This window comes from Helicobacter sp. MIT 11-5569, from assembly GCF_000765695.2.
In the GTDB taxonomy this organism is placed as follows: Bacteria; Campylobacterota; Campylobacteria; order Campylobacterales; family Helicobacteraceae; genus Helicobacter_D.
In genome coordinates this window covers 1-57,671 of record NZ_JRPB02000009.1, presented here as the reverse complement: position 1 = coordinate 57,671, position 57,671 = coordinate 1, and the positions used below count along the sequence as shown (strand labels likewise).

General features: G+C 34.9%; 65 protein-coding genes (1 of these 65 running past the window's edge). 7 read left to right on the top strand and 58 right to left on the bottom strand.

The annotated features are described in order from the left end of the window. From mutY to LS70_RS07865, 4 genes are all read left to right on the top strand, one after another. Nucleotides 1-738: the 3' portion of an A/G-specific adenine glycosylase gene (gene mutY / locus LS70_RS07880; RefSeq protein WP_034290619.1), read on the top strand. It extends 255 nt beyond the left edge of the window; only the last 738 of its 993 coding nucleotides appear in the window; its start codon lies beyond the left edge, outside the window; its stop codon occupies nt 736-738. A gap of 111 nt (nt 739-849) precedes the next feature. After that, entirely contained in the window at nt 850-1,233 is a 384-nt protein-coding gene (locus tag LS70_RS07875) for a hypothetical protein (protein ID WP_034290621.1), read from the top strand. Next, complete coding sequence (locus LS70_RS07870) at nt 1,230-2,909, top strand: FAD-binding oxidoreductase (RefSeq protein WP_034290623.1); 1,680 nt, start codon at nt 1,230-1,232, stop codon at nt 2,907-2,909. Before LS70_RS07875 ends, LS70_RS07870 begins: the two co-directional genes overlap by 4 nt. Continuing rightward, complete coding sequence (locus LS70_RS07865) at nt 2,906-3,346, top strand: c-type cytochrome (RefSeq protein ID WP_034290625.1); 441 nt, start codon at nt 2,906-2,908, stop codon at nt 3,344-3,346. Before LS70_RS07870 ends, LS70_RS07865 begins: the two co-directional genes overlap by 4 nt. A gap of 85 nt (nt 3,347-3,431) precedes the next feature. Here the strand turns inward: LS70_RS07865 and LS70_RS07860 are convergent, their stop codons facing one another. From LS70_RS07860 to LS70_RS07840, 5 genes are all read right to left on the bottom strand, one after another. Further along, a complete protein-coding gene (locus LS70_RS07860) occupies nt 3,432-4,478 on the bottom strand; it encodes an acyl-CoA dehydrogenase family protein (RefSeq protein WP_034290627.1) in 1,047 nt (348 codons plus the stop codon). Then, entirely contained in the window at nt 4,478-5,008 is a 531-nt protein-coding gene (locus LS70_RS07855; RefSeq protein WP_034290630.1) for an OsmC family protein, read from the bottom strand. The genes LS70_RS07860 and LS70_RS07855 overlap by 1 nt, the downstream gene beginning before the upstream one ends. Nucleotides 5,009-5,086: 78 nt before the next feature. Further along, entirely contained in the window at nt 5,087-5,836 is a 750-nt protein-coding gene (locus LS70_RS07850) for an ABC transporter ATP-binding protein (RefSeq protein WP_034290633.1), read from the bottom strand. Then, a complete protein-coding gene (locus LS70_RS07845; protein WP_034290636.1) occupies nt 5,833-6,579 on the bottom strand; it encodes an ABC transporter permease in 747 nt (248 codons plus the stop codon). Before LS70_RS07845 ends, LS70_RS07850 begins: the two co-directional genes overlap by 4 nt. 2 nt (nt 6,580-6,581) lie before the next feature. Next, a complete protein-coding gene (locus tag LS70_RS07840) occupies nt 6,582-7,544 on the bottom strand; it encodes an ABC transporter substrate-binding protein (RefSeq protein WP_052083429.1) in 963 nt (320 codons plus the stop codon). 272 nt (nt 7,545-7,816) lie between these two features. Here LS70_RS07840 and LS70_RS07835 point away from each other — a divergent pair, with 272 nt between their 5' ends. After that, on the top strand, nt 7,817-8,461 hold the full coding sequence (locus LS70_RS07835) for a DUF305 domain-containing protein (RefSeq protein ID WP_034290638.1): 645 nt from the start codon (nt 7,817-7,819) through the stop codon (nt 8,459-8,461). Nucleotides 8,462-8,474: 13 nt separating this feature from the next. On the opposite strand, the gene LS70_RS07830 is transcribed toward LS70_RS07835, so the two are convergent. Then, nucleotides 8,475-9,869, bottom strand: a complete 1,395-nt coding sequence (locus LS70_RS07830) for a DUF2972 domain-containing protein (protein ID WP_034290640.1) — start codon at nt 9,867-9,869, stop codon at nt 8,475-8,477. A gap of 113 nt (nt 9,870-9,982) precedes the next feature. Between LS70_RS07830 and luxS the strand changes: the two genes are divergently transcribed. Both luxS and ligA read left to right on the top strand, forming a co-directional pair. After that, a complete protein-coding gene (gene luxS, locus LS70_RS07825) occupies nt 9,983-10,468 on the top strand; it encodes an S-ribosylhomocysteine lyase (RefSeq protein ID WP_034290642.1) in 486 nt (161 codons plus the stop codon). Then, nucleotides 10,465-12,501 carry an NAD-dependent DNA ligase LigA gene (gene ligA / locus LS70_RS07820; protein ID WP_034290644.1) on the top strand — a complete coding sequence of 679 codons (2,037 nt, stop codon included), beginning with the start codon at nt 10,465-10,467 and terminating at the stop codon, nt 12,499-12,501. Before luxS ends, ligA begins: the two co-directional genes overlap by 4 nt. A gap of 11 nt (nt 12,502-12,512) precedes the next feature. Here the strand turns inward: ligA and LS70_RS07815 are convergent, their stop codons facing one another. From LS70_RS07815 to LS70_RS07570, 52 genes are all read right to left on the bottom strand, one after another. Beyond that, the gene (locus LS70_RS07815; protein WP_034290646.1) at nt 12,513-13,994 is read right to left on the bottom strand and encodes a saccharopine dehydrogenase family protein; all 1,482 of its coding nucleotides are present in this window, start codon (nt 13,992-13,994) and stop codon (nt 12,513-12,515) included. 85 nt (nt 13,995-14,079) lie between these two features. Continuing rightward, a complete protein-coding gene (locus LS70_RS07810) occupies nt 14,080-14,565 on the bottom strand; it encodes a hypothetical protein (protein WP_034290649.1) in 486 nt (161 codons plus the stop codon). Then, nucleotides 14,562-15,146 (bottom strand): hypothetical protein, encoded by a 585-nt coding sequence (locus LS70_RS07805; protein WP_034290653.1) that lies wholly within the window; start codon nt 15,144-15,146, stop codon nt 14,562-14,564. Before LS70_RS07805 ends, LS70_RS07810 begins: the two co-directional genes overlap by 4 nt. A gap of 116 nt (nt 15,147-15,262) precedes the next feature. After that, complete coding sequence (locus LS70_RS07800; RefSeq protein ID WP_034290656.1) at nt 15,263-15,472, bottom strand: DUF4006 family protein; 210 nt, start codon at nt 15,470-15,472, stop codon at nt 15,263-15,265. A 12-nt stretch (nt 15,473-15,484) separates the two neighbouring features. Then, nucleotides 15,485-16,366 carry a c-type cytochrome gene (locus LS70_RS07795; RefSeq protein ID WP_034290659.1) on the bottom strand — a complete coding sequence of 294 codons (882 nt, stop codon included), beginning with the start codon at nt 16,364-16,366 and terminating at the stop codon, nt 15,485-15,487. Then, the gene (locus LS70_RS07790) at nt 16,367-16,585 is read right to left on the bottom strand and encodes a cytochrome c oxidase, cbb3-type, CcoQ subunit (protein WP_034290662.1); all 219 of its coding nucleotides are present in this window, start codon (nt 16,583-16,585) and stop codon (nt 16,367-16,369) included. Nucleotides 16,586-16,587: 2 nt separating this feature from the next. Beyond that, the gene (gene ccoO / locus LS70_RS07785) at nt 16,588-17,271 is read right to left on the bottom strand and encodes a cytochrome-c oxidase, cbb3-type subunit II (RefSeq protein ID WP_034290665.1); all 684 of its coding nucleotides are present in this window, start codon (nt 17,269-17,271) and stop codon (nt 16,588-16,590) included. A gap of 12 nt (nt 17,272-17,283) precedes the next feature. After that, nucleotides 17,284-18,750 carry a cytochrome-c oxidase, cbb3-type subunit I gene (gene ccoN / locus LS70_RS07780; protein WP_034290668.1) on the bottom strand — a complete coding sequence of 489 codons (1,467 nt, stop codon included), beginning with the start codon at nt 18,748-18,750 and terminating at the stop codon, nt 17,284-17,286. Nucleotides 18,751-18,916: 166 nt separating this feature from the next. Next, entirely contained in the window at nt 18,917-19,897 is a 981-nt protein-coding gene (locus LS70_RS07775) for a damage-control phosphatase ARMT1 family protein (protein ID WP_161594710.1), read from the bottom strand. 33 nt (nt 19,898-19,930) lie between these two features. Continuing rightward, complete coding sequence (locus tag LS70_RS07770; protein ID WP_034290669.1) at nt 19,931-20,413, bottom strand: DUF3972 domain-containing protein; 483 nt, start codon at nt 20,411-20,413, stop codon at nt 19,931-19,933. An 8-nt stretch (nt 20,414-20,421) separates the two neighbouring features. Next, nucleotides 20,422-20,916, bottom strand: coding sequence for a 5-(carboxyamino)imidazole ribonucleotide mutase (purE, locus tag LS70_RS07765; protein ID WP_034290671.1), 495 nt, complete (start codon nt 20,914-20,916; stop codon nt 20,422-20,424). 8 nt (nt 20,917-20,924) lie between these two features. After that, on the bottom strand, nt 20,925-21,110 hold the full coding sequence (locus LS70_RS07760; protein WP_034290674.1) for a hypothetical protein: 186 nt from the start codon (nt 21,108-21,110) through the stop codon (nt 20,925-20,927). Further along, a complete protein-coding gene (locus LS70_RS07755; protein WP_034290677.1) occupies nt 21,111-22,442 on the bottom strand; it encodes a hemolysin family protein in 1,332 nt (443 codons plus the stop codon). A 79-nt stretch (nt 22,443-22,521) separates the two neighbouring features. Further along, nucleotides 22,522-24,225, bottom strand: a complete 1,704-nt coding sequence (locus LS70_RS07750; RefSeq protein WP_161594709.1) for a phosphoethanolamine transferase — start codon at nt 24,223-24,225, stop codon at nt 22,522-22,524. Between the two features lie 32 nt (nt 24,226-24,257). Continuing rightward, nucleotides 24,258-25,259 (bottom strand): YihY/virulence factor BrkB family protein, encoded by a 1,002-nt coding sequence (locus tag LS70_RS07745; RefSeq protein WP_236096462.1) that lies wholly within the window; start codon nt 25,257-25,259, stop codon nt 24,258-24,260. A gap of 14 nt (nt 25,260-25,273) precedes the next feature. Further along, the gene (locus tag LS70_RS07740) at nt 25,274-26,113 is read right to left on the bottom strand and encodes a biotin synthase (RefSeq protein WP_034290683.1); all 840 of its coding nucleotides are present in this window, start codon (nt 26,111-26,113) and stop codon (nt 25,274-25,276) included. Nucleotide 26,114: 1 nt separating this feature from the next. Continuing rightward, nucleotides 26,115-26,516, bottom strand: a complete 402-nt coding sequence (locus LS70_RS07735; protein WP_034290686.1) for a pyridoxamine 5'-phosphate oxidase family protein — start codon at nt 26,514-26,516, stop codon at nt 26,115-26,117. Nucleotides 26,517-26,530: 14 nt separating this feature from the next. Beyond that, entirely contained in the window at nt 26,531-28,768 is a 2,238-nt protein-coding gene (gene topA, locus LS70_RS07730; RefSeq protein WP_034290689.1) for a type I DNA topoisomerase, read from the bottom strand. A gap of 240 nt (nt 28,769-29,008) precedes the next feature. Continuing rightward, nucleotides 29,009-29,452, bottom strand: a complete 444-nt coding sequence (locus LS70_RS07725; RefSeq protein WP_138109410.1) for a hypothetical protein — start codon at nt 29,450-29,452, stop codon at nt 29,009-29,011. An 8-nt stretch (nt 29,453-29,460) separates the two neighbouring features. Next, nucleotides 29,461-29,910 carry a hypothetical protein gene (locus tag LS70_RS07720; RefSeq protein WP_034291351.1) on the bottom strand — a complete coding sequence of 150 codons (450 nt, stop codon included), beginning with the start codon at nt 29,908-29,910 and terminating at the stop codon, nt 29,461-29,463. Between the two features lie 10 nt (nt 29,911-29,920). Continuing rightward, nucleotides 29,921-30,520, bottom strand: coding sequence for a DUF4879 domain-containing protein (locus LS70_RS07715; RefSeq protein ID WP_052083467.1), 600 nt, complete (start codon nt 30,518-30,520; stop codon nt 29,921-29,923). A gap of 64 nt (nt 30,521-30,584) precedes the next feature. Then, a complete protein-coding gene (locus LS70_RS07710; RefSeq protein ID WP_034291349.1) occupies nt 30,585-31,442 on the bottom strand; it encodes a 3'(2'),5'-bisphosphate nucleotidase CysQ family protein in 858 nt (285 codons plus the stop codon). Further along, the gene (locus LS70_RS07705) at nt 31,423-32,196 is read right to left on the bottom strand and encodes a phosphocholine cytidylyltransferase family protein (protein WP_034291347.1); all 774 of its coding nucleotides are present in this window, start codon (nt 32,194-32,196) and stop codon (nt 31,423-31,425) included. Before LS70_RS07705 ends, LS70_RS07710 begins: the two co-directional genes overlap by 20 nt. Continuing rightward, entirely contained in the window at nt 32,193-32,726 is a 534-nt protein-coding gene (locus LS70_RS10225) for a hypothetical protein (RefSeq protein WP_236096461.1), read from the bottom strand. Before LS70_RS10225 ends, LS70_RS07705 begins: the two co-directional genes overlap by 4 nt. A 1-nt stretch (nt 32,727) precedes the next feature. Continuing rightward, on the bottom strand, nt 32,728-33,297 hold the full coding sequence (locus LS70_RS10220) for a hypothetical protein (RefSeq protein WP_052083332.1): 570 nt from the start codon (nt 33,295-33,297) through the stop codon (nt 32,728-32,730). After that, a complete protein-coding gene (locus LS70_RS07695; RefSeq protein ID WP_034288151.1) occupies nt 33,294-33,770 on the bottom strand; it encodes a hypothetical protein in 477 nt (158 codons plus the stop codon). The genes LS70_RS10220 and LS70_RS07695 overlap by 4 nt, the downstream gene beginning before the upstream one ends. 12 nt (nt 33,771-33,782) lie before the next feature. Beyond that, the gene (locus LS70_RS07690; RefSeq protein ID WP_034288147.1) at nt 33,783-34,424 is read right to left on the bottom strand and encodes a gamma-glutamyl-CDP-amidate hydrolase; all 642 of its coding nucleotides are present in this window, start codon (nt 34,422-34,424) and stop codon (nt 33,783-33,785) included. Further along, complete coding sequence (locus LS70_RS07685; RefSeq protein WP_034288145.1) at nt 34,421-36,751, bottom strand: PEP-utilizing enzyme; 2,331 nt, start codon at nt 36,749-36,751, stop codon at nt 34,421-34,423. Before LS70_RS07685 ends, LS70_RS07690 begins: the two co-directional genes overlap by 4 nt. A 124-nt stretch (nt 36,752-36,875) precedes the next feature. Continuing rightward, a complete protein-coding gene (locus tag LS70_RS07680; RefSeq protein ID WP_034288142.1) occupies nt 36,876-37,658 on the bottom strand; it encodes a class I SAM-dependent methyltransferase in 783 nt (260 codons plus the stop codon). A 75-nt stretch (nt 37,659-37,733) separates the two neighbouring features. Beyond that, a complete protein-coding gene (locus tag LS70_RS07675; protein ID WP_138109409.1) occupies nt 37,734-38,534 on the bottom strand; it encodes a class I SAM-dependent methyltransferase in 801 nt (266 codons plus the stop codon). Continuing rightward, nucleotides 38,531-39,058 (bottom strand): adenylyl-sulfate kinase, encoded by a 528-nt coding sequence (locus LS70_RS07670; protein WP_034287869.1) that lies wholly within the window; start codon nt 39,056-39,058, stop codon nt 38,531-38,533. The genes LS70_RS07675 and LS70_RS07670 overlap by 4 nt, the downstream gene beginning before the upstream one ends. Beyond that, entirely contained in the window at nt 39,049-40,164 is a 1,116-nt protein-coding gene (locus tag LS70_RS07665; protein WP_034287872.1) for a DegT/DnrJ/EryC1/StrS family aminotransferase, read from the bottom strand. Before LS70_RS07665 ends, LS70_RS07670 begins: the two co-directional genes overlap by 10 nt. Next, a complete protein-coding gene (locus LS70_RS07660) occupies nt 40,155-40,838 on the bottom strand; it encodes an O-methyltransferase (protein ID WP_034287876.1) in 684 nt (227 codons plus the stop codon). Before LS70_RS07660 ends, LS70_RS07665 begins: the two co-directional genes overlap by 10 nt. Next, a complete protein-coding gene (locus LS70_RS07655; RefSeq protein ID WP_138109408.1) occupies nt 40,838-41,257 on the bottom strand; it encodes an acyltransferase in 420 nt (139 codons plus the stop codon). Before LS70_RS07655 ends, LS70_RS07660 begins: the two co-directional genes overlap by 1 nt. Nucleotides 41,258-41,370: 113 nt before the next feature. Beyond that, nucleotides 41,371-42,012: a formyltransferase family protein gene (locus LS70_RS07650; RefSeq protein ID WP_236096460.1), complete on the bottom strand. Its 642-nt coding sequence runs from the start codon at nt 42,010-42,012 to the stop codon at nt 41,371-41,373. Beyond that, nucleotides 42,009-43,076 carry a Gfo/Idh/MocA family protein gene (locus tag LS70_RS07645; RefSeq protein WP_034287880.1) on the bottom strand — a complete coding sequence of 356 codons (1,068 nt, stop codon included), beginning with the start codon at nt 43,074-43,076 and terminating at the stop codon, nt 42,009-42,011. Before LS70_RS07645 ends, LS70_RS07650 begins: the two co-directional genes overlap by 4 nt. Beyond that, a complete protein-coding gene (locus tag LS70_RS07640) occupies nt 43,076-44,164 on the bottom strand; it encodes a DUF354 domain-containing protein (protein ID WP_034287882.1) in 1,089 nt (362 codons plus the stop codon). Before LS70_RS07640 ends, LS70_RS07645 begins: the two co-directional genes overlap by 1 nt. Beyond that, entirely contained in the window at nt 44,161-45,882 is a 1,722-nt protein-coding gene (asnB, locus tag LS70_RS07635) for an asparagine synthase (glutamine-hydrolyzing) (RefSeq protein ID WP_034287885.1), read from the bottom strand. Before asnB ends, LS70_RS07640 begins: the two co-directional genes overlap by 4 nt. Further along, on the bottom strand, nt 45,875-46,138 hold the full coding sequence (locus LS70_RS07630; RefSeq protein ID WP_034287888.1) for a hypothetical protein: 264 nt from the start codon (nt 46,136-46,138) through the stop codon (nt 45,875-45,877). The genes asnB and LS70_RS07630 overlap by 8 nt, the downstream gene beginning before the upstream one ends. Next, the gene (locus tag LS70_RS07625; RefSeq protein ID WP_138109407.1) at nt 46,128-47,294 is read right to left on the bottom strand and encodes a hypothetical protein; all 1,167 of its coding nucleotides are present in this window, start codon (nt 47,292-47,294) and stop codon (nt 46,128-46,130) included. Before LS70_RS07625 ends, LS70_RS07630 begins: the two co-directional genes overlap by 11 nt. 1 nt (nt 47,295) lies before the next feature. Continuing rightward, nucleotides 47,296-48,396 carry a DegT/DnrJ/EryC1/StrS family aminotransferase gene (locus LS70_RS07620; protein ID WP_034286961.1) on the bottom strand — a complete coding sequence of 367 codons (1,101 nt, stop codon included), beginning with the start codon at nt 48,394-48,396 and terminating at the stop codon, nt 47,296-47,298. Then, entirely contained in the window at nt 48,386-48,964 is a 579-nt protein-coding gene (locus LS70_RS07615) for an acyltransferase (protein ID WP_034286959.1), read from the bottom strand. The genes LS70_RS07620 and LS70_RS07615 overlap by 11 nt, the downstream gene beginning before the upstream one ends. 5 nt (nt 48,965-48,969) lie before the next feature. Then, a complete protein-coding gene (locus tag LS70_RS07610; protein WP_161594708.1) occupies nt 48,970-49,554 on the bottom strand; it encodes a formyltransferase family protein in 585 nt (194 codons plus the stop codon). Continuing rightward, nucleotides 49,529-49,663, bottom strand: a complete 135-nt coding sequence (locus LS70_RS10325; RefSeq protein ID WP_268902947.1) for a hypothetical protein — start codon at nt 49,661-49,663, stop codon at nt 49,529-49,531. Before LS70_RS10325 ends, LS70_RS07610 begins: the two co-directional genes overlap by 26 nt. Beyond that, the gene (locus LS70_RS07605) at nt 49,664-50,623 is read right to left on the bottom strand and encodes a Gfo/Idh/MocA family protein (RefSeq protein WP_034287866.1); all 960 of its coding nucleotides are present in this window, start codon (nt 50,621-50,623) and stop codon (nt 49,664-49,666) included. Further along, entirely contained in the window at nt 50,624-51,688 is a 1,065-nt protein-coding gene (gene wecB, locus LS70_RS07600; RefSeq protein WP_034287863.1) for a non-hydrolyzing UDP-N-acetylglucosamine 2-epimerase, read from the bottom strand. Nucleotides 51,689-51,759: 71 nt separating this feature from the next. After that, nucleotides 51,760-52,371: a glycosyltransferase family 4 protein gene (locus LS70_RS07595; protein ID WP_138109405.1), complete on the bottom strand. Its 612-nt coding sequence runs from the start codon at nt 52,369-52,371 to the stop codon at nt 51,760-51,762. Beyond that, the gene (locus tag LS70_RS07590) at nt 52,368-53,501 is read right to left on the bottom strand and encodes a glycosyltransferase (RefSeq protein WP_138109404.1); all 1,134 of its coding nucleotides are present in this window, start codon (nt 53,499-53,501) and stop codon (nt 52,368-52,370) included. Before LS70_RS07590 ends, LS70_RS07595 begins: the two co-directional genes overlap by 4 nt. Continuing rightward, on the bottom strand, nt 53,501-54,622 hold the full coding sequence (locus tag LS70_RS07585; RefSeq protein ID WP_052083351.1) for an N-acetyl sugar amidotransferase: 1,122 nt from the start codon (nt 54,620-54,622) through the stop codon (nt 53,501-53,503). Before LS70_RS07585 ends, LS70_RS07590 begins: the two co-directional genes overlap by 1 nt. 46 nt (nt 54,623-54,668) lie before the next feature. Beyond that, complete coding sequence (locus LS70_RS07580) at nt 54,669-54,875, bottom strand: hypothetical protein (protein ID WP_138109403.1); 207 nt, start codon at nt 54,873-54,875, stop codon at nt 54,669-54,671. Between the two features lie 76 nt (nt 54,876-54,951). Further along, on the bottom strand, nt 54,952-56,259 hold the full coding sequence (locus LS70_RS07575) for a hypothetical protein (RefSeq protein ID WP_034291401.1): 1,308 nt from the start codon (nt 56,257-56,259) through the stop codon (nt 54,952-54,954). Between the two features lie 109 nt (nt 56,260-56,368). Further along, nucleotides 56,369-57,646, bottom strand: coding sequence for a radical SAM protein (locus LS70_RS07570; protein WP_034291402.1), 1,278 nt, complete (start codon nt 57,644-57,646; stop codon nt 56,369-56,371). Between the last annotated feature and the right edge of the window lie 25 nt (nt 57,647-57,671).

The following is a 57,671-nucleotide window of genomic DNA, read 5'->3' as shown; positions in this document are numbered from 1 at the left end:
TTAGGCTACTACACACGTGCTAGAAACTTACAAAAGCTTGCAAAAATCTGTGCAAAAACAGGATTACCCAAAGAAGCAGAAAGTTTGGTTAAACTTCCCGGGATTGGTGCTTATACCGCAGGAGCTGTGGCGTGCTTTGGTTATAATCAATGCGTGAGTTTTGTAGATTCTAATATTAAGCGCATTTTAATTCGTCTTTTTGCATTAAAGAACCCTGCACAAAAGATTTTAGAAGAAAAAGCAAGGCTACTTTTAAACAAAAAAGATTCTTTTAATCACAATCAAGCCTTATTAGATTTAGGAGCATTAATCTGCACTGCAAAATCACCAAAATGCGAAATTTGTCCAATCTCTAAATTTTGTCAAGGAAAGAATCATTTGCAAGCTCTCGCGACAAAAAAACAAATGCGGAATCTTAAAAAATCTCTGTATCTTGCAATTTGTATTAAGGATTCCAAAATTGCTCTTGTAAAAAGCACACAAAAGCTATATTATGGGCTTTATAATTTCCCAGAAATTTTGCAAAAAGATTCCACAAAACTTCAAAATATCGGAATCTTAAAACACGCCTACACAAAATACAATCTAAGCGTGCATTGCTATATCGTTCCACAACATATTATTGCTAATTCCAAATTTAAGTTTTTCCCTCTTGATGCTTTAAGCACTCTTCCACTCTCTTCTTTAGCTTTAAAAGTGATAAAACTCTTAGAAGTAAAGAGTCTTTTAAAACCCTAATACACACTTTAAGATATTATTAAATTTTCCAGTTGTATAATTTCATACACATTTTAGTTAAATAAATTTTAACTTTTTGTTAATGATTTTCCCAATGTTAAAGGAGAAGTTATGCCAAAAATTTCTCGTAGAAATTTCTTAAAAAGCTCGGCTGCCATCGCCTTTGGAATCTCAAATTTAGACGCACAAATATTAGAACTTCCACAGCAAACAAATACCAAAATCACATATTTTATCAAAGATTTAATGTGTAATGCAGATTTAAATGGCATACGAGCCGACAAAATTTTGGAAGTCAATGGCGATATACGCACAATTTATAGTGATTTAAAAGTTGCCTTACAAAGTGGCGCAATCATTGGAAGCATCAGCAGTGAAGCAACCTTTTTTGTGATTAGCACAATGGCGGCAGATTATGGATTGCGCGTTGCTTACAACACAAAATCTAGTGAGGCACGCACTTGGATACTCGCACCAAAAGGAGTTATATTATGATTCTACCTATCAATGTAAAGCAAGAAGATTTTATTGCTGCACGCAATAAATTTGAAAAGGCTATTGGTAAGCAATGGGTTTTTCAAACAGAAGAGGATTTAGCGTTATACAGAGATGCTTACTCTCCACAATGGGACGATGATGATGAGCCTATTCCCTCTCTTGCATTAGCTCCTAAAAGCACTCAAGAGGTTCAAGCAATTGTAAAAATTGCAAATGAATTTAAGATTCCACTTTTTCCAATTTCTACGGGCAAAAATCTCGGCTATGGGAGTTGCGCTCCAAACCGCAGAGGCGATGTTGTTGTTGATTTGAAGCGTATGAATAAAATCATTGAAGTTGATGATAAGCGCAACTTTTGCATCGTAGAACCCGGTGTGAGTTATTTTGATTTATACGAATATGTTGAAAAACACAATCTCAATGTGTTTTTAGATATTCCAGACCCGGGTTGGGGTTCTCCTGTGGGCAATGCACTAGACCATGGTTGGGGATATACTATGGGTATGTATAGAGACCATTTTGGCTCGCATTGCGGTATGGAAGTTGTGCTCGCAAATGGCGAGGTTTTGCGCACAGGAATGGGAGCATTACCCGGTGCGAAAACCTTTGCAGAAAACAAATATGGCTATGGTCCTTATGTAGATGGATTGTTTTCGCAATCTAACTTTGGAATCGTAACAAAAATGGGATTTTGGATGATGCCAAAGCCAGAATATTATCTGCTTTTATCACTCAAAATGAAAAGGCGTGAGGATTTAATCCCAGCTGTTGAGATTCTAAACTACTTAGAAGATAGCTTTATCGTAGGTTGGCCTCTCTATCGCAGCCCGCTAAATCCACCACACGGCAAGGCTATGGATTCCGAACTCAAAAGCTATTTGACTTCTAAGAGAGGAATGCCTGACTTAAACAAAATTACAAATTACGCCTTAAAAAAAGACATTCCTTATTGGCAAATTGATATTCCAATTTATGGTTGCAAAGAAACCTGCTATGCAAATATGAATTATGTGAAAGAACGATTTAAAGTTATCAAAGATGCGAAAATCGACATTGTTCAAGAATTTGCATTGCCAATGACACTTGAGCAAAAAACTGCGATGAAACACAAAGTAAGTCTTGGGATTCCAAATATGGAGATTTTTTGGCTTAGCACAAGGGGAGAATCCTTAGAACCAAGTGATGGACATGTGTGGTTTTCTCCTATTATTCCACGTGATGGCAAAGAGTTGCTTAAATGCCAAGATGTTTATATTCAAGTTTTCCATGATTTAGGTATGGAATCTCCTATTACACCTTTTGCACACCCACGAAGTTGGATGTATCGTGCATTTTGCTTTATGCTTGCGTTTAATAATTCACGCACAGACCAAGAGCATAATCTCAAATTGCGTAACGCCTACCGCACAATGGTAAAAGTAGCAGCAGAAAATGGCTGGGGAGATTATCGCGCTGCACCGACATTCCAAGATGATGTAATGAACGCATATTCTTTTAACAACCACGCATTGCTTCGTTTCAACGAGCAGCTTAAAGATTGCATTGACCCTAATGGAATTTTGGCTCCCGGTCGTGGCGGAATCTATCCTAAAGATGCAAGAAACCAACGTTTTTCAAACAACAAACTTGATGCTGTTGCTCTAAAAAGCCTAAAACAAGGAGATAAAAAATGAAAAAACAAATCATTGCGTTATGCGCACTCACATTGTTAGGATTTAGTGTAGCTAATGCGGATTCTAAAGAATGGTTGCCAAAAGGAGAAGGCGTGGGCGTTTTTGAATATGTGCCAAACTCTCCAAAGTCTCCCGCTGCATATTCTACTATCAGCACAAAAACCTTGACCAATTCACAGAAAAAGGGACAGCAAATTTATAGTAAATGGTGCATGCCTTGTCATGGCGTAGGAATGCCCGGCACAAACGCTTTAGAAGTCACTTATCAAGGGCTAGGAGTCCCCGCACTTTTAGAGGATAGGACGGATTTAAGCGCAGATTTGGTTAGCACATTTGTGCGTTATGGCAAACATTCTATGCCTTTTTTTCGTAAAACAGAAATCTCTGATGAAGAATTAAAATTCTTAGGCGATTATTTAAGCCGCAATGTAAAATAAACCTCCCCACTTTTGGTGGGAGATTCCAAAATTAGTTATAGCTATAATTTTTATAATATAATGAAGTCGCGATCTAGAAAAACTTCTATACTTTTCCTAAAATCTTATTGATATGCTTAAGAGAAGGAGTAACAATCGCCGCAAAATAAGATTCCACTAATAATTTAGAAACATTAGAATCTTTTAGATAACCTTTTGTTCCAGCAGATAGCATAGCAATTTGTGCCACTTCTAGCAATAATGTTGCTCCCTTGCTCTTAAGTTCTAAAATTTTATGAAAAAAACTTTCACTTTCATCATAAGGTGTTTTTGCTAAATACAATGCTTCTTGTTGTATTTTGTCGCGTTGCTCTTTAATTTCTGCAATATTTTGTAAATTCCCATAAGGCAAATATGCGTTAATTCCATTTTTGGAATCTTGATATTTTTCTAAAACTGCAATAGCATTTTCTAAAAGTCCCAATACGATTCCAGATTGCATAAGCACAAATCCGGGCATGATTTTTTGAGAGACTGCATTAAAAGAATGGCTAATCACTAAAGCATCTTCTAAAAAATAATCCTTTAGCACCACCGCAAATGTCCCAGAACCCTCTAAACCTATAAAATGCACATCTTCTTGTAATTCTAATTTATCAACAACACAATGCACGATTCCAAAAATAAAATTCTCATTTTCTTGTGCAATCACACCAAAATAATGTCCATAATCTAAATTTGAAACCCAAGGCAATGTTCCATTTAGCACATATCCACCTGAAACCTTAACTGCTTTTATTTTCACAGATTCTATTCTGGCAAAAGATTTAATAGGATTTGACAAACCTGTGCCACCTAGAACTTCACCCAAACTTGCCTTTTCAAACAACTTCTTGTTATCACTATGCAACAAATACCACGCAAGCGCATTTTGACACCATACGCAAAAGCCGGTATTTCCACACACTTTAGACACTGCATAAATGGATTGTATGGCTTGTTCTAAACCCAATTCTTTTTGTTCTAAAAAGCTAGCATAAGTTCCAGATTTTCCTAAGTTTTCTAAAATTTCTTTGGGATAGAATCCTTGATGAATATGTGTTAATCTAGCTTGCAAACTCCTTAGAGTTTGCTCTAAAAGTGCTGTTTGCATTATTTCACCTCTAAATTAACAGCCCTTAGAATCGTATTTGCTACTGGAGAATACTTCGTTGCATGCGCAATTAGTGCATCTTGTGTTTCTTTATTTGCATTAGATTCTAAAATCACTTTAACGCGCACATCTGTAAAGCCTAGAGGTTTATCTTTGTTTAAATCTCCTGTTCCCCAAACTGCCGTAATGTTTAAATCCCCTTCTAATTCTAATTCTAATTTATGAATCACAATATTTTGCGCAATTGCATTTGCATGAATTCCCACAGCTAAACAGCTTCCAAGTGCCGCTAATACCGCTTCGCTAGGATTTGGAGCAGTATCATCTCCTAAAAGTGTTGGTGGCTCATCTACAATATATGCAGGTAAATTTCTAATATAATTTGCATGGCGGAATTTTCCCTCCGCAACAGTTTTACATTTTAAAGTTTTAATCACATCAGGATTCGCTTTACCTGCTTTAATCAACTCTTCTAAACCCTTTTTATCAATAGGGTCTAATCTTGTGCAACTTGTTTGAACAACTTCCATATTATTTTCCTTTTATGTGAAATTTCTAGGATAAATCCTAGAGTCTTTGGAATCTGAAAATTCCAAAGAATTTAAGATTTAAATCGAATAATCTTGCACAAAACGATAAGTTTCTAAATATTCTGCAATTTCTCTTTTTAAGCGCAAAAACTCTAAAGAATTTCTATCGCTTTTATCAACCCTTACTTCAATATCTGCTACAACCTCTCCCGGATTTGGCTTTAAGATTACCACTCTATCTCCTAAATAAATCGCCTCTTCAATATCATGCGTTACAAAAATCATTGTTGTTTTAAGATGCTGTTTAATCTCTAAAAGCTCATTTTGCAACGCATTGCGCGTAAAATTATCTAATGCAGAAAATGGCTCATCTAAAAGCAAAATTTTTGGCTGCACACATAAAGCCCTAGCTAAAGCCACCCTTTGTTTCTGTCCCCCGCTAAGTTGTGCTGGAAAACGCGTAGAAAACGTTTCTAAATGCACAATTTTTAAATATTCCTTTGCGAGACTTTCACACTCTTTAACCCCTTGTGCTTGCAATGCAAATTTAACATTCTCTAAAACATTTAACCAAGGAAGCAGCGCATAATCTTGAAAAATTTTAATACACGCGCTAGGCTTTGTTTGTTTAGCAAAGGTTTGATTTTCGATTCTAATCTCACCTGTATCAAAAGTTTCAAAACCTCCAATAATATTTAAAAGTGTTGTTTTGCCACAACCACTAGCACCCAAAAGCGTAATAAATTCTCCTTTATTGAATGTAAGATTGACATTTTGCAATGCCGCATAATCTGTATAATGCTTAGAGATATTTTTTAAACTTATCATCGCAAACCTCCCAAGCGTTTTTGTATCCATTTTTCTAAAAAATCAAACAACATAGTAATCACAAAGCCCAAAGCCCCAATTACAAGCATTGCAACAACAACCATATCAATCCGAATCAAATTGCGTCCATCAATGATTAGATATCCAAGCCCACTTTGGATTCCAAGCATTTCTCCTGCTACTAAATGAATCCACGCAATAGAAGCAGCAAGCTTAAGTCCGCTAGAAATATGCAAAAATGCTCCGGGAATAATAATTTTTCTAAAAATTAATCCCTCACTTGCTTGAAAATTTTTAGCCATTACAAGTAATGTAGGATTAATTTGCCTAACTCCTGCAATGGTTAAAAGCAAAAGCGGGAAAAATACTGCATAGCAAATCACAAAAATTGCTCCCACTTCCCCAATCCCGAACCAAAGCACAACTAAAGGCAACCAAGCAATCGGAGAAATCGGGCGTAAAAGCTGAATAAAGGGCTCTAAGACAATCTGCACGCTTTTGAATCTTCCTAAAAATAATCCAAGAAAAATCGCTAAGATTCCACCAATGATTAATCCCACACAAAAGCGCACTAAAGAATCTATAATACTTGTTTGCAATCTTCCGCTTTCTAAAAGCTCGATAAAACAACTCCAAATCTCACTCACTTGTGGCACATTAGAATCCTTTGTGGCAACTTCCCAAAAAAATAAAAACCCAACTAAAACAATACCGGATAAAAAATACAAGACTAATTTTTGCATAACTACCCCAAATACGCATCTACAAAAGTAGAATCTACAAAATCTTTAAAAGCAATCTCAAATGTATCCACTTCATAGTTTTTAATATCTTGCAAAGTTTGCTCTAAATCCTTCTCTTGTAATTTAAGATTCTTATACACAATGCGTTTATCTTGTGTTAAAAGATTTTCAAGCAATGCAGGCTTCTGTCCAAAAAACTTCAAAGATAATTTTGAGGCTTCTTGTGGATTTTGGTTAATAAAATCTGCTGTGGTAAGAAAATCTCCTAAAAGTGTTGAAACTTCATCGCTCCTTTGCTTTAAAACAGAATCGTGAAAAGCCAAAACACAGCAAATATGGTCATTAATAATCTGATGGGAAAGAATAAACATATCTGCGATTTTTAGCTCTTCTGCTTGTGCGCAAAATGGCTCTGCGACAATAAATGCGTCAATACTATTAGAATTTAGCGCAAAAATCATCTCTGTAGGTGGCATATCAATAAGTTTCACATCTTTAGGAGTTAAACCCCCTTGCTCTAGTAGATTTCCCAACAATAAATAATGCGTTGAAAAACGGCTTGGAATCGCAATTTTTAAACCTTTAAGCGCAGAAATATCTTTGTTTTGCAACACACCTTTTTTAACCACCAAAGCAGACCCATTACGATGTGCTGCTAAAATCGCTTTAATATCTAGCCCTTGTGATTTTAATTTTAAAGCAAGCGGGGTTAAAATCAATGCTCCATCAATGCTTTTACTTCTAAAGGCTTCACTTAAATCTGCCCAAGATGAAAATTTTACAGGAATAAAATTACTTTTCTTTAGTTCTTTTGCGATGATTAAGAGATGGTCAGCAATTGGCAAATAACCTATTTTTAGGCTTTTAAAATCGCTATCACCGATTTTTTCACCACTTGAGCAAGCATTTAACACTAATGCTGAAAGCGTCAAACTTGATACTTGCAAAAAATCTCTTCTTGTCATTATAAACCTTGATAAATAAAAATCATTAACTTTTGGCGTGATTATAGCATATAAATTTAAAATACATATTGTATTTATATAAATTATTAAAAGAAATGAAAAAATATCTTTTTTTGTTACTTTGTGTTACTTCTGCCATAGAGTTTTTATGATTTTAAGAGATTTAACTATGGGTTTTAGGAAATTATATTTTACGTTTTCATTATTTAATGATTTAACTTTTTTTATTACCATTACAGAATATTTTTAAAAATTTCTTAAAAAGGATAACAATGAAAACTATGACTTACTCACTTATTCTAGCAGCAGCTCTAGCTAGTGTTGCTCTAGCGCAGCCACAGCATCATTCTTCGCATTCCTCTATGCAAATGCCACATAACACTCAAGGGATTTCAGCAACTATTATACAATCTATGCACCAACCCATGATTGAAAACGCCACTATAAAAAGCGGGAGTGCTGATAGGGATTTTTTAAGCAATATGATTCCACACCATCAAGGAGCAATCCTTTCTTCAGAAGTTTTACTAGAAGTTCCTAATTTAGACCCAAAAATCCGTAAAATCGCTGAAAATATTATAACAACACAAGAAGAAGAAATTAAATTTTTTAATTCTTTGCTCAACACGGAATCTTTTTTGGAAAATTCTAATAAAAAAGCCTATGAAAACTTTTGCAATGCAAGCCAAAAAGCTATGGATTCTATGATGAAAGAGATGAATAAAGTCTATGATAATAATCCACAAAAAACTTTCTTAGCTGGAATGATACCGCATCACCAAGGCGCAGTTATTGCTTCAAAAGAGATTCTAAAAATCACAAATAATGCAACGATTAAAAAAATTGCCGAAAATATTATTAAAGCGCAAGAGCAAGAAATAGCAGAAATGGAGAATCTTTTAAAAGGAATGGAATAATAAATTCCACTCCTTACTTCATATCACTTTTATCTTCTGCACACATTGCTTTAAACTTTGCATAATATTTCCAAGACTTAATAATATCTGGACGCTTTTGTTGCAGATACTCAAGATGTTGTTCTAAAGCTTGTTCAAACTTTCTTCTTAAAAATTTTCTGTTTTGAAAATATTCCAATATATCATCAGGAGTTAATATTTTTGCTCTTTCTTCTTCTTTCTTTGCAAATAAAGCTTTAACAAACTGCCCTAAATACTCTTTTAATAATTTTTGTAAATTCACATTTTGGGATAATTCTTGAATATATTGCTCCTCAACTAGAATAACAACAGGATTAATGCTCTCTTTAAAAAATATTTTTGTAATATCTTTTTTATCCTTTTGTTCTTCATAGCAAGTTGTAATTGTAATTGGAATCCCTCCTTTTAGATTACAACTACTTAAATCATTAGTAAAACCTTGTTTTAATTTTTGAAAATCTAAAGGATGCACATAAAGCGTCAAAGGAAGCAAAAATTGAAAATCAGCTACTCTGCGCGCAAAAAATTCTTTATCGCAATCTTTTGGAATCTTAATCTTAAAATACTTTGCAAGTTTCACCATAGTATCGCGCGCTTTATCACCTATAATTTCCTTCATATCTATTTGATAAATATCCTTAATATTAATACAAGACTTAATAAGCTGGCTATCATGAAAGCACATCATTTTATCATGAATCCAAAATGGCAGAGAATCAACAACAGGCAATGATTTGATATTCATAAAAAATCCATATCCTACGCGATTTTTCAAAACTTCTGATGGACTACAAGTCAGATTAAATAAATTTCCAAAATCAACTTGTCTTCTATGACAAATATAATTTTTTAACATTTCAACAGGATCACGCACAAGGTTAATTGCAGGTTTTTGCGGAATCAGAGCAAAATACTTTTGATAATCTCCCCTAAAAGCATAATCAGAGACTAATAGGTAAATAAATGCCCCCCCCCCCGCAGCTTTAGCATTTATAATTCTTGTAAAAGCACTTACATAAAGATCTCTTGCATCAACATCATAAAATTCTTCACAATAGATTTCCACACCTCCACACTTTTTCAAAAATGCTGTTAAACCTGTCGAGCCACAACCATGACTTCTAAGAAAAACCATATCAATATATGGCAAAGGCAAATTTAGTTCCCAAGCAAGACGTGGCGGCATCTTTTCGTAATTAATCATTTCAGGATTCATTAAAGGTGGGTAAGGGTGCTTAGCATATTTCTCTTGAAACGCACTAGATTGAATCCAAGAAATAATAGAATCTTTATTATCCACCATTGCTTGAATCACAGCAGGGTTAAATCTCCCCATTTCAACCACGCCATCTAATGCTTCATATAATTCCTCAAATGCTTTTTGCATAATTGCACCTTCTACTATAAATCTTGCCATTATATAGATAAAATGCTTATTTAACTGTAAATTTCAAGGAATTGTGCTAGCATTACGCTTTATTTTAATCATAAGGAATCCCTATGCCACTTTTAGATAGTTTTAAAGTCAATCACGAAATTATGCCTGCACCTGCTGTGCGTCTTGGGAAGGTTATGCACACTCCAAAAGGTGATGAAATTTGTGTGTTTGATTTGCGTTTTTGCAAGCCAAATATTGAAATTTTAAGCGAGAAAGGAATCCATACTTTAGAGCATCTTTTTGCCGGTTTTATGCGTGAGCATTTAAATGGAGGTGGAGTAGAAATTATTGATATTTCACCAATGGGGTGTCGCACAGGATTTTATATGAGCTTAATTGGCAAACCAACTCCACAAGCAGTGCGTGATGCATGGGAAAAAAGTATGCAAGATATTCTTAAAGTTAGTGAGATTCCGGAGGCAAATTCTTTGCAATGCGGAACTTATAAAATGCACTCTTTGCAAGAGGCGCAAGAAATTGCCAAAAACACATTAGCCAAAGGAATTGGCATTATGGATAATGAAGCACTCAAACTTAATCTAAAATGACTTTAGAATCTTATTTAAAAGCAGTTTCAAAACTCAATTTATGGGCAAAGCGCTATTATGTGCTAGATGACCCTATTGCAAGCGATGAAGAATACGATGCGCTTTATCATCAAGTTAGAGATTTTGAACTGCAAAACCCCAAACATATTGCCCCAGATTCTCCCACCCAGCGCGTAGGTGATAAGGTATTAGAATCCTTTAGTAAATCTACGCATATCCAAAGAATGTGGAGCTTAGAAGATGTATTTAGCAATCAAGAAATGCAAGAATGGATAGAGCGCATTTTACGCGGGAGCAATCAGGATTCCTTATCTTTTTTTGTTAGCCCCAAATTTGATGGTGCTAGCTTAAATCTGCTTTATGAAAATGGAATCTTAGTCAGTGCTGCAACAAGAGGAGACGCATTTGTAGGAGAAAATGTAACACAAAATGCACGCACGATTCCAAGTATTCCTTTAAGTATTGCTTATAAAGGGCGCATTGAGATTCGCGGAGAATGCGTGATTGCTAAGCAGGATTTTGAAAATCTCAATCAAGAGCGTTTGCAAAAAGAAGAAAATCTCTTTGCTAATCCACGCAATGCTGCTGCGGGAAGTTTGCGTCAGCTGGATTCTAAAATCACTGCGAAGCGTAAATTGCAATTTATTCCATGGGGTGTAGGTGCTTGTGATATAGCGGATTTTATGCGCTTTGCAAAGGATTCTAATTTGCGAGATTCTAATGCACAATCTAATCTCTTTCAACACAATCTAAATCCAGATAGTTTCTTTGAACTCATGGAACAAATCTATGCTTTAGGATTCCAAAAATCCCCATTTGTAGAACTTTGCAATGATTCTAAAAGTATTCAAGATGTTTATTTGCACTTGATTAATGAGCGTGATTCTTATCCAATAATGCTAGATGGAATGGTTGTGCGCGTAGATTCTATTGCTTTGCAAGACAAGCTTGGTTTTACAATTAAAGCACCGCGTTTTGCGTGTGCTTATAAATTCCCAGCGATTGAAAAAAGAGCTAAATTATTAGGAATCACTTTGCAAGTAGGAAGAACAGGTGCGATTACTCCTGTTGCGGAGCTTGAACCTATAAGGATTGAGGGGGCAAAAGTAAGCCGTGCGACTTTGCATAACTTTGATGAAATTGCCAAAAAGGATATTCAAATCAATGATTCTGTGATTGTGATTCGCAGCGGTGATGTGATTCCAAAAATTATTAAATCTTTGCCTGCTTTGCGTGATGGGACGCAATTTATCTACCAACCACCTACTAAATGCCCAATTTGTCAGAGTGAATTATTGATTGAGGAAAAGCTCCTTAAATGCCAGAATCTTAATTGCGAAGCGCGCGTGAAAAATTCTATTATTCATTTTGCTAGCAAAAAAGCACTCAATATTGAGGGTTTGGGAGATAAAATTGTTGAGTTGTTATTTGATACGAAAAAGATTCAAAGCATTGAAGATATTTTTATGCTTAAAGCGAGTGATTTAGAAGGCTTAGAGGGATTTAAAGAGAAAAAAATTAATAATTTATTACAAGCGATTGCTGCTACGCGCGGAGTGGAGCTTTGGCGTTTTATTAACGCACTTGGAATCGAGCATATTGGCGAGGGTGCAAGCAAAAAACTAGCAAACACTTTTGGGTTAGAGTTTTATCAAAAAAGTTTTGAAGATTTTATCGCTCTTGATGGATTTGGCGAAGAAATGGCAGCTTCTTTAGAAGAGTTTTGTAAAGTCAATCTTGAACGCCTTTTAAGGCTTTTAGAGCTTATTTCTCCAACTTGCACAACACAAAATACGATTTATGATTCTAAAATCAAGGATAAAATTTTTGTGATTACAGGCACACTTCCCAAAAAACGTGAGGAATATCAAGAGCTCCTAGAATCGCTAGGAGCGAAGGTTAGTAGTAGTGTTTCTAAAAAAACAGATTTCTTACTTTGCGGAGAAGATGCAGGTTCAAAACTCACAAAAGCGCAAGAATTAGGAATAAAAATCATCAACGCACAAGAATTACAAGCATTACTAGAATCTTAAGTTTGTGTTATTTATTTTCTCCCGTCTTCTAAAACTTTTATTTTTCCATCCGATTCTATTTCACACACAACATAAGGGAGACCTTGCAAGTTTAGTTCAGCCATAAAAGAATCAGGGTCGTTTTGCTCCATATTCCAAACACCACTTCCATGATTAGAATCAATCCCTTGATACTCCCCTCCTTGTGGCATATCACTATTATTTGCATGATTTGGTGTTTTGGGTTGATTTAGCCCCCATTTATCTTCACAAATGAGCTTTGCTCCAATCATTGCTGGCACACCTGTCGTATAGCTCACCCCTTGCGCATTAACTTCTTTATAACAAGTCTCGTGATTACAAATATTATAAATATAAATTGTGCGTTCCTTTCTCTCTTTTATCCCCTTTATATAGCAGCCAATATGCGTTTGTCCTTTTGTGCGACTTGCAAGACTTGCAGGATCTGGAAGAAGTGTTTTAAGCACTTCAATAGGGACGATTTTCCCTCCCTTATGGCTAACTTCATCAATCCGTAAAAAGCCAATATTTTCTAACACTTTCATATGCGTAAGATAACTCTCACCAAAAGTCATAAAAAAGCGGATTCTTTGCAAACCTTTAATATTGCGGATAAGCGATTCTAGCTCTTCATGGTAGAGTAAATAACTATTCTTCACACCAACTTCTGGATAATCCCACTCTTTCATCAATGCCAAAGGGGCAATATCTCGCCACTGCCCATTAAAATAGGATTCTACTTTTAAGTCTTGTGTATTTGAATCAAGCTCAAAATGTTTTTCTTCTCTTTCAAATTTACGATAAATTGTATCTTGTTGCAAATCAGGATTAAGTGCTAAGTCTGTTTGCGAAACAAGGCTTTTAGATTCCATATTAGAATTTTTAGCATTTTTTGTCCAATAGCGTGCTTTAGAACTGACTTCACGCAAATTAATTTCTGGATTAAAATTTGTCGCAAACGCATAACCATGATCTCCTGCGTTGCAATCTAAAATATCAATGCTGTGAATTTCATCAAAATAATGCTTTTGCGCATACGCACAAAATACATTTGTAACTCCCGGGTCAAAGCCACTGCCCAAAAGCGCAAAGATTCCAGCTTGTTTATAGCGTGTATCAAACGCCCACTGCTCTTTATACTCAAAATGTGCAGAATCTGGGTGCTCATAATTTGCAGTGTCAAGATAATGTGTTTTTGTCCTAAGACAAGCTTCCATAATACTTAAATCTTGATAGGGCAATGCGACATTGACTACAAGTTTTGGGTGATATTTTTCAATCAAAGCAACAATGGATTCCACATTATCCGCATCTACTACATCAATTTCAATCTCGCCTAAACCTTTAAAACGAATAGAATCGGCGATTGTTTTGCATTTACTAAGAGTGCGCGAAGCAAGCACAATGTGTGAAAATACATCACGATTTTTTGCCATTTTGTGTGCCACCACACCCCCTACGCCACCTGCTCCAATTTGCAAAACCGTTGCCATATCAATCCCTTTAAGTTAAAATGCGCAAATTTTACAAGATTTTACTTTAAAAATGTAAATCCTATTTTATTTATCTGCTTACACACTATTCTTTGATTAAATACTCTTGTGTAACACAAATGGAATCATCTCCAATTGTTACTAAAGCTTCACTTTGATAACGCCCTTGTTTTTGAATCTCAAAATACTTACTCTGCCATAATCCATCTACAAGCTCTCCATTACCCAAAGTTTTATCTTCTTTTGTTGTATTTGGGCGTGTTAAAAAAAACTCAACTTTAGCTTCTGTTATGATTTTTTCATCTATTTTATCACTAATGCGCAGAAAAATTTGTCGAAAATTATTAAGATTCCTATCTTGTATGCTTTCAAAAGCAATATTATATTGCCTCAATAACCTAGTGCGCATCTGTGCGATTGCATTTGCATTTTCATCGATATATTGTGAATTTTGCTGGCACATTCCTTGTAATTCTACTGGATTTGAAATTGCTACTTTAAGCGTTAAAACAATAAGCCCAACAACAACCATTGCAAGTAAAAAAATTCCAAGTGGCCAATAGTTTTTCATCCTCTTCTCCTTAAATACACAAATACAAATAACAACAATAATACAAATAACATTACATACAATAAAGTGCGCACCGCAATTTGCACACCTTTATTTTGTTTAGGAAAACTATGTTCTAGCTCTACATCATGATATTCTGCGATTCTATCTGCAATATCCACAAAACCATTTAATAAAAATGCAGAGATATTCTGCGGAGTTAATTCATCATCTTTTTTAGGAATCAAGGAAACAATATAATCCCAATACACTTCCTTTTTATCAAACATTTTTTCTGCATCTGCACTTGCAATAATATTAATCTTCTTTTCAAACTGAGCAAAAAAAAGCAGCACATAGGGATTTTTAAGATTTCGTATGAAGAATTGTTGTTTCTCTTGAAGATTTTTACTTCCTAAATTCTCAAGGGCAACAACATATAAAGAAACTCCAGTTTTTTCATAAACTTCACTTGAAAGAATCTCAATAAAACCAACCGTCTTATCAATAAGTTGGTTTTGATTCTCTAATACATAAGGTTTGGCAAACATAAATGTGCAAAAAAATAGGGAAAGAATCCCTACTTTTAAATACTTTGACATCAATTAGCCAACAAAAAGAAGCATATCAGGAATAAAAACAACTGCAATAGACACAATAATTGCAACAATATGTGCTGCAAAAAGAACTTTTTCTAATCCACTATATTTAATCATTGCTATTCTCCTTTAGGTGCATCTTTAAAATGTTCTGCATTTGCTTTGCTTGTCATTTGCAATGTATTTGCATTTTCAATCACATAAGGATTATTTGACTGTGCTTTTTGTGTAACAACAGCAGCATACCCTAAACCAAATACAATAGAAAGCAACAACACAACTGCTACAAAATATCCTAAAAGCCCATTAACTCCGAATAATCCGTTCATATACAAACCTCCTTAGTTCTTGTCTGAATAGATAAAATGTGCTAAAGCTTCTTTCTGTTTATCTGTTAGCATTTGTGATTTGAAGGATGGCATAATACCAATATGTCCTCTTTTACCTTTCTCTAGCACTTCTGCTACGAAAGCTGGGGTTCCGTATTTGCTTAAATCTGGAGCCATACCACCCATACCCTTACCATCATCTCCATGGCAAGCTACACAAGTCGCTGTATTAAATAATTCTTTACCTTTAGCCACCAACTCAGGATATTTTGTCTTTTTTGCTTCAGAAATTTCTGCCATTACATATGCCGCAACTGCTTGATAATCTTCTTCAGTATTTAAAACACCTGGTGCAGTTTCGCTCATTGGCAACATATCGCCAAGCATATAGCCTAAGCCTTTGCTTCCTTCTTTCATTGTGAGGATAATTCCTTCCTCTTTACCCCACTCAAGCAAGTTAGCAGCAGTGCCATTCATACCCTCTGTCGTGATTCCATGACATTGTGAGCATTGCACTAAATAAAGATTTTGTCCCATTTTAGTCAATGTTTCTGCATCAATATTTTTCCACTTTTCTTCAAACTTTGCATTATATGCTTTTACTTCTTCATTGTATTCTCCAATTTGAGAATAAGAATTTAAAGGGTATCCTGCAAACCAATACCATAATGCCCAAATTATGAGCACTAAATAAGTTACACCCCAACCTATTGGAATATCATTTTTAAACTCTTTAATGCCATCCCAATCTTCTTCTGCTAGCTCGCCTTCTGCTTTGCTATCTTTCATCTTTTTGATATAACCACCTACAATGAAAATAGTCAAAGCTAAAATTGCTACGGCTCCAGCTAATCCAAGCATATTTATGCTATCGCCTAAATTAAACCATTCCATTTAGCTCTCCTTCTTTTTGTCTTGATTATTACGCTTTTCTATTAAACGATCATTTAATTCATCGTCCAAAGCAAGTCTTGCGTATTTTTCATAGTCAATCTTCCCACTTCTTTGGCTCTTATATAAGTGATAAATATAAGCATATAATAACACAACCAATAGTAAGGTGATAAACCAATACGCATATGCTTGAACTACTTGTATCGTTTCATATTCCACGATTAATTTGCCCTTCTTTTTTGACCTAAACTATTAAGATACGCAATTAATGCAACAATTTGCTTAATTTCGCCTCTCTCTAGTGCTGCTTTAACTTCTGGATCTTTCATATCCTCTGCCAAAATTTTAGCCTCTGCCAAAATTTCTGCGCGCGCAGCTTCTAAATCTCCTAGTTTTGGATTATTTTCTGTATCATAAGGCACAGCAAATACAACTTTTTGTGTATATGCTTCTGCATAAGCTGTATCTACATCTATATTTTTCTTATATAAATGCGCATATGCAGGCATAATAGAACCCGGAACCACTGCTTCTGGATCTAACATATGCTCTTCATGCCAATCTGTTGTTCTATAATCTCCAACACGGTGTAAATCTGGACCTGTTCTTTTTGAACCCCAAAGGAAAGGTCTATCATAAGCGTATTCGCCACTTAAACTATAAGCACCATAGCGGTCTGTCTCTGCTTTAAATGGACGCACAAGCTGAGAATGGCAAGCATTGCAGCTTTCTGCAATATAGATTTGACGCCCTGCAGTCTCCAACAATGTATAGGGTTTAAGATTCTCTGTCGGGCGTGAAGCCTTTGCAAAATCAGGCAGAATCTCAACCAATCCAGCAATAGAAAATACCAATAAAAATACTACCGTAAAGAAAAACGGATTTTTTTCCAACCAATGAAACATCACAACCCTCCCTTACGCTGCCATAGGCGTTGCAAATTTTGGCTCTTTTTCAAGAGCTTTGCTAGCCACAATTGTCATAACAATGTTATAAGTAAAGATAATAAATCCAATTAAATACATTGCTCCACCAATTGCACGAATTGTATAATAAGGCATTAATACAGTTACAGTATCAATAAATGAGTAAGCTAAGCTTCCAAACTCATCAGTTGCTCTCCACATCATACCTTGTGTGATTCCTGCAATCCACATACTTGAGAAGTAAAGGATAATCGCTGTTGTTTGAATCCAAAACTGAATATCCATTAATTTTTTAGAGTAAATTTCACGACCAAATAAACGTGGAGTCATATGGTAACATGCAGCAATAATTGTAAATCCAACCCAGCCTAAAACTCCATCATGCACGTGTCCTACAATCCAATCTGTAAAGTGTGCTAAAGCATTAACAGATTTGATAGATTGAATAGGACCTTCAAGCGTTGAAAGCATATAGAAAGTAGAAGCAAGAATAAGGAATTTAATAAGCGGAGATTCTTTAAGCTGATGCCATTGTCCTTTCATAGTCAAAAGCATATTAACTGCAGTTCCCCATGATGGTAAAATCAATACAACTGAAAAAATTGAACCCATTGTTTGCATCCAATCTGGAACAGTAGAATAAATAAGGTGATGGCTTCCCGCCCAAATATAAACAAACATTAAGCCCCAAAATGAGAATAAAGTCAATTTATAAGAGAAAATAGGCTGTCCTGATTCCTTTGGCAAGAAATAATAAATCACACCAATAACTCCTGAAGTAAAAACAAATGCAACTGCATTGTGTCCAAACCACCATTGCACCATCGCATCATTTGTCCCTGCATACAAGGAAATAGAATGCCAAATAGAACCTACACCTGAAACTAAATAAGTTGGAATTGAAAGGTTATTGAAAATATAGAGGGCAGAAATTGCTACAAATGTTGCAATGAAATACCACAAACTAATATAAATTGTTTGCTCACGTCTTACACCCATTGAACCAAACAAGCTAACACCCCACAATACCCAAACAACGACCACTAATAAGTCAAGTGGCCAAATCAATTCAGAATATTCTTTGGATTGTGTAAGACCTGCAAATAAACTCACTACCGCTAAAGCCATAAGCACAATATAAACCCAAAAATGCAAATGTCCAATCGCTTTTAAAAACGGATGTTCATTGTAAGAAATTTTTAATACTCTTTGACCTAGGTAATACCAAGCTGCCCAAATACCACTTAATGTAAATCCATAAATGATTCCATTTGTGTGTAAAGGTCTTAGCCTTCCAAATGTTCCAAATTCACCAGCAAGATAATTGAGGCTTGGAAACGCCATTTGAAAAGCGATTACAACACCCAATAATAATCCAACAATACCAAATGCGATCGTTGCAAAAAGAAATAGTTTTGCAATGGAGTAATCATACTCTAACGCAGTATTTGATTGCATATATGCTCCTTCCTTTAAGATTTCCCTTCAAGATTTTTACAGAGAATATTGCATTTTATAGAATTTCACATAATCACTTGCTTAAAAATAGTTAATGTTTAGCAAACCAAATCCTTAAATTTTTCAAATCGTAACGCAAAAATACAAGGATTTTATGAATTTTGCTCTAAAAATGGGGAGAAAAACACAAAATCACCCAAATTTTTTTGAGATAATCACGCACCACATTACATTTAATTTTAAACAACAAAAACACTCTTTCATCTCTTTTTGCATGCCATTCCATCGATTCAAAATTTCCCATTCCCTTTGCCAAAATCACATCAGCTTTTTTATAGATTTCTTTTGCTTCTACATTTGCTAGGGATTCTATAAATCCCGGGCTTAATACACCACTATCTATGACTTTACAAATTTTAAATAATGCAGAATCACTATTTTTCAAATCCTTTAGAGTAATATCATTAATAATTTCAGCACCACGCACAAAATAAAAAATCTTTAATGTTGGATAAAGTGCCTTAAGGGCAAAAATTAAAATCTCATCAAATTCATTCTCTCCAGCATTATCCCCAATAAACACCATTTGTTTTGCATTCTCTAACTTTTTCATAAAAGATTCCAATGCAAAATGTGCAAAATGTGCTTGTAAAATCTTTTTAGATTCTGCTTTTAAGTCAAAACTACACTGCGCTCCATAGTCAATCACATTGCCCAAAACACAAATGCGCACTGCATATTCTAAAATCTCTTTTGGACTTATTCCTTGTTTTAGCTTTTTTTCTAAGCTCTGCATAAAATCTTTTTTATACGCTCTAGCTTGCGCTATGCTTTTTGTTTTAATTTCACTATATGGAGAAGCATTGTCTAAAATCTCTGCAATTTTTTCATAAACCAACACTGCTAAAAGTGTAGGTGGAATCTCAAAATCACCACTTAGTGCGATTCCTTTTTTTAAGAAAAACTTGCTCAATTTTCCTTGCAATTTTACTTTATCTTTAATATCCAAAGTAGAAAGACTAGAAGAATCTCTTAAAGGAATCTTAAAATACTCCAAATTTTCAAAAACAGCACTCACAGCTTCTAATACATCTTGTTCTAAAGCATGATTTTGAAGTTTTGCGGTAGCACATGCTTGTTTTAACAAGCACTCAAGGCAAGCATATTGCAGATTAATAGTTTATTCCTTTGCTTTTGTATCTATCGCCTTACCCCACATTAGACGATATTTACGCTTTAAAAATTCAATCTCTTCTTGTGCAACACGCAATTGTTCGCGCAAAATTGCAATAGTTTTTTTATCATCTTCATACACTTCTTGCGTATTAAAAAGCGCATCTTTTAAAAACTGATTTTCATTTTTTACGCTTGAAATTGTTTCTTCTTTAGAATTTACAACTTTTTCATGTAGGCTCAAAATCGTTCCAATAGTTTTTTCTACAAAATCACTATCTACGGAAATATTTGTAGATTCCGCAAGCATTACAGCGTTGCCTGCCATTTTTGTTTGCACAAGTGCTTGTGTGCCGCTGTTTGCATCAATCAAAAAAACTCCATTCTCTTGCTTGCTTTTTAACGCTCCATTTGACACCATTTCTAAGACTTTTTCTTTGTCTAAATGTGCTAACGCCGCAAATTCCTCTAGCCCAATCCAAGATTCCATAATATTCCTTATAAAATAACTTCAATCTCACTAGAATCTAGCTCAACATTTTTTGCTTTCATCACGCGATCTTCTTTGAGTTTTCCCCCTAATTCTGCATCACTTAATGCTAAAATCTGCATTGCAAGATATGCGCTATTTACTGCGCCTGTCCTACCTAAAGCAACCGTTGCAACAGGCATTCCAGAAGGCATTTGCACTGTGGATAATAAAGAATCCAATCCATCTAATGCACCACCTTTAAGAGGCACTCCAATCACTGGTTTTGTTGTCATAGAAGCTACTGCACCTGCCAAATGCGCTGCCATACCCGCTGCAGCAATAAAGACTTTTGCTCCCTTTTCTTCTGCACTTTTTACATATTCTTTTGTGCGATTAGGGCTTCTATGCGCCGAACTAATAATCACTTCATAAGGCACATCAAATTTCTTAAGGACATTAATACTCTCTTGCATTACTTCATAATCACTTTTACTTCCCATCAAAATTGCTACAAATTCCACTTTTTTCCTTAAAATGCTGCTAGCGAGATTCCTAAGCCAAATAGGAATCCACCCACCAAAAAAAATAAAAAGAAATACAAAAAAACATAAATAATTGCTGGCAACAAAACAAGCCACCATGACCATTGAATCTTGCCTGCTAATTTTAAACCAATAAATAAAACTTGCAATAACACTAAAAATAAATCAAGCATTTACTTACTAATCACTTCTTGCATAAAAGATTTTTTTGTAGCCTTTAACCGCAAAATCCTTGCTCCTTCTGTTGCTAAAACCTCATATTCACAATATTCATCGCTAATTATATCACCAACTACCGGCATTCTTTCTAATAAATTAAAAACATAACCTCCAATGGTTACTTGCTCTGTATCCTCCTCAAACTCAATCCCCAGCACATCTGCTACACGCTCTAAATCTAACATTCCATCAAAAGAATAGGAATCTTCGTTAATTTTATGACAATCATCACTTTTTTTATCATGCTCATCACTAATATCGCCCATAACTTCTTCTAAAATATCTTCCATTGTAAGAAGCCCAGCAGTTCCACCATATTCATCGACAACAAGTGCGGTATGAATTTGGCGTCGATTCATCTGACTAAGAATATTAGAAATTGATGCACTCTCTGGAACAATAATCATCTCACGCACTAAACTTTCAAGCCCTTTAGCAGGATTCTCACTTAGCATAGTTTCAAGCAAATCACGCAAATGCACCATTCCAATGATATTATCCTTGCCTTCTTTGCAATAAGGATAGCGCGTATGTTTTGTTGATGTAACAATATGTATATTTTCTTCATAGGTATTATCATCATAGAGACAAATCATATCTTTTCTAGGCGTCATAATCTCTTTTGCCATAGTGTCTGAAAAACTGACTGCATTTTGGATAATCTCATTTTCAATCGTATCCAAATAACCACCCTTTAAGCTCTCTCCTACAATAATTTTAAGCTCCTCTTCAGAGTGCGCACTCTCTTCACCCTCACTTGCTGGCTTAATCCCCATTTTGTGTAAAGAAAACACTGCCAAATAATCAAAAATACGAATAAGAGGAAAGAAAAGAATCCAAAACATATGCAAAGGTTTTGCAACAAATAAAACTGCTTTTTCCGATTTGGCAATTGCGACTGATTTTGGGATTAACTCACCTGCTACAACATGTAAAAGTGTTATTAAGCTAAATGCAACCACAAAACTAACAGAATGTAACAATACGGGATTCTCGCCTAAAAAATATTTGAAAGGTGTTTCAAGCAAACGTGCAATTGCAGGCTCACCTACCCAACCTAAGCCTAGTGATGAAAGTGTGATGCCAAGCTGTGTCGCAGAAAGATAAGAATCTAGCTTGCCTGTAATCTTAAGTGCTAGTTTTGCACTCGGCACTTCGCGCTTACTTAATTCCTCTAAACGAGAACGGCGAATTTTAACAATTGCAAATTCAGAAAGCACAAAAAAACCATTCAACATTACCAAAAATAATGCAAAAAGAGCCAAAAGAAACGACTCGGTGTTCAAAAAATCTCCTTATAAAAATAGAAAGTTCCATAATTTTAACATTATTTTCTTTGAAATCTTATTTCTTTTCAAAATTAAATCACTGAAGTTTTGCTTTTTCACTTCTTAAAATTTCATAATCTTTTTCATTTTTAAATATTCTTTTTCGATGATAATCAAAATCATCACTCAAAATATCTTTTTCTTTTCTGTAATCTTCAACTTCAATCCCTCCTAAATGGCTTAATGTATGGATTAAATCATCAGTCATATAAGGCTTGTCTTTTGCTTTTATGATTACATTATAAAGTTTTGGATTTTCAGATTTAAAAGTATCTGTAACCATAATAAAAAATGGAATCTCTGCCACAAAGCGCGAGGTTACAAAATGTCCTAAAAATCCATTATGCTCATATAAACTCTCCCCATGGTCGCTCAAATAAATGATTAAAGCATTTTTATCTTTAAAAGCGTGAAAGATTCTTTCTAAAATAGAATCTGTATAGAAAATAGAGTTTTCATATTCTGCAACAACCTGTCGCATTTCTTTTGTCACTTCAGGAGGCATTGTAATATCATCTGCATTAAAATGATTAAATTCTTGTGGATAACGATATTTATAAGAAAAATGACTACCCATTAAATGCACAATCATAAAGCTACTAAATTTCTGCCCCCCCCCCGAAGCATCTATGATGAAAGGCAATAAGCCTTCATCATAGGCTTTGTTTAACAATAAATCATGATTTGCATAAGGATCTACAAATCGCGTTACATCTGCGCGATTAGCAACAGCAGATATAAGTCGCGTGTTAATAGAAGCTAATTCTTGATTAGAGAAATAAAATGTCTTATAACCACCAAGTTTAAACAAATCTACCACATTCAAGCGTTGATAAAATTTATCCTCTCCTATGCTTGCAAAATTCAATAAATAATCTAAGACAAATCTTGTTTGCGCATAAGGAGCAATCACATCACTAAATTTAATCAAATTTCCCGTTTCTTCTAGCTTCTGCATTTTAGGTGTAGTTTCTAAAGCATTTCCATAAAGGCTCAAATGATTCCTTTGCGCGCTTTCCCCGATAATCAAAACAATATTTGGCACACCATTAGTTGTTTTTACCTTATCTAGATATTGCTTGTAAATTTCTTCATAATTTGCTAAATATTCCTTATAGCTTCCAAATAAATTTTGCTGATTATGCAGTTGGGCAAAACTATGCACGATGCGCGTTAGAGAATGTTCTCTAAGCCTTGAAAAAGCTTCTAAATCTTTCTTTATATAATGTTTATTGAAAATATCCAAAATAAAAACTGCTGCAATGATGCTATATAAAGCATAAAAATTCTTTTTTTTTCTGTGCAATAATTCTTTGGATTCCTTTGCTTGAAAAATTTTAAAAAAATAAGAAAATATCAAACACAAACACACAACAGCAAGCAAAATTTTATAATCCAAATAAGTTAATAAAAACTCATAGGATTCCAATAAATCTGTCTGCAAAAGCGCATCTGCAACAAGCGCATTAAACATTGTCTTATGTGTGTATAGCAAAAATCCTTCAACAACTAAATCTATGATGCTAAAAATACTAAAAAGCCATAGAAAATATTTTGTTTTACTGCGCAACAACAAATAAGCAATATGGATAATTGCAATCTCTAAAAACAAGGATGTAAAAAGTCCTCTTAAAAGCTTTGAATAAAATCTATCTAAGCTTAAATCCCCAAAATACGCAATATAATTCCACCAAACTAACAAAATTACATTACACAAATAAATGAAAATAATAAAATTCAAATATCTCTTTAAAAAGAGGTAAAAATTTGTCATCACTCTTTTTCTAATTCTTTAATAAACATCTCATCAATACCACGACTTAAACTCATTCCAAACAACAAAATCGCCCAAGAAAGATAGACCCAAATAAATAAAAAGAGCAAAATGCTAAGCGAACCATAAAGCGTTAAATAAGCCTTATTATAAAATACATAATACACAAAACCCCATTTACAAATTGACCATAAAAGCGCGGTAATAAGTGAGCTAACTAAAGTATTTTTATTACTAATTTTTGTATTTGCTGAAATTTTAAAAAGCATAAAAAATACTGCCCACACAACAAAATAAGGTATAAGCTGGAAAAACCAAGCAATATAAGTGCTATAACCTAATTCTTGCAAATACGCATAAGCTTTTGCACTCAAATAAATAGAAAACAAAATACCTAAAGGAAAAAGTGTCATACATGTCCAATACACAGACAAAGAATCCCAAAATCCTCGCGCTTTAGAATGAAAGATTTTACCCGCAATATCTTGATAATTTTTAAAAAACAAGATGGAAGTAATAAAGGCATAAAGGAGTCCCATTCCGCCAAGCTTTGTAGAATTTTGCAAAAAGCTATCCATATAACTTAGAAAAACATCAGAATGCGTGGGAATAAAATTTGTAATGATAAGGTTTTTAAAACTTTCTAAATATTCTTTAAACTCTGGCATTGCCGCAACAAGAGAAAAAACAATCAAAAGCATAGGAAGAAGTGCAAAAATCGTATAAAAACTAAGACTTGAGGCAAAATACAGCAAATCGCCTTTTAAAAATACATACAAATAGCGCACAAGCAACCATAATTTTTCACAAACATTTTTAAATAAATCCATATTAAGCAAAGATTCAAACCACAAATTGCTTTTATTATCTCTGCTTATGCAACTATCTAGGGTATTTTTGGATTCTGATTTTATGGATTGTGCTTCCAAAGAATCTACAAGATTTACTCCTTTTGCTTCTTGTTGTTTTTGCTCTAAATCTTTCTCTTTAAGGGATTCCACTTCTTCAATAGCCTTTATTCACAACTCGTTGCGATTCCATATCCATAAGCTTTAATGCGCTCAACTTCTTCTTTTGGAGTATTACCTTTTGTCGTTAGATAATCCCCTAGCACAACAGCATTAATACCACATTCAAACAATGCCTTTTGGTTATCTCCAAACACGCGCTCTCTCCCGCCTGCAATCATTAATCGCGCATTAGGCAAATACTCACGCGCTAGTTTTACACATTCTAGGGCTTCTTGCTCACTTAAAATCTCTTGACTTAGCGGCAATGCAGGATTTGGAATAAAAAAGTTAATCGGGGAACTATGGGGATTTAAAGTTTGGAGTGCATAGAGTAAATCTATTCTATCTTGCCAACTCTCTCCCATTCCAAAAATCCCACCGCTACACAATCCAAGCCCAGCTTTTAGTGTGTTTTCGCAAGTTTCATAGCGTTCTTTGAAACTATGTGTCGTGCAAATTTTTGGGAAGAAATTTTGGCTTGTTTCAAGATTATGATTATAGCTTGCGATTCCAGCCTTTTTAAGCTCTGCTAACGCCTCTACACTTGCGATTCCACTACAACCAATTAAATGCAAATGCAAACCACTATCTACAATAGCCCTTGCGGCTTCTGTGATGTATTCTGTGCGCTTACTATCTAGCTCCCTTCCGCTTGTTACAAGACAGAATCCTAACGCACCATTTTCACTTGCTCTTTTTGCCTCTTCTAAGATTTGTGGAATCGGCTTATATTTGTAGCGGTCAATATCGGCGTTATATTTCGCACTTTGTGTGCAATACGCGCAATCTTCAGCACAACTCCCGCTTGAAACATTGCAAATTGTGCATAAAAAAATCTCTTGCATTTTACCCCTTTATCACTTCATCGCGTCCGCTAAAACTCTGAATTTTTACGCTAGGATTCTTAAAATAAAAAACTGCAAAATCAGGATTATCGGGACTTTTATAAATTTCTCTCACAACTGCATATTTTTCAAACATTTTCTTTTTGACTTCTATATCTTCATCAAACACAGCTTCTGCGCGGATTCTAATCCAAGTCTCTTTACCATCAAATGCGCTAAGCTCAATGCCAGAAAAATTTTGGATATGCTTACAAATTCCTTTTTTCTTAGAAGTGCAAACATATAATTTCCCCTCATAATACAAAGGAGATTGCATAGGGCGCACACGCGGATTCCCACATGTCCCTTTAGTTGCCAAAAAACCTACATGATTATCTAAAAACTCTAAAACTTCTTGTGTCATTTCTTAACTCCTTTTTAAGATTCTATTTTTGCCTCTGTATCCTCTATCCTTTCCTTACAAGCAATACATTCTAGCACAGGTTTATTGCGGTATGTGCGTCTTGCCATTAAGGATTGGCATTTGGGGCAACGATGATTTGTAGGAGGAAAATTTGCCAAAAAGTCGCATTTTGGATAATTCGCACAGCCATAAAACTTGCCTCTTCTACTCATACGCTCCAATATTTCTCCCCCACATTTTGGGCATTTTACACCCTCTAAGGTTTGCGGTTGCGACTTTGCACCTTTAAGCGCTTTTGTATTTTTACATTTTGGATAACCACTACACGCAAGAAATTCTCCATTTCTTCCAAATTTTTTCACCATTGGTTTGCCACATTTTTCACATTCACCCAAGTTTTCTTCTGTTTCTTGTGGGTTAGATTCCTTTTGGATAAACTTACATTTTGGATAACCACTACACCCTACAAACTCCCCATATCTGCTACTTCTACGCACTAGCTCCTTACCACAAAGCGGACAAATTTCTCCTGTTGGAATCGCTAGTTTTTGGCTTTGGATTTTTGTTTTGCCCTCACTGATTTTTTGGATAAATGGCTCATAAAATTCCCATAACAACTGCTGCCAATCCTGCTTAGATTCTGCAATCTCATCAAGCTTTTCTTCTAAATGTGCAGTAAATTTAGAATCCACAATCTCATTAAAATGCGATTCTAACAACTCCACGACTTTAAAAGCAACTTCTTGGGGTTTGATTTGCTTTTTTTCAATGCTAATATAATCCCGCGAAGTGAGCAAAGAAATTGTCGGCGCATAAGTGCTAGGACGCCCGATACCTAAGGATTCCAAAGTTTTAATCAAGCTTGCTTCAGAAAACCTTGCAGGAGGTTCTGTTTCATTTCTTTCTTCCTTGCATTTCTCTAACTGCATCGCACTGCCAACTTCCAAAAGCGGAAGCAATTTATCTTTATCCTCATTGCCCAACACACGATAGAATCCATCAAAGATGAGTTTGCGCCCATTTGCTTTAAGCAATGCGTTTTGGCTTGCTATCCATAAACTTTGGGATTCAAACTCTGCATCACTCATTTGAGAGGCAAAAAACCGCTTATAAATAAGAGTATAAAGCTTTAGTTCATCGCCCTTTAAATACTGCGCCGCAAGCTGTGGCGTAAAATCCATAAGTGTAGGACGAATCGCCTCGTGCGCCTCTTGCGCACCTTTGGATTTGGTTGCATAGATTTTTGGCTTTGTTGGCACATATTCCTTGCCATAAGTTTTTGCAATCACAGCCCTAGCTTCATCTTGCGCGATTTTGGCAATATTTAAACTATCTGTTCTCATATAAGTAATCACACCCATAGAACCTTTATGCGTCATTACGCCTTCATAAAGCTTTTGTGCAGCTTGCATTGTGCGCGAAGGAGAGAATCCTAACTGCGAACTTGCACTTTGCTGCAAAGTAGAAGTCATAAAAGGCGGAGGAGTTGCGCTTTTACGCGTTTTATTATCAATCTTTTGAATCTTGAAATTTAATTGTTTTAAGGATTCTACAATTTGCTTTGCTTCTGCTTGATTTTGCAAACTAAGCTTTTCAATTTTCTTGCCATTAAACTCTACTAATTCGGCTTCTATGCCCTTTACCTTTTTATCTGATGTCCCAAAGGAACTTTCAATCACATAATAAACGATAGGCTTGAAATTTAAAATTTCTTTCTCTCTATCTACGATAATCTTTAAAGCACTACTTTGCACACGCCCAGCACTCAATCCCCGTTGAATCTTAGAAGCAATCAAAGGACTTAAACGATAACCTACGATTCTATCTAGCAATCGCCTTGCTTGTTGCGCATTGACTTTGTCCATATCAAGCAAACGCGGGTTTTTCAAAGAATCCTCAATGGCTTTTTGTGTAATCTCATGAAACACGATTCTGGGCAATTTTTGCGGGTCTTTTTCTATCGCTGTGGCGATATGATAACCAATCGCTTCTCCCTCTCTATCCTCATCGGTTGCGATATAAATCTCTTTAGACTTTTTTGCAAGTTTCTTTAGCTCACTCACGACTGCTTCGTGCGATGCGTCAATCTTGTATTCTGGGATAAAGGTTTGGTTTTCTATTTTGATACCAAAAGTGTGTTTGGGCAAATCACGAATATGTCCTTTAGAGGCAATCACTTCATATTGACCACCTAAAAAATTCTTAATCGTTCGTGCTTTTGCTGGGGATTCCACGATAATTAAACTTTTCAAATCTTTTACCTTAATTTAGCATTTAAATTTTTCTAATCATACAAAAATTTATACCAAAATTTCAAGATTCTTTAATGATTTTAAAAAAATAGCTAATGGAGTGATGGGGGCAATAAATGCTGTTTGTAAGAAAAAAAGAGCGATTACCAACCATACAACACTAAGATGAGAAAGATAAAATAAAAAGATTTAAAGCAAATTTGCAGAGTGGAAAGAAAACTCTCCACGCACGAAAGATAACTAAGCTTTGAACTCCTGCAATAATTCTTTGACATAATCAATGGCTTGATTTTTCCTTGCTTGAAAATGCGCCTCACTTTCAGTTTCTCCCATATAAGAACCTCTTTGGATTGCATAAGGTTCTTTGATGATAGAAATCTGCTCTTCTAGCATTTTTACTTTTAAAGAATTTGAAGCATTTTCAAAATTCTTCACTCTTTCTTCTATGTCCCAATAGCTAATATTTTGAGCATAATTTTCCCTAGCACTAGCTACAAACATAGAAGCTGATAAAAAAGTATTGACTGATAATTTTTGCTCTTTAGTATAGTTCTTAGCTTCCATATCTGCGCTAATTTTATTTCTAAAATCTTCATAATCACGAATACTATTAAGATTATTTCTATCCGTAAAGTTAATTTTTTGCGGATAATTAGGTGTGTAAGTATTGTTTGCGATTTCCATACCTACCTCTATTTAATGTAAATACTCGTGCTCATAGAATTACCGGGTGCATTAGTTTTTGTTATATCCTGCAATAACTGACTTAAAAAATCAATCGCCTGATTTTTCCTCGCTTGAAATTCTGCCTTACTATATGCACCATTATAGTTGCCACCTTGCTGAATAGTATGCTCATCTTTAAGAGTAGCTATATTTTGCTGTATGATTGCTTCTATTTCTGCAGGATTATCTGCTTCATAGCGTTTTGCTCTAACCTCACTTAAAATTGATTTGTCAATTTTAGAAGGATCATTAATACCTTGAATCGCCATTGCTTCTTTAAAAGCGTTAGCAAACTCTGCTGAACTAGCAAGAAAAGAGGATTTAATACTATTTTCATCATCAATTTTAAAATAACGATTATGATGACTTGGACTATTTGTTGGACTTGCATTATTGATAGAAGTATCAATTTTCATAATAGTCTCCTTATTTTATTTGGATACCTGTGCTCATAGAATTACCGGGTGCATTCATCGAACGCGCTGTGTATTCAAAATAACCACTTGTATTAGCGGGTTTAGAAATATCCCATAATTCTTGCCAACCATCAATAATATTATCGCCATTCATATCAATTCCAGCATAATCATATAATGTAGCTTGATTTCCTGCAAAAGTAGCCATATCCGTATTGCTTCCACCATAACCCATTACAGCAGTTTCAACCATAAAAAAGCTACCATCATGATCATATCTTGTTTCTGTTTGATTATCATCTATATATTCACAACCACCATACTTTGTAGAACAAACATTAAGAACTAATACTTGAGTTACAGGCGGTGCAGGTCCTCTTACTGCTTTATTGTTTTTATTAGCCTCATAAGCTTTTTTCATTCTTTCTAGCGATTTATCAAATTCTCCATTAAGATATTTTTGCTTATTTGGAGAATTTGGGTCTAAGAAAATATTAACACCATTACGCGTAATTTTTTCTTTCCCCTCTATTGACGCATTATCAGCAGCATTAGCAATACCACAACCTAAAAGACTAGCAACCGCGACACTGATTAAAGATTTAATCATATCTTGCTCCTTTTAAATTTTATTCACACTTTTCTATAAGCAATAATGATTCCAAAATAATATTTTAAGATAGAGACATATTCATCAAAAGAAAATCCTTATAAATTTCTCCTCCCACTTGACTTTTTGCAAAAGCGATAAAATGATTATTTCTAACTCTTGGTTTGTTGTATGCCAAAGGCTTTTTAGTAACACAATCAAGAATCACTCCGCCCGCTTCTTCTAGCACAATCTCACAAGCTGCCATATCCCATTCGCTTGTGCCATTAAAGCGCGGATAAAGGTCTGCTTTGCCCTCTGCAAGCGCACAAACTTTAAGCGATGAGCCATATTTTTGCACTTTTAAATTGTATTTTTGCAGAAACTCTTGCGTTTCTTTTGTGCTATGAAATAGTGAATCACAAGCGATAATTTGCTCCTCTGTTGCGATTCTCTCCCCACTTAATTTTTGCTTATTTGCTTCTAGCCACTTTGCATTAATGCTTTTAGATTCCAATGCCTTTTTGAAATTTTCCACTGCATAAGTAAAACTGCCAAAGCCCTTAAGCGCAATATAAAGCTGATAAAATGCAGGTGCATAGACAACACCTAGAATCGGGCGGTTTTTATGGATTAATGCGATATTAATCGTCCAGCCACCATTTTGCGCCAAAAAATCTTTTGTGCCATCAAGAGGGTCAATAAGCCAATAATAATCTAAATCCTTGCGCTCTTCATATTCTAATATCGCCTCTTCAGAACAAATTTGATAAGGAGAGTTTGCTCGCAATTCTTTTAAAATTCGCGCATTAGATTCCAAATCCGCCTTTGTAATTGGGGAAGAATCCTCTTTTAAATCAAAATCTTCTAAACCATAATATTTTAAAACAACTTCCCCAGCCTCTAACGCAATCAAAGCGGTTTTATAAAGTAAATTTTGCAATTTCTATCTCCAAATCACTTTTAAAATCAATCTCACACCATCCGCCTTTAATCTCCACTGCTTTAGCATTATCAAACTCATCAATCAAACCTTGCAAAAAGCTTGTCATATACATATTATTAAAATCCTTGCCATCATAAAGGGCATTTCTATCTAATCTATCATAAAATTCTAAAACTTTGGGCAAAAACTCATAGCTAAACTTGAAAAGTCCGATATATTGCCCCTCTATTTCCTCATAACTTTTAGGCTTCTTGCCAAGCTCTTTTATTTTGCCTTCTTGAATCTTTAGTGTTTCGGCATCATCAAGCGGATTCTCAAATCTCTTCTCCCACAAACTACGCCAATCTTTATCCACAACAATCGCCAAAGGAGCTTGTGATTCCACCAATGTGCGCGCAGTTTCTGCTCCATAAACAATATCCGCATAAGAAATTACTAAATCCTGCTTTTCTCGCACACAAGATTCTAAAAAACCCCTTGCACAAAAAAGCGTTTGCACCATATTTGTTTTATCAAAATTAGTATTTTGATAAATTTTTTTTATCTTAAATTGCGATTCTACATATTGCTTTAAAACTTCAAACAAATATCCTCCAACAACTGCAATTTCGCTAATCCCAGCTTCTTTTAATGCACTAATCTCATAATCAATAAGCTTTCTGCCTTTATATTCCACCATACATTTGGGATTGTTTTGAGTTAATGGCATAAGCCTTGAGCCAAATCCCGCCGCTAAAATGATTGCTTTCATATTTTTCCTTTTAAAATTGCATCAATCTGCCTTATAATAACCTCTTCTGAATGTCCGACATTATAGACTACACTATCCCTAAATTCCATAATTCTTTTATAATCTTGTTTTAAGTTTAAGTTATCAAATACCATTTTAAGCTCCTTTAGGCAGCGACAAATCCCCCCCCCCCCCGCAGTAATGCTTGGAAAATACCTAGCCATAGGAGATTGGAATTGCAAAGGTGCGAACAACACACTAGGACGCAAAGTGCTAAAAGAATAAGTAAATGCTGTCGTAGAAACATCACTTAACAACAAATCACTAAAATTGCAAAAATCATTTCCCATTTTTTCATCAAATCTCACGCGCGATTCATTTGCCCATTTGGATTTGATAAGTTGATAAAATGTATGATTGTTTTGAAAGTTCATAGGATGTGCGCGAAAAGAAATATTATAAGTTGTATTCTCCAATAACCACTCAATCAAACTATTTTCAAATCCCGCAAAAAGATTCAAATTCATATTATCATTGCTACAATAACGCAAACTAGGTGCATAAGTTATTGTATTGCTTGGATTGTATTTGTAGTGAGAGATTGCAACATCTAGTTTTGGATAGCCATTTAACTTTAGTGTTGGACAAAGCAGCTTTGAAAGCTTTAAGAGCAATCGTTGAAGGCACTAGGATATAATCTACAACTGCCACCGCACCTGTTTGCTCTATCAAGCTATGAGGAAAATACACTCGTGAGGCAGTTTTGCTTAAAAATTCTCTATCAATCCTCCCATTCTCATAGCCGACTTGGTCTGCACTCAAGATTAAATCAATCCCACTAATTTCGGTATTTAAATAATACGACTTCCCTTGCTCTATAATGCGCCAAGGAAACAGCACATTTGCATGTCCGCTCCTTTCAAAATCATCATTTAACTCCCGCTCAACAATAGTAATAACATTGTATTTTTCCTTAAGTTTGCTAATTAGATTTCCATAATGTTTGCGATAAGTGGGATAATAGGAAATGACAAGGATATTCTTACGACTTTTGCTTAAATGCGATTCTATCTTTGCTTTGCTCATTTGCACAAATTGTTCGATTTGCGATTCTATATTCATAGGGCAACCCCTTCTAATATTTCTTTTATTTTTGGGGCTTTTAGGGCTTTTATTGTTTGATAATTTCTTAAAGATTCTTTTAATTCTTTGCAAGAATGGACAGGAATTGCGCAATTTTCTAAAAGTGTGAAATATTTATCATTCTCAGGATAAGAAATGCTATGGAATCCAAATAAGCACAACAAGCCGGGATTCTGCGTCCAAAGCACGTATTTAAACACCAAAGAGGACATATCACTTACCACAACATCAATAGTTTTTGGAGCAACTTTAGCGCTTTTTACCAAATCTCCAAAAATATTCAAAATGGATTCTACAATCTTTTTATCACTCTTAGAATGTGGCAAATAAACCACTTCTGCATTTTCTAACCCCACTAAAGATTCTAATACAAAACTATCAAATCCACAAGCTACATTTCTATGCAAATCATCACTAAAGCACCGACTACTTGGCGCATACAAAATCTTCATACTCTCTCCTTATTAAACCTTGTTTGCCTTTACCATCTTAAACCATTCTTGAAAAATTGCATCATTTTCCATACCATTTGCACGTTCAATATGCCACATTAGCCCAAAAATTGGCTTAAGCTTATGGCTAAAAGCCTCTATACTTTCATCTTGAGCCTTTGTTAAACATTGCAAAGAATCCCCTAGCGCGGTGATTCCATAACGATGAAAAGAATTAACAATAAAGCTTTGATTTTTAGAATCCATAACTTGATGATTGCCAACATGCCCACTTAAAAGCTCTAAAGCCGAGCCAAAATACTCTGCGATTCTTTGTGTGCCACGACAGATTCCAAGCAAAGGCATAGATTCTTGCATACAATGTGCAATGATTTCGCCCTCATAATCATCACGCATTTTAGAGATAGAATTAAGATTATTAGGATTGGGGCTAAGCGAGGATAAATCATTGCCACCGCTTAAAATCACTCCAGCTAATGATTCTCCCAAAGCTTTAGCATAAGTTGCAAAAGGAATCGCATAGCTTAAAGGCAATGGCAAAAACCCGCATAAATGCGTTTGAAAAAACTCGCCCCATTCACAGCTTAAAGCCTCCCTAATCTCAACATAACTATCGTTTTCTATAATGCGTTGGGAAATTGCAATAAACTTCATAAAACTATAATCTGCCCACTTTCACAATCTAACTTAATGCGTTTAGAATTGATGTATTTCTCAAAGGCTTCTTCTCCTACACCAATCGCAGCGGGCAATCCAAGCTCACTTGCCCGAATCGCCATATGAGAATTTGCTCCACCATAGCAAGTAATTAAACCTGCGATTTTTTTGGTAAAAAGATAATCAAATCCCGGGTCAGCGGATTTAATAAGGACGATTTTACCCTCCAATTCACTCTCGCAAGTCTGCGCTACGACAGCACTTACAGATTTTTGCGTGATAAAATTTGGCACAATTTCTTGTTCAAAGAAACTAATAATTTGCTCTTTATTAATAATCAACATAGGAAGTTTAAGTGCTAAGGTTAGAGCATATTCTTCTTTGTGTCGTTTAATTTCCTCCAAAAAACGTTCTTTTGGGTTTTTAGAATACAAAGACGCATAAAGATTCAAAATATTTGAAATATCCAAATGCACCATTTCTTCTTTTGGGATTCCATAATACTCCCCAATTTCTCCAATTAACACAAGCGCACGAGAAAGCAACTTGCTAAATTCAAATTTCGCATATTCTCTTCCCTCAATGGCTTTTTTCAAAAATTCCAAAAATTCTTGCGCACTAATCTTTAATCCATGCTCACTTAATAGCACATCTAAAGATTCTAACTTTTCTTTGGTTAAAGCAAAATGGGATTCCTCTAAGCCTAAATTTTGTTTGGAATCCAAATCAAAGTAACTCTCAAAACTTTCATCATAACGCGGGCTTAGGAGATTATAAGTGCTAGGACGCAAATGTCCAAATTCTACTAAAAACTCTTGCTTTGTTTTAGTGTCCAAATTTGCAACTTTTAAGCTTAAATTTTTACTCACTGTGCTTAAAGAGTTTAGAAAATCTTGTTTATCTTTGGGCGTAAAAAATCCAATTTCCACAAGAGAATTCAACAAACTCACCGCGACAAATCCAGCCCTTGCAATCCCTGCAAAAGGCAAAGTTCCATATCTCTTACACGATTCTAACAACCAATAAATTTTATCCAAAGCGGGTAAATTAGAATCCTCTAATTCTTGATAGATTTTTTGAAGTTTTTGAATCTTTTTTAAATCTTTTAAATATAAGCCTTTTTTAGGATTAATAATAGAATTTGTCAATTCTAGCAAAGCAAATTCTAACCGCTTGATTTCATTTTCATTAAAACCTTTATCAAGCAATTTTTTAAGTTTATTAGGAAGATTCAAATCATAGCAAGAAAAGACGATATTAAACTCTATCTTATCGTGAAATTGCGGATTTGCTTCCAATGTATCCAAATAATAATCCACAAGCTTAGAAGCAATTTTTTTGTTTAATGCCTTAGGGATAAAAGAGTTAAACGACAAACGCACATCAATATAGGGAATCCCCAAAAAAGAATACATTAAAGGGTGTGAGCGCAAGGCTAAATACCCATAATTATCCCTTTGATATGCCCAAATACTATCTGTAATGATTTCTTTATACAAACTTAGTGCTAATCGCTTTGGCTTCAAACCTAGAATCTCTGCGGGATTCCAATCAGGCATTACACCAAAAATAGCGCGTTTTCCATAAATATCGGGAGTTTGCTTCTGCAAAGAAACATAACGTTTTTGCAGGCGTTCCAAAACACCTAGCGGCAAAGATTCATAAAGGTTTAATTTTGCTTTTATGACCAAAGGACGCACTTGCAAACAATACAAATCCTTATCATCAAATGCAAACTCCACATCTAAAAAAGGGCAATCAAATAAGACTTCTAATTCTTTGAGCATTTTTAGGATAGATTGAAGCTCTAAATCACTTGGTAATTCCGCGTCTTTATGCGTAAAAAAGCTTAATCCCCTAGCACTTCCATCAGTAATTGCACTATTAGAACCGCTTTTGTCGTATTCAATGCAATAATAAGGCGCAAGAGTATCTTTATCTGCACTTGTCGCTACGCCACATATTTTAATATTTGCCAACATTGGCTGGATTAGAATCTCATCATCAATACTTGGCATAGATTCACCGACTTTTATTAGACTTGTTTTGAGATTCTCCCTATCTTCTAAAGCAACATTTGCGATACTTAAAAATGCTCCAGCATTAGAGGATTCTACACTATCTTCACTTTTAGAAGAGCTACGAATAATTAAACGCGTTTCAGCACTATTTTTAGCAAGTTTAGCAATAGATTCTAAAACTTTATTTTCATCTGCTTGCAACTCTTTTAGACTTGTAATAACTAATGGCAAAACCTTTGCATTTTTTAGATTTTTTAATTGCAAAAGGTTTTGCGCTTTAGAGATGAATTGTAGCTTTTGCATTCCTTGCCTTTTTGATTATTGTGGATAGCATTATAGGCTATTTACACTTTTTAAATCTTTAGAAATACTAAGAATCTTCCTTGTTCTCACCACAATAAATAAAGGCTTAACAAAAGGAATCACATTAAACCTTTCTAGCACTCCAACATCGTGTCGTGTATTTAATATCAAACTCTTTTGGCAAGGATTCTTGCATCTTTGCAGTGATTTTAGTAAAAATCTCTTGCCCCTCTTTAGTTTCCAAATCCCAATAAGGATTTTTCACACTTCTCCACGCATTGCAATAGTTTTCTAAACTTTGGTGAAAATAAAAATCCTCTTCCACATAAATAATATTGTCAAACAACTCTTTATGCTCTTCTAATATCGGTCTTTGGTCTTCTCTCCTCACACCTCGCGTGTAGCTTGGCACGATTTCCATAATCGCATTTTCTGCTGCTTCTTGAATCTTATCCTTCAAATCCCGATGATTCCACATACACGAAAAATAACTATTTGACTTTAGCAATCTATGTGCTTCTTTAAGAGCCTCTACCCTATCCATTACATTAAAACTACTACCAAAAGTTACCCAATCAAAGCTCCCGCTCTGCAAAGTAGAATCCACACCTGTTGCGCGCACCCACTCTATTTTTTGTCCCTTAGTGCGCTCTAATCCAATCTCACGCATTGCGTCATTTGGCTCGACACTCACCACTTCACAACCGCGCTCTAGCAACATAATACTTAGATTCCCTGTCCCTGCGCCAATATCTGCTACTTTTAGATTCTTAGCTCCATTAGATTGCGCAAGAGTTACTAGCATATCAATTGTTTTTGGTGCATAATTTGGACGATAGCTATAAAATTTTGCATGTTTTGTATAATCCCAAACTTGTTCTACGATTTTTTCTTTTGTCTGTTGCATTGTTGTTCCTTTTTAAAAAGCCCAATGCAAACAAACAAAAGAAGAATTAGATTCTGTTAGATTCCTCCTTACGCATTATTTAGACTTTCTCGCTGTCCATGCGCGGATTTTATAAGGAATCTCCAACACTTTCAAGTGAGAAATTTTGGATTCTATCATTGCCAAAATCTCTTTCCATCTTTGTTCCCCTGCTTGGGCTTGTATATCATTTACAGAATGCCAAGCTCCAAGATAACGTTCTTTGTCCATTATCTCTATATAATCACATTCCATAAAAAAGCAATCTGTAAAATCCCCTGTGGAAACGAGGATTTCTTCCCATTTTTTGACATTTTGCGCACCACTGCTCACTCGAGCCAAATTTGGAACCATATTCTTAATTTCTTGTTCAATCTCATAAAATACAGAACCTTCTAGGAGATTTCTAGGATTCCAAATAGCTGTAAAATATTTGCCCCCCCCCCCGCAGGTATCAGAAGATTTAGAATCTTTTAGGATTCGTGCAAATTCAGGCAACGATTTCTTAGGGTCTGTCCAATGGAATGAGCTTGCCATAATCACCCAATCTGCGATTCCACTTGACACATTTGTTTCTTCTCCGCTTCCTTTTTGCCATTTTATATTTGTCCCTTTGGTATAGGCAATCCCTTCTTCGCGCATATTGTCATTTGGCTCTACGGCAAGGACTTGTAGTCCAAATTCACTTAGCATTTTGGTAAGCTTCCCTGTGCCTGCACCAACTTCTACGATTTGTAGCTCTTCACGCGCTTTTTGCTCATCATTAATACAAGCAATCAGCTTTTCTAATAGCATAGGGCTATAAGCGGGGCGATTGTGATAATGCTTCGCCACTTGTGTAAAATCACCTTGTTTCATTGTTTTCCTTTGATTTGATTTAAAATATCCTGCACTTTTTGTTCTAATCCATTTTGGGTGGAATTTTGCAAAATTATATCGGCATTTGGCTTAATATAAGGAATATCCACACCTACGACATTTTGGATTCTGCCCTCTATTGCACCACTATAAAGACCTTTTTGATCTCTTCTTTGTAATTCCTCCATAGAGCATTCCACATAAATTTCTAAATAATGCTGCAAAGTTTTACGATTATATGTGTAGATTTCATCAAATAGCGAAATTGTTGTTACTACAACAACTAATCCTTGTGAGCTTAGAAAATGTGCAAATTTTGAGCGTTTGAGTGCAACTTCGATTCTACCTTGTTTATCGTATTCAAAATGCCCCAACAAATCACGCAATTCATCGCCATCTAAATACACAATATTTGGAATCTCATTTTTAATCGCTTCATATAATGCTTTTCCAATCGTGCTTTTACCGCTCCCAGCTAGACCGCAAAGCCATAGCACAAGCCCATTGCCATTTTTTACCCACATATTGCTTCCTTGACTGCTTTAATCACTGCCAAAACTTCCTCATCTTCCAAATGTTCTCCCATAGGCAAAGATAGAATCTTATCTTGCCATAAAGAAGCATTTTTACACTCGGATTCCACAACATAAGGCTTTTTAGAAAATGCGGGTGTATTAGGAAGCGCAATAGGATAATGCAATCCTGTTTGAATCCCAGCTTTATTTAATGCTTCTATGACAGCGGCACGATTTTCACAGCGCACCACAAAGAGATGCCACACACAAATGCAAGATTCTTTGACTTTTGGTAAAACAATGTCTTGAGAGTCTTTAAACCCTTCCAAATACAGCTTTGCTACCTCTCTGCGCCTTGTATTCCAAGATTCCAGATGCCTCAATTTCACGCGCAAAATTGCAGCTTGCAGATTATCAAGTCGCGAATTTCTGCCCACAATATTATGTTCATACTTCTTTAACCCTCCATGATGAGCGATTTCCTCGCAATGGCTTAGCAACGCAGAATCCCGACTTACAATCGCCCCTCCATCACCATACGCGCCCAAATTTTTACCCGGATAAAAACTAAAAGCCGCAATATCGCCAAAACTTCCTACGCATTGTCCTTTAAATTTCGCTCCATGTGCTTGTGCGCAATCCTCAATTACTTTCAAATGATGCTCTCTTGCCAATGCTAAAATTTCTTCTATATTTGCAGGGATTCCATACAAATGCACGACCACAATCGCACGCACATCAGGTGTAATCTTAGCCTTTAAATCCGCAATATCTAAGGAATAATCCTCTCCACAATCCACAAACTGCACCTTAAGTCCATTACGCACAACTGCTTCTGCGCTTGCGGCAAATGTATTTGCAGGCACTAATACCACAGAATCTTTAGGTAAATGTAATGTTTCTATCGCAATTTCAAGCGCGTCTGTGCCATTAGCAACGCCCAATGCTTTGACTTTGCCATCAGCACTTATAAACTTGCCAAACTCTTCTTCAAACGCGCTAACTTCACTCCCGCCGACAAAAGCACTACTTTCAATAACTTGAGCAATGGCTCTATCCACTTCTTCTTTGATACTTAAATATTGCTTTTTTAAATCCAAGAATTTTATAGCCATACAACACCCATCTTCCAAGCATCACAACCCGCAACAGAAGGTTCTTTATAGCTTTTAGATTCCATAATTTCTCTCGTAATCTCCACCCAAGCCTCTTGCATTCCAACGCTCCAAGCAATATCATCAAATAACATAACCCCCCCCCTGCACATAAAAGGTGAGATTTGTTTAAAATAAGCTAGTGTTGCTTTTTTATCATGATGTCCATCAATAAAAGCAAAATCAATCGGCTTGATTTTATCTAGCAAATTTGGCAAAACGCTATCAAATCTTCCTACCGAAACTTCTATATTTTTGAGACCAAATTCTCTATGATTCTCTTTTGCAATCTCTGCAACACTCTTGCTTCCCTCAATAGTATAAATTTTAGAATCTTGCGCAAAATAACTCATATAACTAGAAGAAAATCCACAGCAAGTGCCAAGCTCTAAAATTACTTTTGGTTTTAATGCTTTAAAAATCTCAAAAATTTCTCGTGCTTTTTCTTTCTTTACCCCAATTTTTGCTAAATTATGCAATGAAACCTCACACACTACGCCCTTTTCCATTTCCTCTTTTGTGCGTTTATCTTGCGGACTTCCAGCACCATAATCCACAACCTCAATCTGTGCTTCTGTATTTTTAAGCACTTCGCGCCTAGATTCCACAATCTCTACAATCTTTTCAAACTCCATTAAAGCTCCCTTATAAATTGCGCCGGATTCCCCGCATAAATTCCTTGTTTTATAATATTTTTTGTAACAACACTTCCCGCACCAATCACTACACCATCACAAATTTCAACAGGCAAAATCGTAGCATTAGAACCAATGCTGACATTATTCCCGATTTTAGTGTGTTTATATTTGCTCCAATCTCCACCCGCAGGTTTGCCCTCTTGAAACAAATCATTAATAAACATAACTCCATGCCCAATAAAGCAAGATTCTCCAATCTCCACAAGCGAACAAATGAAGCTATGACTTTGGATTCTACTTTTTGCGCCAATTTTCACATGACTTTGAATCTCTACAAAAGGACCGACAAAAACTTCATCGCCAAGCTCACATTCATAAAGATTGCAAGGCTCTACTACTGCCACATTAACTCCCATTTTTACATCTCTAATCTTGCTTTTTATCTGCTTGAACGAAGTAAAACTTCCTTCCTCTAATGATACAATAGGGTGGTTCAAATCCGGGCATTGCTGTGGAGCGGATAATTTTTTCAATTAAAGCCCCCCCCCCCGCAGGATAGCAAAGAAATACATTTCAAATTCTCAATCTCTGCTCTTGTGTGAAATTCTCGTCTGCTAGCAATAATAGAATCTTGAGGAATAAGAGAATATTCTCCACTTAATATTTTAGGTAAAGAATCGCAAAAGAGCGCAAAAGCGTGAGCATTAGCCAACTCCACTAACTCATCTACAAAGCAATCTTTAGGGATAAAAAAACGCGTTTGAAAGGCTATATCGCCATTATCCACCTTAGCTTCCATTTTATGAATACTCACTCCAAACTCTTTATCTTCATTAAAAATAGCAAATGAGAATTGATTGCACCCTCTATATTCTGGTAAAGGTGCTAAATGCAAATTCAGTGCAATTTCTTGTGCGCATTTCAGAAGAGACAATGGCAATACCTCGTGATATTGCACACTTAATAAAAGTTCAAATTCCAATTCTAACAATTCATTAATATTATCTAAGATTTTAATTTGCTTAGTTTGACAAAACTTTCTAATCGCATCACCTCTAGGTGCTGCACCAACTGCTAAGATTTGATAATCTAATTTTTCTTGTTGATAAAACAATTCTTCTAAACATTTTGCGCCAAGCTCTTTGCCGCCCAAAAAAATAATTTTTTTCATTCTTTATGTCCTAGCTTGCATTTTTGTGGTTGGAATCGTAAAAAGACTTCTTTGCCTGTTTCTATGGATTCATACATTGCGATAATTAGCTCTAAACTTTTGCGCCCTTCTAACCCATCTACTAAAGCCTTAGTGCCATTTTGAATAGAATCCACCACATGTAAATAATATTCTTTATGCCCAAAACCATACACATTAGGAGGATTGACAGAGTATTTTTCCATAACTTCTTTATCGGATTCTATTGTGTTAGTAAAATTCCAATGTCTAATTTCATTCACAGCAAATCCGCCAATCTCCACACTCCCAAATTCTCCTAAGATTGAAATGCTCCCCTCTAAATCCTTTGGACGCGTAGCAGTCGTAGCTTCAATGACACCTAAAGCACCATTTTTAAATCTCAAAACCGCTACTCCTGTATCTTCAGTTTCTATATCGCTTAAAGCTGTGCGACTTTTGGCAAAGACGCTTTCCACATCGCCTAACATCCACTCAAGCAAATCAATATGATGACTTGCTTGATTGGTAAAAACTCCGCCATCTTGCGCCCAAGTCCCACGCCAAGAATCTTGTTTGTAATACGCATTATCTCGACACCAACGCACGCGCACACTTCCCATTACAAGCTTGCCAAATCTCCCAACTTCTAGTGCTTCGCGCAGTTTTTGCACCGGCAAATTATAACGATTTTGCTTCACAACAAATAGGCGAATCCCGTTTTTATTGCAGGATTCTATCATCTTATCTGCATCATCTAGTGTCAAAGCCATTGGTTTTTCTACAATAATATGTTTTTTATAAGGTGCGACTTCTAAAGTGTTTTTAGCGTGCATTCCGCTAGGAGTTAGAATCGCAACCAAATCAATCTGCGCTCCACAAGCCTTCATCATAGAATCTAAATCCGTAAAATAAGGCACTTGATATTTACTACCAAAAGATTCTGCTCTTGTTTTGTCAATATCACACACGCTTACAAGTTTTGCCCCCGCAATTTCACCGCTACTTAATAATTGCGCATGACGCACTGCGATTCTCCCGCAACCAAGCAATGCCACACCTAACATTATTTTGCCTCCTTTAAAATTTGGGATTCTATTTTGTCAATAATGGCATTAAAATTACATTCTCCTTGCACAAAATAGCTTTGCGATTCTATTTTTTTGCCTAGCATTTTTTTAGCAATTTCTAAAATCTCCTTGCAATCTTGCGTCCAAAACATTAATTGGTTTTTGATTAAATATTGGTCATGGACCAACCAAATAGAACGCGTTGAAATTGTCGGAATCCCATAGCAAACTGCTTCTAAATTCATCGTCCCACCACCGCCGATAAATAAGTCAATAAAGGGATAAAATTCTTCTGGTTTTAATTTTTCTTCTAAAATTGTTGCGACTTCCCCAAAATCACGTTTTAACCTATCTTTTTCATATCTTGGCATAATTACAATATTCGCATTAATTTCTTGTTTTAAAAGTGGAATCACCTCATAGATTGTTGGCACTTTTTCTTTGACATAGTGTGCTTTATATTCTTCCTCACGCACAAGAATCGTAGGTTTATTACTATCTAAGCCATAGCGGATTCTAAAATCATTTTTAGAATCTTTTTTGATAGCATTTATCCACAATGCCACATCAATAAAAGGATAAGGAACAATTTGGTTTTCATCTAATGCAAAGCGCAACATAAGCTCTTTAGGAAGTATAAAAGGATAAAAAAAGAGTTTAGAAAAAGGAAGTGTAAGGCGCGCTACTGCGGTAAGTTCATTAGGACATTTCTCATCTCCGGGCTTAGCAAATGCAGGCGTATCATAAATATTAACAACCGGAATCCCAACCCCAAAGCTAACCTGCACGCTATCCACCACAGCACCACAAATTAGCACCTTTGGCACTCCACGCACTCTAAATAAATCCAAAATTTCTTTTTGGCGAAAGATTCTTGCTTCAAATTTCTCTAAAAGTGTCGCTCCCCCATATTCCCCAAGCACAATATGTGGAATCTTGTGTAATTCTAAAATTTCTTTTGCTTCTGTATAATGGGGCGCATAACGCGTTGTAACAAGAATCTCATAACCTCTTGCTTGCAACTCTTTAATCATAATTGTAAAAAACATTGCATATTTTGGTGTTGCCACATCAATCCAAATCATTTTCTTGCCTTTAAAACCTCAAAAATTGCTAAACGAATATCAAAAAGCGAAGTCGCATTATATCCTAAAGTTTGCATTAGACAAAACTCGGGCGCACTAAAACCTATCTTATCTTTCCTCCATGCTAACCCTTTGCTTCCTAGCTTCTCTAAAAGCATGCGTAAAATAAACTTGCTATATCCTTTTTGCACTTTGCAAGATTTTGCGATTTTAAAGGCAAATTCCACAACGCGAAAATCCGTAAAAGGCGTGCGATTCTCAATCCCAAACACCATTGCATTGCGGTCTTCATAGCGCAGGAGATTTGGCAGATTAAACGCTATTGTATCTAGCCAAAGCCCTTGCGTAAAATCAGGTTGGAATCTTTTTAACAAATTATCTAAAGGTGGAATAGGGAATCCCAACTTTTCTAATTTCTCTATTTCCTTAGCATTATCTTGTGCGAATAATTGAAGCTTTAAATCCTTTTTCAAAGAGCATTTAAGCCCAAAATTATATTCACCAAATGCACTATTTCCATAGATTTTTAAACGTTCTTCAAACTCTCTAAAAACATCAAAAATATATCTCCCAACATGGTGATAATATCCACCAAAAAGCTCATCTGCGCCTTGCCCTCCAAGACTTACTTTGCAATATGGTGCAATAGAAGCAAAAAGCAAATATTGTGAATAAATAGAAAGGCTACGAAAAACCTCATCTTGAGTATAACAAAGTGCTTTAAAATCTTCTTTGATAGAATCTAAACTTGGGTTAATAAATTCTATTTTTTGGTTTAAATCCTTTTGAAGTTCTCTTGCATACACGCTTTCATCGCCTTGTGCATTATCTTTGAAATTTAAAGCAAAATAACGACAATTCACCCCCACTTTTTGAATCAAATGCGCCAAAATAGAGCTATCTATTCCCCCAGAAACGCAAAGAGCCATAGGCACATCAGAGCGCAAACGCAATTTTGTAGCATCAAAGAGCAAAAATTCTAACTCCTCCATAATCTTTTGAAAACTTTTATTATCATAAGTTAAGTAATTGATTTCTTCAAAGTTTGGTTCAAATTCCCAATATTTTTGGAATCTTAAAGACTTATCACCTAATTTACCACCTAATTTAAATTTGGCAAAATGCGCTTTAGGAAAAGAAAAAATATCTTGATAGATTGTGCGATTCTCACTTCCATTGCTAAAAAGCAGCCATTTAGAAACTTCTTCTAAATCAAAAGGAGAATCTTTTATCGCCAAAAACGCCTTAATTTCTGAAGCAAAAAGAATCTTATCTCCATGGAATTGATAAAACAAAGGCTTATTTCCTAGCCTATCTCTAGCCAAAAATAACGATGAATCTCTCTCGTCATAAATCACAAAAGCAAAATCACCATTAAATTTATGCACACATTTTTCTTGCCAAGCCACAAAAGCATGTAGTAAAACTTCCGTATCGCTATGGGTAAAAAACGGAATCCCTAATGCTTCTAGCTCCGCTTTTAACTCTAAATAATTATAAATTTCTCCATTAAAAACAAGCTTTAAATGCGGACAATAAGGAGAAGTAAAAGGCTGATTTGCTTTTAAATCTAAATCAATAATGCTCAAACGATTATGTGCTAAAGAAAAGATTCCATCACTAAAACTTCCGCTAAAATCAGGTCCCCTATGCACCATCGCTTGTGATGCTTTTTGGATAATTTCTAAGGGATAATTCCCCCCACAAATACTACACACTTTTTATCATTCCTTTGTTTTTTAAAGTTGCAAATACTTTTTTGGCAATCATAGCATTACCTTTTGCATTGCAATGAATCCAATAATGCGTAAAAAGCGATTCTTTGCTCTCTGCAATGATTTCATTTAAATCAAAAATATAATCTAAATCTTGCACTTCTTTTTTGAATCCTTTTATAATATCAGGTATTTGTGAAATCATTGCATTTTGGTAAGCAACTGCGTGATTTAAAACCTCTATTTCTTTATGCCGCATAGCTTTTTCTTCTTCGCTCCACTTTAACTTGCAAGGCAGTAAAGGCTGGATAAAGGCGACAAATTTGCCCCCCCCCCCCGCAGACAATAGACTTAAATTGCTCTAATCGCATTTTCATAGCCGCATTAATAGCATTAAAGGAAATATTTGTATTGACTACTTTTCCCATTTCAAAGAGTAAAGGCATTTCACTTTGAGAAGTCTTTTTATAATCTCCTTCTGCCCACCAAGTGCCATAAAGAATCTTATGTCTTTTAACTAAAACATCACAATCAATTAAGCCTGAACGAAAATCCGTCCCCAAAAAGAAACTAATAACAAGCTCGGGTTTTAGCTCAAAACATAAAGCATTATAAAGCATAAGCTGTTCATAAACCGTATAACCTGTAACGCCAAAATTTAAAACAATATAAGAATCCCCAACTTCTTTTTGCAAAAACGCAGTGATACTCTCTTCATAAGGCAAATATTCTACCCTTAAAGCACTATTCCCAAAACAAGCAATTAATTTCACATTTTTAGGACGATCCTTGATAGCTTCAAAATCAATTTTTTTAACAAAATAAAAATCTTTATCTTCTGTTTTATCAAATGAAATTCCCACACTAAAACCCGGATAAGAAATATGACTAGGTTTAACAAGAGCACTTAAATAAATCTTAGAAAATACATTTTGATTGGGAATTAATGCATCAATCTTACTTCTCCATTCTAATAAACTTTGAGAGTTAACAGCTTTTGTTTTAAAATAATGCTCTTGCATTGCTTGTATTTTCTTATGAAAATTCGGCATATCTTGTGGTTCTTGCAACCATTCTTGCAATATTTGTTCTAAATTTGAAAAATACTCTTGCAACAAAAAACTCATCTTATTCTTATAAGCATAAGTTTGGATAAACTTGATTTTGTTTTTTGGAAGATTCAAACATTGAAGTTTTTGAAAAATCGTATCACGCATTTCCTTTTGCACACAGCAGATAAAATAAATATCAAAATTCACAGAAGCAATATCTTTAGAATCCATATAAGTATCGTCTTGTGTAAATGCAAGGTTGATTCCATCATCAACAACCCTACATTCAAAGCCCAATTTTGAGCATAATTCAAGCATACTCTGCCCACTCCAACCAAATCCATAAATCAATACTTTTGCCATTTTATTCTCCTTTATCTAAAATCACTTGCGCGATTGTCTTTATCTCTGATTCACTTAAATATGGATTCATCGGCAAGCTTAAGACTTCTGCACTTGCTAATTCCGTATTTGGAAAATCACCTTTTTTGTAGCCCAAATTTGCAAAGCATTCTTGCAAATGCAAACCAAGTGGGTAATGAATCGCGCTTGGGATTCCATTTTGTTTTAACTTCTCTTGCAAAGCTTCCCTTTTTTGCGTGCGAATCGTGTATTGTGCAAACACACTTTTTCTACCCTCTAACACTTTTGGAAGAATCACATTTGACCCCCTTAAATATTTATCATAAGTTTTAGCAACTTGATTTCTACGCGCAATATCTTGCGCAAAACTTCTAAGCTTTATCCTCAAAATCGCCGCTTGTATTGCGTCTAATCTTCCTCCAATTCCAATATATTGATGAATATATCTTACTTTTTGTCCATGTAATCGCAAACTTGCAATCTTTTTAGCCAAGCTTTCTTCTTGCGTAAAAACTGCTCCTCCATCACCATAACAACCCAAAGGTTTAGCAGGGAAAAAACTTGTCGTAGCAATCGTGCCAAGACTAGAATCTTTCTTTTGATGAAATTCTGAACCAAAACTTTGCGCACCATCAATAATTAACTTCAGATTCTCTTTTTTGCAAATTTGCTCAAGTTTTTCTATATTCGGTGGTTGCCCATAAAGGCTAACTGCTAAAATCGCCTTTGTTTTGGGAGTAATTGCGTTTTTAACCAAATCACAATCCAAATTATAATCTTCCAAAGATATATCCACAAAAACGGGCTTAATCCCCAAAAGCGCAATCATCTCCGCAGTTGCGATAAAAGTAAAAGGTGTCGTAATCACTTCATCGCCCGCTTTTAAATCCAAAGCCATTAAAGCAAGCAATAACGCGGAACTTCCGCTTGAGCAAGTAATTGCATATTTACTATTTGTAAATTCTGCCAATTCTTGCTCTAAGGATTCCACCTCATCTCCCATAATATAATTTGCATTGCGACAAATTCTTAAAACTGCTTCTTCAACCTCTGCTTTATGCTCTAAATGCGCTTTTTTTAAATTTGCAAAATCAATTTTCATATATAACCTCCAATCTTTCTTCTACCAAACGATAGCGCGTTTTATCATAACTATCAATAGCGATTCCTTTGCTATCAAATTCTAAGCGCAATCCCGCCTTATCCACCCAGCCAATCTGCCTTGCAGGAACTCCAACCATTAGCGCATAGCTAGGCACATCACGCACGACAACACTCCCAGCACCTACAAACGCGTATTCTCCAATACTAACACCACAAACAATCGTTACATTTGCGCCAATAGATGCGCCTTTTTTTAGCAAAGTCTTTCTAAATTCCTCCCTACGATTAATAAAAGCGCGCGGATTATTCACATTTGTAAAAACCATAGAAGGACCCAAAAACACATCATTTTCTAGCTCCACTCCCTCATAAATACTAACATTATTTTGCACTTTACATCCACTGCCAACACGCACATTAGGACCCACGACACAATTTTGCCCAAATGAGCAATTCTCCCCAATCACGCTTCCACTTAGAATATGACTAAAATGCCAAATCTTACAACCTTTGCCAATTTGCACATTTGTATCAATCACGGCACTTTCATGCATAAAATAATCCATTTGTATTATCCCTTACACATTTTCTCTTTATAGGTATTAAAATACTCCAACATTGTCTTTTCTTCCAAAAGCTGCATTCTTTTTGTGCTTTCACAAAAATCAATATCTTTAAAAGGATTCTTAGGATTTTGCAAATGATATTCAAAATTTGCAAGAATTGCGATTTCATTTTCGTAATGTCGTCTTGCAAGCGTTTGCAAAGAATCACTTGGATAAATTGGAGTTGGCACAACTGCTACGACTTCCCCACAATCTACATTTTCATCAATATAATGCAAAGTTACACCAAGTGGTTTATCCTTCAAAATTGCCCACTTAAAAGAATCTAATCCCCTAGAATTAGGGATTATTCCCGGATGAACATTTAAAATCTTTTTCCCTTTTAAGCAAGCATTAGACAATATCCCGCACCCTGTTACAAGATAGATTTCACATTCATTATCAATTTCTTCATCACTTTGACAAATCTTAAAGGGGATTTTCCACTTTTGCGCAATCTCTTGTGCATTTACCGACTCACTTTGTTTTGGTCTATGTGAAAATAGCACCACTTTTTCGTCTCTGCTAACAAAAGGCAAAGAATAAATCACAAAATCCCCCCCCCCCCCGCAGATTCAATAAAAGCTGATTTAAAACTTGTTCAGTTTTTAAGTGTGGTGCTTGATAAGTGATAATGCCTATTTTCTGAAATCTTTGCATTTAAATCTCCTTCAAATGAGTTAAAAAAGGATGATATTCACCTTTTAATCCTATAATTTCAGCATTTCTGATAGTATGCACGATTTCTATGCTCCTTTTTGCTTCTTGCAAGCCAAAACCTCTGCCCTTTAAAATCTCTTTATAGGATTCTGTATGCAAATCCGTAAAGCCATCGCTAAATTCAACTTCCAAGCCATCAACGCTGATTAGCCTATATGTTCTTTTGCCTTGTTCTAGCGCGACTTGTGGCAGCACAGAAGCATCAACAGACAAAAACCACCTAACCCTAGCATTTTTTAGCTCCAAGATTCCACTTGCGCTACTTGCATTGAGCAAATTTACGCGACTTTCTTTAACATCGCCAAATATCCAAGACAACATATCAAAAAAATGCACACCGATATTTGTAGCCACTCCCCCACTTTTAGTAATATCACCTTTCCAAGAGATAAAATACCACTTCCCGCGACTTGTAATATAAGTCAAATCCACATCAAAAACTTTATTAGGATTCTCTTTTAACGCGCTATCTATTCTTGATTTTAACTCTAAAATGCTCTTATGCAATCGCAATTGCAAAATATTATACACCCTCTTACCGCTTTCCTTTTCAATCACTTCCAAACCTTCAATATTCCAAGGATTCAACACCAAAGGTTTCTCACAAATCACATCTGCCCCATTTCTTAACCCAAAACGAATATGGCTATCATGCAAATAATTTGGTGAGCAAATAGAAACATAATCAAGCCCATTCCCTTTGCGCCTTAGCTTATCGACATGCCTATCAAATCTTTCAAATTCTGTAAAAAATTCTGCATTTGGAAAAAAGCTATCCATAATCCCCACACCATCATAAGGGTCTAACGCACATGACAAAATATTTCCTGTCTCTTTAATAGCCTTTAAGTGCCTAGGGGCAATATATCCTGCCGCTCCAATCAAACCAAACTGCTTCATTTAGACCTCCTTAAGTGTTTGCAGAATCTTATAACTTGTATCCCCATTACCATAGAGATTCTTATCAAATTTTATTCTATTATCGGCAATTTTAGAAAAAACATTAAGAATTTTATCTTTATTTGCACCAACTAACACATTATACCCGCATTCTACAAGCTCTGTCCATTCTGTTTCATCGCGCAAAGTCATACAAGGTTTTTTAAAAAAATATGCTTCTTTTTGCAAGCCACCACTATCTGTTGCCACTATTTGACAATTTTGCAACATCCATACCATTTCTAAATAACTCAACGGCTCTACAAAACAAATATTATCCACTTTTAAAAAGCTTTTTTCTAAAATATTCTTTGTCCTTGGATGTAGTGGAATCACAACTAAAACTTCCTTAGAAATTGCATTTAATGCTTGAAAAATTGCTTGCATTCTCAAAGGATTATCCGTATTTTCCGCTCTATGCAATGTGCATAAAATAAATTTATTTGAGAGTGCAATATTAGGCTTTTTTGCCATTTTTTGATAATGCAGTGCAACATCAAGCATAATATCACCGCTTTTAATAATTTTGCAATCAAAACCCAAAAAGCCCTCTTTCACTAAGTTATCATAAGCTTTTTGCGAAGGAACAAACAAAATCTTAGAAATCCTATCGGTTAAGATTCTATTAATCTCTTCTGGCATTTGCATATTAAAGCTTCTCAAACCAGCTTCAATATGCACAATAGGAATCTGCAACTTAACACTTGCCAATGCTCCTGCGAGTGTAGAATCTGTATCACCATATACTAGGGTAAAATCCGGTTTTTCTTTGCACAAGACTTCTTCTATTTTTTCTAGCATTCTGCCCGTCATTGCGCCATGTGAAAGTCCGCCAATACCCAAATGATAAGCAGGGGTTGGAATCTCTAATTCTCTAAAAAAGGATTCGCTCATCTTTGTATCATAATGTTGCCCAGTATGCACAATAACTTCTTGCATACCGCCATCTTCTAAAACACTTCTACTAAAAGCTCCGGCTTTAATGAATTGCGGTCTTGCTCCTACTATGCTAACGATTTTTTTCACAAAATCTCTCCTAATTTTTAAAAACTTAATAGTATTTGAATTAGCAAAATAACTTAAAGGGGATTCACGCTTTAAGCTTCACAAACCCTCTCCAAAATCCCCAACAACTTCTCCCCCTCCCTCTCTGCATTAAGAATCTTTGCAGTTTGGTTTGCATTTTCTTTGTAGTGCAAGATTTGTTCTTTTGTAAGTTTATTTAATTCTTCTGCCATAGATTGCGGGGTAAAGTCTTTTGAAATGATACCTAAATTGTATTGTTTGACTAATCTTGCCATTTCAGGATTAGGACCTATTGCTATGGCAAGTCTTGCTTGGATAAATTCAAAGAATTTATTAGGCAAACACATTTGCAGATTATAAGTAGTAGGAGGAACTAGGAATATTCCAATATCATAATCCAAACTAAAAGGAATAATCTCTTCAAAAGATACAGGTGGGATAATACGCACATTTTTTCTGTTTTCTGTCATATCTTTTAATATTTGAAAATAATCTTGATGATAGGTTGCAACAAGCATTAAATCCAAAGAGAATCTACTATCTACATAATCCATTGTTTTTATCATTTCTTCAATGCGCCTATCTGGAGAAGCTTGACCATGGTGAATCAATCGGATTTGATTAGGATTGATAAAATGCGTCGGGAATGTCGTAATATCAAACTCTTGAGTGTTAATTTTCATAATATCTCCTCTATTATCCCTAAAATTTTCTCTCTCTCCCTCTCTGCATTTAGAATCTTTGCAGTTTGGTTTGCATTTTCTTTATAGTGTAAGATTTGTTCTTTTGTGAGTTTATTTAATTCTTCTGCCATAGATTCTGGGGTAAAGTCTTTTGAAATGATACCTAAATTGTATTGTTTTACTAATCTTGCCATTTCAGGATTAGGACCTATTGCTATGGCAAGTCTTGCTTGGATAAATTCAAAGAATTTATTAGGAAGTGCATAAAAGCCATTATAGTTTTTGGGTTGTAAGATATAAAAACCTATATCATAAGTTGAACTAAAAGGAATAATCTCTTCAAAAGATACAGGGGGAATAATACGCACATTTTTTCTATTTTCTGTCATATCTTTTAATATTTGAAAATAATCTTGATGATAAGTTGCAACAAGCATTAAATCTAAAGAGAATCTAGAATCTACATAATCCATTGTTTTTATCATTTCTTCAATACCCCTTTCTGGAGATGCTATTCCATGATAAATGAGTTTGATATTTTTGGAATCTTGGGCAAATAATTGGGGGGGGGGGGCAAAATAATAAGCTGCGGAAGTAATCACTCCACATTTAATACCATAGTTTTTTTGATATTCTTCTGCAAACCCTTGATTAACAGTATAGACATAATCTGCTTTGGGAAGATAGGTTTGGCAAAGATAATGTTTATAAGGAGCAAAATAAAATCTCCACCAAAAAGAATGTTCAAACTCCTTTGGGGCGTATTCGTGCATATCCACAATCACTTTTGCATTTTTTTTATATTTCAATACAAGCGGTAGAGATTCTTCATTGTGCGCGATAATAATATCAAACTCTTTGTCTTTTAGGATTTCCTCCGCACTTTTAACTTGAGGGAGATTCCAATACACATGTTCATATCGCCTAAACAGCAACCAAAAACGCTGGATTAGTTTCATCTTAAGCGTCCATTTTGGCTTTGGAATCGTAAGGAATTGCACTAAACTATCCACAGGAGCAACATATCCAAGCCCAAATAACTCATATTTTCCTTTAAGAGATTTGTATCCTCTATATGTTCTAGGATTTGATGAATGATCATGAAAATCAAAAATTAATAACTTTTTCATCAATCCGTAACCCAAAAATAAGAATGCGGGAAGAAAATATCAAAATATTTCTGCTTCAATAAATATAGTTTATGATTATTAGCATACTCTGTATAATCTTTTTTAGGAGTTTCCATAATTTCCTGCCATTGAGATAAAGTAAGTTGCAACTTATCAAGCACAAACTCCAAATCTTTAGCTAAAGCCTCTTCAGAAAATGGTTTTAAGCGGTTTATAGCCTCGTCTCTAGTCATCTCTCCCGACAAGATACTGCTAGAATAATAAGGCTTTCTAACATCATAACCAAATTTTTTCATCAAAAAATAAGATTGAAAAAATCTAGTCCAAATGGATTCATCGTGTTTTTCGCCATAATTTTGCCAATCATAAATTTCACTCAAAGTAGCAACCGCTTGCTTTTTGCTATAATTAATATAGTTCAGCGGCGAAATAACCTGCATTTTTTTAATAAAAGGGTAATAAAAATAGTACTTAAAAAATCCTGCTATTGGAAATGTTTTCATAACCCCCCCCCCGTACCTTTTATAAATATCTTTCATTTGGATAGAATCCATACTAGAATGCACCCAAGAGATAGGAAATATAGATTCTGTGGCTAGATTAAATCCACTTAAGACATAGCGAATATTGTTTTTTGAAGTATATCCATACACGCTAGCAAAAAACGCCATATCTTGTGGAGCATCACAATTTGCCACTCCAGAGCGCAAAAACGCTACTTGGAGTTTTCTCATCTCCTCCCAATCAATAGTAATTGTATGCAAAGGAATCTTAAGCTGATTGACAAGCTTTTGGATATTGTCATTGGCTACTTTCGTATTCCACCCAGCATCAACATGCACAGCCAAAATGCGCAAACCATAATGGATTTTCATATAATGCAACAAATACGAGCTATCCACACCACCACTTAAACCAATAACTGCGTCATAAGCTTGATTTTTGCATTCTTTTTTGATTTGCGCAATTTTAGCATCTAACTTATCTTGAGTGCATTTTTGTATTTGTGGTAACACATAGCTATCAAATTTATGGCAATGGTTACATACCCCTTTTTCATCAAAATAAATTGTTGCATCTGTTGTATCCATGACGCAACGCTTACAAACTTGGTATTCCATCTTTGCTCCTTTAAAATTTAAATCAATCTACTATTTTTATATTGTTTTATATGGATTCCAAAAATTTTAAAATTTTCTCCCCCTCCCTCTCTGCATTAAGAATCTTTGCAGTTTTGTTTGCATTTTCTTTGTAGTGTAAGATTTGCTCTTTTGTAAGTTTATTTAATTCTTCTGCCATAGATTGTGGGATAAAGTCTTTTGAAATGATACCTAAATTGTTATATCTTTTTAAATTAATTCTATTCTCAACCATAAAAAATCTACTAATATTACACTCGCAATAATATTATATTGTTTTTTACTCAATATTATTATAATTTAATGTGCACTCAATTTGTTTTGTAACTTTTAGCATACATATCTTGCAATCCCGCTTCTTTTAGCATACATTCTTTAATTAATGGGTTATGCTCAACCATAAGAGAAGGAATCCCGAATGTTAATATATATGATTGCAAATCTTTCTTCACATTTTCTATAGCTTTTCCATAACTCCATAAGACATGATTATCTAAAGGATCTAACCACCACTCCTTTGGAATATCATCATAAATAAGTCTTAGAAAGCATTTAGCTACACTCTTTGGGCTCCATTCATTAGTTACAAATTGATAGGCACTCTCTCCAATCTTTTTACGATACTCTTCATTTTCTATTAATTTAACAATTAATTCTCCAACTTCATCTGGTCTTCCACTTACAACAGGAGGTATCTTCTCTTGATATGGAAAATTTTCATAGAATTCACCCATATTGTAACTGGTGATAATTACTGGCTTTTTAAAAAATGCAGCTTCTGTTCCAAATCTAGCCATATAACCACCACCGGAATACAACTGATCGACAACAAAATCACAAGTTGCCACATGATACAAAACTTCCGCATTCTTCATATCACTAAGTAAAATAAACTCAATATCATATTTGCCTTTTAATTTATTCACCTCACGAATGATAACCTCACTACCTTTTGCTATTTTATTTGTCGGAGCATGCACAATCTTAATACTTCTTTTTTTGTGATATTCATTTGGAATACAAATATTTTTAATATCACCACAATCAGTTGCGATACCGATGTAACGATAATCAATAAAAGATTTTGTTTGAAAATGCGCAACTGCATTGTAACTAATTATATATGTTGCATACTTTTCAAGCATTTCAACTCTATATTTTGTTTCTTTTGTAAGTAAATAAATTTCTTGCATACTTTTTCCATAAAAAGACCCATTTAAATAAGGTGGCCTAAAATCAGAACCAACAACATAAAAAATCACCTTTTTTCTAAAAAATTTTAAAATTGGCAATTCCCTATATCCAAAAAACCTAGAATACGCCACCATGATAAACACATCATACACATATAAACACCGCACAAACAACATAAGCCTAGCTAGAAAAAAAACACTGCTAAATACATATTTTAAGATTATATGAGTCTTATATTGTCTGTATTTTTTAATAGCATATTTTACAAAAGAAATATTCCAATTTTTTATAACCAAAGATTCTGATACCCCAAAGGGGTAATCCTCTAGCAACACAATATCATTTTGGATTCCAAGCTCATCAAAGCCCTTCTTAAGATTTTGTAGAACATTCGCTATTTCATTTAAACCAAGCAATATTCTCATGCTGTTTCCTTTCTCTACGATTACAACTTTTTAGAATTTCATCATATGGCATTTTATCACGAATTATTAATGAAAATTATCCCGACATCAAAAATACAAAATCTATTCCTTATTTTATTAAACCGTCTTGTTTCATTTTTGATACAACATTATTTTCATACATCCAAAAAATTATATCATCCGAAAGAAAAGAAATCTCTTTTGGCACTCTAAAATGATGCTCTCTAATCCCATAATTAATTACAAAGTATTTTTCTTGTAAATATCTTTTTGTAATACTTTTAAAACAAGCAGAAAATAAATCACAATGATAACAAAGACTCATCATTTCCTTATCTTTGTTTATTAAAAGATTATGATTATATTTTACAACTTCATCAAATGAATGATCTTTCAAAGAAAACTTATCTAATTTTTTCTTAATATATTTATATCTATCTCCCATTCCACAGCAACTCAGAAAATTTCCATCGACCATTATAGCATAGTCATATGCTCCACATAATCCATGGATATAGTCCAATCTTTCAATAGGCATAACGCTTTCATTCTTTATTCCATCATGAAAACGTTCAACATCAGTAGTAATTGCATTTACATTTTTACTTTTAAAAAAGGAAAGGACTTCTTCTTTTTCTTCAATATTTTTATTTTGTTGAACAAAATGAACTGCTGTATATATCCCAGCTTCAGTTGTTAAAGCTGGAGCGTTAATGGCAGTTTGATAAAATTTATCATTGGAGCTACGTACATATGAATATGTATCTTTACGCACAGAATCAATACTAAAACGCATTTCATCAAACCCAATATCTTTCAATTTTTGCACAACTTCCTCAGTAACCAAAGAACCATTTGTTGTTGTCGATACTCTCATTCCTCGTTTTTTAATATAACGGCTCACTTCTTCCCAATATGGATAGAGAAAAAACTCTCCTTCTGAAGACATACTAATCATTTCAATCCCATAATCAGCCATTTTGTCAATATATAATTTGGCTTCATCTAATGGCATATCTTGGGGTTTAAGGCTTGGATTATCATTAAAATATTTACCATTGTAACCTTCTCCATGAAAAGGACACATAGGACATGCATAATTGCATCTTGAAGTTACTTGTAGGTATATTGATTTTGGTTTTGCATATTTTAAAATATGTAAAGCAATTCTTTCTATTAACTCTTTTTCTAAAGTAGCAGGAATCTCCCCCCCCCAACACGAACTTTTCTCTTCCCAATAATCATTTGAAGTTACCAGTTCTCCATAAGGATAAAAAAATTCTTTTTCAAACTTGCTAGATTTATTATAATTTTCACTCGTTACGCAAAAGGATAATCCTTCTTTACGCCATTGGTCAAATAATTCTTTTAAAATAGGTGGTGTCATTATGTTCCTTTATTAAATTTTACAA

Excerpts from the sequence above, each read along its gene's own strand:
- LS70_RS07875 (WP_034290621.1), top strand. The coding sequence starts at position 850 with ATGCCAAAAATTTCTCGTAGAAATTTCTTAAAAAGCTCGGCTGCCATC.
- LS70_RS07870 (WP_034290623.1), top strand. The coding sequence starts at position 1,230 with ATGATTCTACCTATCAATGTAAAGCAAGAAGATTTTATTGCTGCACGC.
- LS70_RS07865 (WP_034290625.1), top strand. The coding sequence starts at position 2,906 with ATGAAAAAACAAATCATTGCGTTATGCGCACTCACATTGTTAGGATTT.
- LS70_RS07860 (WP_034290627.1), bottom strand. The coding sequence starts at position 4,478 with ATGCAAACAGCACTTTTAGAGCAAACTCTAAGGAGTTTGCAAGCTAGA.
- LS70_RS07855 (WP_034290630.1), bottom strand. The coding sequence starts at position 5,008 with ATGGAAGTTGTTCAAACAAGTTGCACAAGATTAGACCCTATTGATAAA.
- LS70_RS07850 (WP_034290633.1), bottom strand. The coding sequence starts at position 5,836 with ATGATAAGTTTAAAAAATATCTCTAAGCATTATACAGATTATGCGGCA.
- LS70_RS07845 (WP_034290636.1), bottom strand. The coding sequence starts at position 6,579 with ATGCAAAAATTAGTCTTGTATTTTTTATCCGGTATTGTTTTAGTTGGG.
- LS70_RS07840 (WP_052083429.1), bottom strand. The coding sequence starts at position 7,544 with ATGACAAGAAGAGATTTTTTGCAAGTATCAAGTTTGACGCTTTCAGCA.
- LS70_RS07835 (WP_034290638.1), top strand. The coding sequence starts at position 7,817 with ATGAAAACTATGACTTACTCACTTATTCTAGCAGCAGCTCTAGCTAGT.
- LS70_RS07830 (WP_034290640.1), bottom strand. The coding sequence starts at position 9,869 with ATGCAAAAAGCATTTGAGGAATTATATGAAGCATTAGATGGCGTGGTT.
- luxS (WP_034290642.1), top strand. The coding sequence starts at position 9,983 with ATGCCACTTTTAGATAGTTTTAAAGTCAATCACGAAATTATGCCTGCA.
- ligA (WP_034290644.1), top strand. The coding sequence starts at position 10,465 with ATGACTTTAGAATCTTATTTAAAAGCAGTTTCAAAACTCAATTTATGG.
- LS70_RS07815 (WP_034290646.1), bottom strand. The coding sequence starts at position 13,994 with ATGGCAACGGTTTTGCAAATTGGAGCAGGTGGCGTAGGGGGTGTGGTG.
- LS70_RS07810 (WP_034290649.1), bottom strand. The coding sequence starts at position 14,565 with ATGAAAAACTATTGGCCACTTGGAATTTTTTTACTTGCAATGGTTGTT.
- LS70_RS07805 (WP_034290653.1), bottom strand. The coding sequence starts at position 15,146 with ATGTCAAAGTATTTAAAAGTAGGGATTCTTTCCCTATTTTTTTGCACA.
- LS70_RS07800 (WP_034290656.1), bottom strand. The coding sequence starts at position 15,472 with ATGAACGGATTATTCGGAGTTAATGGGCTTTTAGGATATTTTGTAGCA.
- LS70_RS07795 (WP_034290659.1), bottom strand. The coding sequence starts at position 16,366 with ATGGAATGGTTTAATTTAGGCGATAGCATAAATATGCTTGGATTAGCT.
- ccoO (WP_034290665.1), bottom strand. The coding sequence starts at position 17,271 with ATGTTTCATTGGTTGGAAAAAAATCCGTTTTTCTTTACGGTAGTATTT.
- ccoN (WP_034290668.1), bottom strand. The coding sequence starts at position 18,750 with ATGCAATCAAATACTGCGTTAGAGTATGATTACTCCATTGCAAAACTA.
- LS70_RS07770 (WP_034290669.1), bottom strand. The coding sequence starts at position 20,413 with ATGGAATCTTGGATTGGGCTAGAGGAATTTGCGGCGTTAGCACATTTA.
- LS70_RS07760 (WP_034290674.1), bottom strand. The coding sequence starts at position 21,110 with ATGCTTGATTTATTTTTAGTGTTATTGCAAGTTTTATTTATTGGTTTA.
- LS70_RS07740 (WP_034290683.1), bottom strand. The coding sequence starts at position 26,113 with ATGCAAGAGATTTTTTTATGCACAATTTGCAATGTTTCAAGCGGGAGT.
- LS70_RS07735 (WP_034290686.1), bottom strand. The coding sequence starts at position 26,516 with ATGACACAAGAAGTTTTAGAGTTTTTAGATAATCATGTAGGTTTTTTG.
- LS70_RS07725 (WP_138109410.1), bottom strand. The coding sequence starts at position 29,452 with ATGGAAATCGCAAACAATACTTACACACCTAATTATCCGCAAAAAATT.
- LS70_RS07720 (WP_034291351.1), bottom strand. The coding sequence starts at position 29,910 with ATGAAAATTGATACTTCTATCAATAATGCAAGTCCAACAAATAGTCCA.
- LS70_RS07715 (WP_052083467.1), bottom strand. The coding sequence starts at position 30,520 with ATGATTAAATCTTTAATCAGTGTCGCGGTTGCTAGTCTTTTAGGTTGT.
- LS70_RS07705 (WP_034291347.1), bottom strand. The coding sequence starts at position 32,196 with ATGAAAGCAATCATTTTAGCGGCGGGATTTGGCTCAAGGCTTATGCCA.
- LS70_RS10220 (WP_052083332.1), bottom strand. The coding sequence starts at position 33,297 with ATGAATATAGAATCGCAAATCGAACAATTTGTGCAAATGAGCAAAGCA.
- LS70_RS07695 (WP_034288151.1), bottom strand. The coding sequence starts at position 33,770 with ATGAAGATTTTGTATGCGCCAAGTAGTCGGTGCTTTAGTGATGATTTG.
- LS70_RS07690 (WP_034288147.1), bottom strand. The coding sequence starts at position 34,424 with ATGAAGTTTATTGCAATTTCCCAACGCATTATAGAAAACGATAGTTAT.
- LS70_RS07685 (WP_034288145.1), bottom strand. The coding sequence starts at position 36,751 with ATGCAAAAGCTACAATTCATCTCTAAAGCGCAAAACCTTTTGCAATTA.
- LS70_RS07680 (WP_034288142.1), bottom strand. The coding sequence starts at position 37,658 with ATGCAACAGACAAAAGAAAAAATCGTAGAACAAGTTTGGGATTATACA.
- LS70_RS07675 (WP_138109409.1), bottom strand. The coding sequence starts at position 38,534 with ATGAAACAAGGTGATTTTACACAAGTGGCGAAGCATTATCACAATCGC.
- LS70_RS07670 (WP_034287869.1), bottom strand. The coding sequence starts at position 39,058 with ATGTGGGTAAAAAATGGCAATGGGCTTGTGCTATGGCTTTGCGGTCTA.
- LS70_RS07665 (WP_034287872.1), bottom strand. The coding sequence starts at position 40,164 with ATGGCTATAAAATTCTTGGATTTAAAAAAGCAATATTTAAGTATCAAA.
- LS70_RS07660 (WP_034287876.1), bottom strand. The coding sequence starts at position 40,838 with ATGGAGTTTGAAAAGATTGTAGAGATTGTGGAATCTAGGCGCGAAGTG.
- LS70_RS07655 (WP_138109408.1), bottom strand. The coding sequence starts at position 41,257 with ATGGGAGTTAATGTGGCAGTAGTAGAGCCTTGCAATCTTTATGAATGT.
- LS70_RS07650 (WP_236096460.1), bottom strand. The coding sequence starts at position 42,012 with ATGAAAAAAATTATTTTTTTGGGCGGCAAAGAGCTTGGCGCAAAATGT.
- LS70_RS07645 (WP_034287880.1), bottom strand. The coding sequence starts at position 43,076 with ATGTTAGGTGTGGCATTGCTTGGTTGCGGGAGAATCGCAGTGCGTCAT.
- LS70_RS07640 (WP_034287882.1), bottom strand. The coding sequence starts at position 44,164 with ATGATTTGGATTGATGTGGCAACACCAAAATATGCAATGTTTTTTACA.
- LS70_RS07630 (WP_034287888.1), bottom strand. The coding sequence starts at position 46,138 with ATGCGGCATAAAGAAATAGAGGTTTTAAATCACGCAGTTGCTTACCAA.
- LS70_RS07625 (WP_138109407.1), bottom strand. The coding sequence starts at position 47,294 with ATGGCAAAAGTATTGATTTATGGATTTGGTTGGAGTGGGCAGAGTATG.
- LS70_RS07620 (WP_034286961.1), bottom strand. The coding sequence starts at position 48,396 with ATGAAAATTGATTTTGCAAATTTAAAAAAAGCGCATTTAGAGCATAAA.
- LS70_RS07615 (WP_034286959.1), bottom strand. The coding sequence starts at position 48,964 with ATGGATTATTTTATGCATGAAAGTGCCGTGATTGATACAAATGTGCAA.
- LS70_RS10325 (WP_268902947.1), bottom strand. The coding sequence starts at position 49,663 with ATGCAAAGATTTCAGAAAATAGGCATTATCACTTATCAAGCACCACAC.
- LS70_RS07605 (WP_034287866.1), bottom strand. The coding sequence starts at position 50,623 with ATGAAGCAGTTTGGTTTGATTGGAGCGGCAGGATATATTGCCCCTAGG.
- LS70_RS07595 (WP_138109405.1), bottom strand. The coding sequence starts at position 52,371 with ATGAAAATTAACACTCAAGAGTTTGATATTACGACATTCCCGACGCAT.
- LS70_RS07590 (WP_138109404.1), bottom strand. The coding sequence starts at position 53,501 with ATGAAAAAGTTATTAATTTTTGATTTTCATGATCATTCATCAAATCCT.
- LS70_RS07585 (WP_052083351.1), bottom strand. The coding sequence starts at position 54,622 with ATGGAATACCAAGTTTGTAAGCGTTGCGTCATGGATACAACAGATGCA.
- LS70_RS07580 (WP_138109403.1), bottom strand. The coding sequence starts at position 54,875 with ATGGTTGAGAATAGAATTAATTTAAAAAGATATAACAATTTAGGTATC.
- LS70_RS07575 (WP_034291401.1), bottom strand. The coding sequence starts at position 56,259 with ATGAGAATATTGCTTGGTTTAAATGAAATAGCGAATGTTCTACAAAAT.
- LS70_RS07570 (WP_034291402.1), bottom strand. The coding sequence starts at position 57,646 with ATGACACCACCTATTTTAAAAGAATTATTTGACCAATGGCGTAAAGAA.